At 37.1% G+C, this 45870-nt stretch carries 39 protein-coding genes (1 of these 39 only partly in view); 21 read left to right on the forward strand and 18 right to left on the reverse strand.

Going from position 1 to position 45870, the window contains the following annotated elements:
- From ACRD62_RS04405 to ilvA, 11 genes are all read left to right on the forward strand, one after another.
- Positions 1–597, forward strand: the 3' portion of a protein-coding gene (locus tag ACRD62_RS04405) for a peptidase associated/transthyretin-like domain-containing protein (RefSeq protein WP_430818911.1). Its footprint begins 177 nt before the window's first position; 597 of the gene's 774 nt are visible here — the last part of the coding sequence; its start codon lies beyond the left edge, outside the window; its stop codon occupies positions 595–597.
- Positions 598–1057: 460 nt separating this feature from the next.
- A complete protein-coding gene (gene ilvD / locus ACRD62_RS04410; protein ID WP_430818912.1) occupies positions 1058–2887 on the forward strand; it encodes a dihydroxy-acid dehydratase in 1830 nt (609 codons plus the stop codon).
- Positions 2888–2949: 62 nt separating this feature from the next.
- Positions 2950–4686: a biosynthetic-type acetolactate synthase large subunit gene (ilvB, locus tag ACRD62_RS04415; RefSeq protein ID WP_430818913.1), complete on the forward strand. Its 1737-nt coding sequence runs from the start codon at positions 2950–2952 to the stop codon at positions 4684–4686.
- Between the two features lie 106 nt (positions 4687–4792).
- Entirely contained in the window at positions 4793–5335 is a 543-nt protein-coding gene (gene ilvN, locus ACRD62_RS04420; RefSeq protein WP_430818914.1) for an acetolactate synthase small subunit, read from the forward strand.
- Between the two features lie 64 nt (positions 5336–5399).
- On the forward strand, positions 5400–6446 hold the full coding sequence (gene ilvC / locus ACRD62_RS04425) for a ketol-acid reductoisomerase (RefSeq protein WP_430818915.1): 1047 nt from the start codon (positions 5400–5402) through the stop codon (positions 6444–6446).
- 123 nt (positions 6447–6569) lie between these two features.
- Positions 6570–8066, forward strand: a complete 1497-nt coding sequence (locus tag ACRD62_RS04430) for a 2-isopropylmalate synthase (RefSeq protein ID WP_430818916.1) — start codon at positions 6570–6572, stop codon at positions 8064–8066.
- Between the two features lie 105 nt (positions 8067–8171).
- Positions 8172–9575 (forward strand): 3-isopropylmalate dehydratase large subunit, encoded by a 1404-nt coding sequence (gene leuC / locus ACRD62_RS04435; protein WP_430818917.1) that lies wholly within the window; start codon positions 8172–8174, stop codon positions 9573–9575.
- 16 nt (positions 9576–9591) lie between these two features.
- Positions 9592–10191, forward strand: a complete 600-nt coding sequence (leuD, locus tag ACRD62_RS04440) for a 3-isopropylmalate dehydratase small subunit (RefSeq protein WP_430818918.1) — start codon at positions 9592–9594, stop codon at positions 10189–10191.
- 95 nt (positions 10192–10286) lie between these two features.
- On the forward strand, positions 10287–11813 hold the full coding sequence (locus tag ACRD62_RS04445) for an alpha-isopropylmalate synthase regulatory domain-containing protein (RefSeq protein ID WP_430818919.1): 1527 nt from the start codon (positions 10287–10289) through the stop codon (positions 11811–11813).
- A gap of 52 nt (positions 11814–11865) precedes the next feature.
- Positions 11866–12927 carry a 3-isopropylmalate dehydrogenase gene (gene leuB, locus ACRD62_RS04450; protein WP_430818920.1) on the forward strand — a complete coding sequence of 354 codons (1062 nt, stop codon included), beginning with the start codon at positions 11866–11868 and terminating at the stop codon, positions 12925–12927.
- A gap of 50 nt (positions 12928–12977) precedes the next feature.
- A complete protein-coding gene (gene ilvA / locus ACRD62_RS04455; protein WP_430818921.1) occupies positions 12978–14255 on the forward strand; it encodes a threonine ammonia-lyase in 1278 nt (425 codons plus the stop codon).
- A gap of 62 nt (positions 14256–14317) precedes the next feature.
- Here the strand turns inward: ilvA and ACRD62_RS04460 are convergent, their stop codons facing one another.
- The 18 genes from ACRD62_RS04460 to ACRD62_RS04545 form a co-directional block, all read right to left on the reverse strand.
- The gene (locus ACRD62_RS04460) at positions 14318–16921 is read right to left on the reverse strand and encodes a PAS domain S-box protein (RefSeq protein WP_430818922.1); all 2604 of its coding nucleotides are present in this window, start codon (positions 16919–16921) and stop codon (positions 14318–14320) included.
- A gap of 11 nt (positions 16922–16932) precedes the next feature.
- On the reverse strand, positions 16933–17520 hold the full coding sequence (locus tag ACRD62_RS04465; protein ID WP_430818923.1) for a hypothetical protein: 588 nt from the start codon (positions 17518–17520) through the stop codon (positions 16933–16935).
- Positions 17521–17689: 169 nt separating this feature from the next.
- Positions 17690–18259: a chemotaxis protein CheB gene (locus ACRD62_RS04470; RefSeq protein ID WP_430818924.1), complete on the reverse strand. Its 570-nt coding sequence runs from the start codon at positions 18257–18259 to the stop codon at positions 17690–17692.
- Between the two features lie 8 nt (positions 18260–18267).
- Positions 18268–19092, reverse strand: coding sequence for a CheR family methyltransferase (locus ACRD62_RS04475; protein WP_430818926.1), 825 nt, complete (start codon positions 19090–19092; stop codon positions 18268–18270).
- A 4-nt stretch (positions 19093–19096) separates the two neighbouring features.
- A complete protein-coding gene (locus ACRD62_RS04480; RefSeq protein ID WP_430818927.1) occupies positions 19097–19948 on the reverse strand; it encodes a CheR family methyltransferase in 852 nt (283 codons plus the stop codon).
- A 9-nt stretch (positions 19949–19957) separates the two neighbouring features.
- The gene (locus ACRD62_RS04485; RefSeq protein ID WP_430818928.1) at positions 19958–21835 is read right to left on the reverse strand and encodes a PAS domain S-box protein; all 1878 of its coding nucleotides are present in this window, start codon (positions 21833–21835) and stop codon (positions 19958–19960) included.
- Between the two features lie 39 nt (positions 21836–21874).
- On the reverse strand, positions 21875–22951 hold the full coding sequence (locus ACRD62_RS04490) for a protein-glutamate methylesterase/protein-glutamine glutaminase (protein ID WP_430818929.1): 1077 nt from the start codon (positions 22949–22951) through the stop codon (positions 21875–21877).
- Between the two features lie 123 nt (positions 22952–23074).
- Entirely contained in the window at positions 23075–23551 is a 477-nt protein-coding gene (locus ACRD62_RS04495) for a chemotaxis protein CheD (RefSeq protein ID WP_321407194.1), read from the reverse strand.
- Positions 23552–23561: 10 nt separating this feature from the next.
- Positions 23562–24461, reverse strand: coding sequence for a sensor histidine kinase (locus ACRD62_RS04500; protein ID WP_321407192.1), 900 nt, complete (start codon positions 24459–24461; stop codon positions 23562–23564).
- 32 nt (positions 24462–24493) lie between these two features.
- A complete protein-coding gene (locus ACRD62_RS04505) occupies positions 24494–25360 on the reverse strand; it encodes a CheR family methyltransferase (protein ID WP_430818930.1) in 867 nt (288 codons plus the stop codon).
- A gap of 1 nt (position 25361) precedes the next feature.
- Positions 25362–25847: a chemotaxis protein CheW gene (locus ACRD62_RS04510; RefSeq protein WP_430818931.1), complete on the reverse strand. Its 486-nt coding sequence runs from the start codon at positions 25845–25847 to the stop codon at positions 25362–25364.
- 11 nt (positions 25848–25858) lie between these two features.
- Entirely contained in the window at positions 25859–26305 is a 447-nt protein-coding gene (locus ACRD62_RS04515; protein ID WP_430818932.1) for a chemotaxis protein CheW, read from the reverse strand.
- Positions 26306–26310: 5 nt separating this feature from the next.
- Positions 26311–28362 (reverse strand): chemotaxis protein CheA, encoded by a 2052-nt coding sequence (locus ACRD62_RS04520; RefSeq protein WP_430818933.1) that lies wholly within the window; start codon positions 28360–28362, stop codon positions 26311–26313.
- Complete coding sequence (locus ACRD62_RS04525; protein ID WP_430818934.1) at positions 28355–28753, reverse strand: Hpt domain-containing protein; 399 nt, start codon at positions 28751–28753, stop codon at positions 28355–28357. Before ACRD62_RS04525 ends, ACRD62_RS04520 begins: the two co-directional genes overlap by 8 nt.
- Positions 28750–29115 (reverse strand): response regulator, encoded by a 366-nt coding sequence (locus ACRD62_RS04530; RefSeq protein ID WP_321407182.1) that lies wholly within the window; start codon positions 29113–29115, stop codon positions 28750–28752. Before ACRD62_RS04530 ends, ACRD62_RS04525 begins: the two co-directional genes overlap by 4 nt.
- Positions 29116–29142: 27 nt before the next feature.
- The gene (locus ACRD62_RS04535) at positions 29143–29454 is read right to left on the reverse strand and encodes a hypothetical protein (protein ID WP_430818935.1); all 312 of its coding nucleotides are present in this window, start codon (positions 29452–29454) and stop codon (positions 29143–29145) included.
- Positions 29455–29465: 11 nt separating this feature from the next.
- Positions 29466–31181, reverse strand: coding sequence for a methyl-accepting chemotaxis protein (locus ACRD62_RS04540; protein WP_430818936.1), 1716 nt, complete (start codon positions 31179–31181; stop codon positions 29466–29468).
- Positions 31182–31372: 191 nt separating this feature from the next.
- Complete coding sequence (locus tag ACRD62_RS04545) at positions 31373–31885, reverse strand: YfiR family protein (RefSeq protein ID WP_430818937.1); 513 nt, start codon at positions 31883–31885, stop codon at positions 31373–31375.
- 221 nt (positions 31886–32106) lie between these two features.
- Here ACRD62_RS04545 and ACRD62_RS04550 point away from each other — a divergent pair, with 221 nt between their 5' ends.
- From ACRD62_RS04550 to ACRD62_RS04595, 10 genes are all read left to right on the forward strand, one after another.
- The gene (locus ACRD62_RS04550) at positions 32107–33174 is read left to right on the forward strand and encodes a hypothetical protein (RefSeq protein ID WP_430818938.1); all 1068 of its coding nucleotides are present in this window, start codon (positions 32107–32109) and stop codon (positions 33172–33174) included.
- A 158-nt stretch (positions 33175–33332) separates the two neighbouring features.
- Positions 33333–35666 carry an efflux RND transporter permease subunit gene (locus ACRD62_RS04555; RefSeq protein WP_430818940.1) on the forward strand — a complete coding sequence of 778 codons (2334 nt, stop codon included), beginning with the start codon at positions 33333–33335 and terminating at the stop codon, positions 35664–35666.
- A 16-nt stretch (positions 35667–35682) separates the two neighbouring features.
- Positions 35683–36657, forward strand: a complete 975-nt coding sequence (locus ACRD62_RS04560; protein ID WP_430818941.1) for a polyprenyl synthetase family protein — start codon at positions 35683–35685, stop codon at positions 36655–36657.
- Positions 36658–36698: 41 nt separating this feature from the next.
- On the forward strand, positions 36699–38213 hold the full coding sequence (gene atpD, locus ACRD62_RS04565; protein WP_430818942.1) for a F0F1 ATP synthase subunit beta: 1515 nt from the start codon (positions 36699–36701) through the stop codon (positions 38211–38213).
- Positions 38214–38459 (forward strand): ATP synthase F1 subunit epsilon, encoded by a 246-nt coding sequence (gene atpC / locus ACRD62_RS04570; RefSeq protein WP_321407170.1) that lies wholly within the window; start codon positions 38214–38216, stop codon positions 38457–38459. It begins immediately after the preceding gene.
- Positions 38460–38533: 74 nt separating this feature from the next.
- Positions 38534–39562, forward strand: coding sequence for a glycosyltransferase family 9 protein (locus ACRD62_RS04575; RefSeq protein ID WP_430818943.1), 1029 nt, complete (start codon positions 38534–38536; stop codon positions 39560–39562).
- Between the two features lie 82 nt (positions 39563–39644).
- The gene (locus ACRD62_RS04580) at positions 39645–40160 is read left to right on the forward strand and encodes a YfiR family protein (protein ID WP_430818944.1); all 516 of its coding nucleotides are present in this window, start codon (positions 39645–39647) and stop codon (positions 40158–40160) included.
- Positions 40161–40178: 18 nt separating this feature from the next.
- A complete protein-coding gene (locus ACRD62_RS04585) occupies positions 40179–42650 on the forward strand; it encodes a TonB-dependent receptor plug domain-containing protein (protein WP_430818945.1) in 2472 nt (823 codons plus the stop codon).
- Between the two features lie 165 nt (positions 42651–42815).
- The gene (locus tag ACRD62_RS04590) at positions 42816–43331 is read left to right on the forward strand and encodes a YfiR family protein (RefSeq protein WP_430818946.1); all 516 of its coding nucleotides are present in this window, start codon (positions 42816–42818) and stop codon (positions 43329–43331) included.
- A gap of 19 nt (positions 43332–43350) precedes the next feature.
- Positions 43351–45747: a TonB-dependent receptor plug domain-containing protein gene (locus ACRD62_RS04595; protein ID WP_430818947.1), complete on the forward strand. Its 2397-nt coding sequence runs from the start codon at positions 43351–43353 to the stop codon at positions 45745–45747.
- The last annotated feature ends 123 nt before the right edge of the window (positions 45748–45870 follow it).

Genomic DNA, 45870 nt, shown 5'->3' on the forward strand with positions numbered 1-45870 from the left:
AATGAAAAGGGTATTTTCAGAATGGATATTGCAGCGACCGACACACTACTTTTCAGATGTATGGGTTTCGAGGATAATAATTGGGTACTTGCTGATCTGGATTTAAATAATGATACATTAATATTGAATGTGACTCCTAAAGCCTATGCTTTAGATGAAATAAAAGTATTTCATTTTAGATCCTATGCTTCATTCAGAAGTATGGTTGCCAATATGCCTATGATGGAAACAGGTGAATATATTCTTCCGTTTAAAATTGACATAAAAGAAGCTTTGGCCTTTCAGAAAGCAGAAAAAGGTGATTTTAGCTACAGTTTAAGTTTTGGAGGCAAAAGTCAAACACATGAACAAAAGCATTATAGTCATGTATTAGCGGAAGAACAACTTTACTCACTTTATAATAAGGTTACTTCTCGCGACAACTTACAAGCATTTACACAATTAGAAGGCGCAAGCCTTGACTCATTCATTGTTTTTTTAAGAACGAAACACAATATCGATCCTAAACTATCGGAATATGATATGATGGTAGAGGTAAGTAAAGCTTATGATAATTTTTTAGCATGCAAATCAGATAGTATTTCTACCTCTTTTTAAAAATTGAAATCCCTTAATCTGAACTTACAATTTTATTTGATATTATTTAACTGTCAAAAAACCGACCAAATGTTCTAATTATCTGTATTTCTGGCTTATTAAATAATACCCCGAAGTCCTTTAATGTTTTCGCATTTTCGAACTTATATAATTACAGAAAGAATACATAAAAACAATAAGCTATTTATACGACAAGCTTTCAATTATTAATTTTTTTTGGATTTTTTTTGATTATTTCTTTGGAGTTAACGAAATCAATTCTACATTTGCTACCGTAAAAAGCACAAGCATAGATGAAATTCAACTTAACACTCGTTCTCGATATTATTATTATTCTCTTAGTCATTATTAGCTGAGGGTCGTGAGAATGGTGTATAGTTAATTGAATATAAGATATTATTAAGCCTTTCTCACACATGAGAAAGGCTTTTTTTTTAAGCAAAACAACCATAAAAATCAAATGAAACGAATTTTAAGAAGCGCAACAACAACAGAAGGAAGACGAATGGCAGGAGCCCGCAGTCTTTGGCGAGCCAACGGAATGAAAGAAAATCATTTTGGCAAGCCTGTTATTGCAGTTGTTAATTCATTTACACAGTTTGTACCTGGTCATGTTCATTTGCACGACATAGGTCAAATGGTAAAGCAACGCATTGAAGCAAATGGATGTTTTGCTGCTGAATTCAATACAATAGCCATCGACGATGGTATTGCCATGGGGCACGATGGTATGTTATACTCTTTGCCATCTCGTGATATTATTGCCGATAGTGTTGAATACATGGCCAATGCACACAAAGTAGATGCAATGGTTTGTATCAGTAACTGCGATAAAATTACTCCGGGAATGTTGATGGCTTCCATGCGATTGAACATCCCAACTATTTTTGTTTCCGGTGGACCAATGGAAGCTGGTAAAGTAGGAAACAAAGCATTAGACTTGGTTGATGCAATGGTAATGGCTGCTGATGACTCAGTTTCGGATGAAGAAGTTAATGCTGTTGAGCGCAATGCATGTCCTACATGTGGTTCATGTTCAGGTATGTTTACTGCAAACTCAATGAACTGCCTGAATGAAGCAATCGGATTAGCTTTACCAGGAAACGGAACCATTGTTGCGACTCATCAGAACCGTAAAGGTTTATTTGAAAAAGCAGCCGACTTAATTGTAGATATTACTTATAAATATTATCGCGATGGTGACGATTCTGTATTGCCTCGCTCAATTGCCACTTACAAGTCATTCGAAAATGCAATGACATTGGATATAGCCATGGGTGGTTCAACTAATACAGTATTGCATATTTTAGCAATCGCCCACGAAGCAGGCGTTGATTTCAACATGGATGATATTGACCGCTTATCGCGTAAAACTCCTGTATTATCTAAAGTAGCTCCAAACTCGCATTATCATATCGAAGACGTTAACCGTGCTGGTGGGATCTTGGGTATCTTAGCCGAATTAAACCGCGGAGGATTATTACATACTGATGTAAGTCGTATTGATTACCCAACGTTGGCTGATGCATTGAAAGATTATGATGTTGCAGGTGGTACTGCCACTGAAAATGCTTATGAAGTGTATTCAAGTGCTCCGGCAGGTATGTTTAATCTTACTATGGGTTCGCAAAAAACAAAATATGCTGAGTTGGATTTAGATCGCCAGAAAGGTTGTATCCGCGATATCGAACATGCCTATTTTCAAGATGGAGGTTTAGCTGTTTTATTTGGTAACTTGGCAGAAAAGGGATGTATCGTAAAAACTGCCGGTGTAGATGAATCAATCTTCACCTTTAACGGAACTGCTCGTGTTTATGAATCGCAAGATGAAGCCATCGATGGTATTTTGTCTGATGAAGTTAAAGCAGGTGATGTGGTAATCATCAGATACGAAGGACCTAAAGGCGGACCAGGTATGCAGGAAATGCTATATCCAACTTCTTATCTTAAATCAAAACATTTAGGAAAAGCCTGTGCCTTATTAACTGATGGTCGCTTTTCAGGTGGTACCTCTGGTTTATCTATTGGTCATGCATCACCCGAAGCCGCAGCCGGTGGAAACATTGCATTGGTACAAAATGGTGATCCTATCACAATTGATATTCCCAACAGAAAAATTGAACTCAATATCTCAGACGAAGAACTGGCTCAACGCCGTAAGGAAGAGGAAGCAAAAGGAAGTTTAGCTTTCAAACCCGGTGATCGAGTCAGGAACATTTCTAAAGCTTTAAAAGCCTACGCCAGCCTGGTAAGTTCAGCTGATAAAGGCGCAGTGAGATTAATTGATTAAAAACAGAGACTATAATTTAAAAACGAGTTTCTGATAAAACATCCATAAAAACTCCAAGTGATATGGAAACAAAAACGCAACCAGAAACAAAGGAGGCAAATCCAATGAAAAAGCAAAGAATGAATGGCTCAGAAGCCGTAATTCAGTCGTTACTGCACGAAGGTGTAGACTTAATTTTTGGATATCCGGGAGGCGCTATCATGCCAGTATATGATGCCCTATACCACTATCAGGAAAAATTACGCCACGTGTTGGTACGTCATGAGCAAGGTGCTGTTCATGCAGCTCAGGGATTTGCACGGGTAACAGGTAAAGTTGGTGTTTGTGTAGTAACCAGTGGTCCGGGTGCTACTAATGCAGTAACCGGCATTGCTGACGCAATGATTGATTCAACACCAATGGTAGTAATCAGTGGCCAGGTAGCTTCTCCATTGTTAGGTACTGATGCATTTCAGGAAACAGATGTAGTTGGTATTACCCAGCCCATTACCAAATGGAATTACCAGGTTAAAAGAGCCGAAGAAATTCCTGAAGCCATTGCCAAGGCTTTTTATATAGCCAGAACAGGCAGACCTGGCCCTGTTGTGCTTGACATTACAAAAGATGCCCAATTTGGCATGCTTGACTTCGAATACAATAAGCAAGTTAAAATACGTAGTTACAAACCTACATTTCCAATAAAAAAGGATTCAATTGCTGAGGCAGTACGTTTAATCAACCTTTCTAAAAAACCATTGGCTTTAGTTGGACAGGGTGTTATCTTAGGTGGTGCTGAAGATGAATTGAAAACATTCCTTGAGAAAACAGGAATTCCTGCAGCATGGACCTTATTAGGATTATCTGCATTACCATCTGATCACCCTTTAAATGTTGGTATGTTGGGAATGCATGGTAACTATGGCCCCAATGTTAAAACCAACGAAAGTGATTTAATCATCGCCATTGGTATGCGTTTTGACGATAGGGTGACAGGTAATGTTCAGAAATATGCTACCAATGCAAAGGTTATTCACCTTGAAATTGATAAGGCTGAAATCAATAAAATCATATATGCTGATGTTCCGGTTGTTGGTGATGTTAAACAATCGTTACCTATGATTACCGAAATGGTTTCAGAAACAAACCATGATGAATGGGTAAAGGAATTCAGAGCATGTGATAAGATCGAAGACCAGAAAATCATCACTCCGGAGTTATATCCTGCCAAAGAAGGATTAACCATGGGAGAAGTGGTTCGCAGAGTGACTGAAGCTTATGACAATGACGCTATCATGGTGACTGATGTAGGTCAGCAGCAAATGATTGCTTCGAGATATTTCAAATTTAAAAATACCAGAAGTGTAGTTACCTCAGGTGGCCTTGGAACCATGGGATTTGGATTACCAGCTGCTCTTGGAGCACAATTAGGTATGCCAGAAAGACCGGTGTGTCTGTTTGTTGGTGACGGAGGTATTCAGATGACCATTCAGGAGCTGGGAACAATTTATCAGACTAAAGCGCCTGTAAAAATTATTCTTCTGAATAATAACTACCTGGGAATGGTACGCCAGTGGCAGGAACTATTTTTTGACAGAAGATATGCATCAACGCTATTGGAAAATCCTGATTTCCAAACTATCTGTAAAGGATATTACGTCGAAAGCTCGATTGTTCATAAACGTGAAGAATTGGATGATGCAGTGAAGAAAATGGTAGAACATGACGGACCGTATCTACTTGAAGTAAGAGTAGAAAAAGAAGGTAATGTATTTCCGATGGTACCAACAGGTGCATCTGTTTCAGAAATACGCCTTGAGTAAATCGATATCAGATTCTTATAAAATTAGATTTTAGAAATTAAAAATGGAGAATGATAATAAGCCATTAAGCTAGCTTCGATCATTCTCATATCTAAAAAAAGAAAAGATGAAACAAGAATTCACCCTATCAATATACTCAGAAAATCATGTCGGTTTGTTAAATCAGATTACAACTATTTTCACACGCCGTCATATCAACATCGAAAGTTTGACCACTTCTGAGTCAGCCATACCAGGTGTGCACAAATTTACCATTGTGGTCTTTACATCTCGTGATCAAATTAATAAATTGCTTGGGCAAATCGAACGTCGTATCGATGTATTAAAAGCCTTTGTATTTACAGCGGAGGAAGTTATACATCAGGAAATTGCTTTATATAAAGTAAAAACAGAAGCTTTGCTCAACAGCAACGAGATTGAAAAACTGGTTCGCCAATATGGAGCAAGGATACTGGAAGTAACTTCTGAATATACAGTAATTGAAAAAACGGGTCATAAAGATGAAACGCAGGAGCTCTTTGATAAACTGAATCGGTTTGGAGTTTCTCAGTTTGTTCGATCAGGCCGAATTGCAGTTACCAAACTCAATCAGGAATTACTCTCAAACTATCTGGTTAAATTAGAAAACGATCTATCAATATTAGATTAAAAAGCTATCTGCCTTCAGCTAATAGCTATCAGATTTAAACATAAACATTAATCAATATTTTATCATGGCAAAAATTAATTTCGGAGGAACTGAAGAAAACGTTGTAATGAGGGAAGAGTTCCCATTGGAAAAAGCACGCGAAGTATTAAAAGACGAAACCATTGCGGTAATCGGATATGGTGTGCAAGGTCCTGGACAATCTCTTAACCTTAAGGATAACGGTTTCAACGTAATCATTGGTCAGCGTAAAGAATCAAAAACATGGGATAAAGCAATTGCTGACGGATGGGTTCCCGGAGAAACACTTTTTGAAATTGAAGAAGCTCTAGAACGCGCAACAATTATTCAGTATCTTCTTTCTGACGCTGGTCAGATTCAGATGTGGGATACAGTTAAAAAACACTTAACTCCTGGAAAAGCCCTTTACTTCTCTCACGGATTTGGTATTACTTACAAAGAACGCACTGGTATTGTACCTCCTGCCGATGTAGATGTTATTTTGGTTGCTCCTAAAGGATCAGGAACCAGCTTACGTCGCATGTTCCTTGAAGGACGTGGTTTGAACTCAAGCTTCGCTATCTTTCAGGATGCTACCGGTAAAGCATGGGATCGCGTAATTGCATTAGGTATCGGAGTAGGTTCTGGTTACCTGTTCGAAACTGATTTTAAACGTGAGGTTTATTCTGACTTAACTGGTGAGCGTGGTACTTTAATGGGATGTATCCAGGGTATTTTTGCTGCTCAGTACGAAGTATTACGTGCAAATGGTCACTCTCCATCTGAGGCTTTCAACGAAACAGTTGAAGAATTAACTCAAAGTTTGATGCCATTGGTTGCTGAAAACGGTATGGACTGGATGTATGCCAATACATCAACTACAGCTCAGCGTGGTGCATTAGACTGGTGGAAACCATTCCGCGATGCTACCAAGCCAGTATTTGAAAAATTATATAGCGAAGTTGCTGCCGGTAACGAGGCACAACGTTCGATTGATTCAAACAGCCAGCCAGATTATAGGGTTAAACTGGAAGAGGAACTCAAAGAACTCCGCGAATCGGAGATGTGGCAAGCAGGTGCTGCTGTCCGTAAATTGAGACCAGAAAACCAGTAATAATATTCAACCATACTCAACACCGGATAAAACAAAACAAATTATCCGGTGTTTATAAAAGGTTGAAACTCCATTAATACTTAGGGGAAAAGGTAATGGAGTAATCATTTAAACCCGATTATCATGAGTAATAAAGTATATATATTCGATACAACTTTAAGAGACGGCGAGCAGGTGCCGGGATGTCAGTTAAACACTATTGAGAAAATAGAAGTAGCCCGTCAGCTCGAGAAGCTTGGTGTGGATGTAATCGAAGCAGGATTCCCCGTTTCAAGCCCGGGTGATTTTAACTCGGTGGTTGAAATATCTAAAGCTGTAACAAACCCAACTATTTGTGCTTTGACACGTGCCGTTAAAAAAGATATTGAAGTAGCAGCAGATGCACTTAAATATGCAAAAAACGGACGTATCCATACAGGTATCGGTACTTCACCATACCATATAAAGTACAAATTGAATTCTAATGAAGACGAAATTATTGAAAGAGCTGTTGAAGCTGTTAAATATGCTCGCCGTTTTGTTGAAGACGTAGAATTCTATGCCGAAGATGCCGGTCGTTCTGATAACGAATATCTGGCACGTGTAGTTGAAGCAGTTATTAAAGCCGGTGCTACCGTAATTAATATCCCTGACACAACCGGATATTGCTTACCAGCTGAATACGGAGCTAAAATTGCTTATTTGGTTAACAATGTTCCAAACGTTGATAAAGCCATTCTTTCAACACATTGCCATAACGATCTTGGTATGGCTACCGCTAATACTTTATCTGGTGTGATTAATGGTGCCCGTCAGGTTGAGGTTACCATCAACGGATTAGGTGAACGCGCGGGTAATACGTCTTTAGAAGAAGTGGTAATGGCAATGCGATGCCACCACGATTTGAATTTCGATACTTCGATTGATACCACTCAGATAATGAAAACCAGTAAGCTGGTTTCAACATTAATGCGCATGCCTGTTCAGGCTAACAAGGCTATTGTAGGCCGAAACGCTTTTGCTCATTCATCGGGTATCCATCAGGATGGAGTATTGAAAAATCGTGAAAACTACGAAATTATCGATCCTGCAGATGTAGGCGTAAAAGAGTCGAGTATTGTATTAACCGCCCGTAGTGGTCGTGCTGCTCTTAAGCATCGCCTGAGTGTATTGGGATACGATTTCGACGGAGAAGAACTAAACGACATCTATCAGCGATTCCTGGAATTGGCTGACAGAAAGAAAGATGTTGCTGACGAAGATTTGGAAGCTTTGGCTGGTACTGAGCGAATCAAAGAAGATCGTTCTATCAAGCTTGAAACCCTTCAGGTTGTTGCAGGTAGTTCTACTGTTCCAACTGCAACCGTTGCAGTAAGCTTTAATGGCGACACATTTGTTGAAACAGCCTCAGGAAACGGACCAATTGACGCTGCTTTTACAGCCGTTAAAAAGTTGGTTAAACGTAAAGTTCACCTTGAAGAATTTTTGATTCAAGCTATCACACGTGGTAGTGACGACATTGGTAAGGTACATGTTCAGATTGATCATAAAGGCCAGTCGTTCTATGGCTTTTCTGCCAACGTTGACATTGTAACTGCTTCGGTGGAAGCATTTTTAGATGCTATCTCAAAAATAGGATAATTATTTAGACATAAGATTTAAAGTATCAACCCATAAGACATTTATTACCTACAATTGGTAAATACTCTTGATAGTTGATACTTAAATCTTGATACTTTAAAAAAAATGGCAAAAACATTATTTGATAAAATATGGGACAGTCACGTTGTCAAGACTATTGAGGACGGACCTAATGTCTTGTATATCGACCGTCATTTCATCCACGAAGTGACAAGCCCTCAAGCTTTTGGAGGAATAAAAGCAAGAGGTATTCAGGTTGCCCGCCCTAATCAGGTGATCGCAACTCCCGATCATAATATTCCAACAGTTGATCAGCACCTTACCATTCATGATGAATTATCAAGAGTGCAGGTTGAAACATTGAAGAAAAACTGTGAAGAGAATGGAATTACCATGTATGGTTTAAATCATCCTTACAATGGTATTGTTCACGTAGTTGGACCAGAAATGGGTATCACTCAACCAGGTATGACCATTGTTTGCGGTGACAGTCATACTTCTACTCATGGTGCCTTCGGAAGCATTGCTTTTGGAATTGGTACCAGTGAGGTTGAAATGGCCTTGGCTACACAATGTATTATGCAGCCAAAACCTAAAAAGATGCGCATTAACATTGAAGGTACTCTAGCCAACGGTGTTACATCAAAAGATATCATTCTTTATATCATTTCAAAAATCTCAACCGGAGGTGGTACAGGATATTTCGTTGAGTTTGCAGGTTCTGCTATCCGCAGCCTTTCAATGGAAGCCCGTATGACTATCTGTAATATGAGTATTGAAATGGGAGCGCGTGGTGGTATGATTGCTCCTGACGAAACTACTTTTGAGTATGTTAAAGGTCGCGAATATGCACCACAAGGTGAACAGTGGGAAAAAGCTGTTGCTTACTGGAAAACATTGGTAACTGATGAGGATGCTGTTTTCGATAAAGAATTACATTACGAAGCGGCTGATATTGAGCCAATGATTACCTATGGAACCAATCCGGGAATGGGTGAAAAAATTGTAGGTAACATTCCTACTTTGGATAGCATCGATGCCAGCTCTAAGGTAACCTTTCAAAAATCGATGGATTACATGGGATTTGCTCCTGGTGATAAACTGGAAGGAAAACAAATCGATTATGTATTCTTAGGTAGTTGTACCAACGGTCGTATTGAAGACTTACGTGCTTTTGCTGCTGCAGTAAAAGGTCGTAAAAAAGCTGACAATGTAACTGCATGGATTGTTCCTGGTAGTAAGCAGGTTGAAAAACAGGCCATTGCCGAAGGTATCAAAGAAGTATTGGAAGAAGCAGGATTTGAATTACGTCAGCCAGGATGTTCAGCTTGTTTGGCTATGAATGATGATAAAATTCCTGAAGGCAAATACGCTGTATCAACTTCAAACAGAAACTTTGAAGGTCGTCAGGGACCCGGTTCACGCACGTTACTGGCAAGTCCGCTGACTGCTGCTGCAGCTGCTGTAACCGGTACTATTGCCGATCCAAGAACCATTTTTAATTTGTAAAACGGAGGAATACATTATGCCAATAGATAAATTTGTAACAGTACAAACTACGGTAGTTCCATTACCAATTGAGAATGTGGACACCGATCAGATTATTCCGGCCCGTTTCTTAAAAGCAACAACAAAGGATGGTTTCGGAGATAATTTATTTTTCGACTGGCGTTACGACAAAGCTGGTCAGCCAAAAGCAGATTTTGTTTTGAATAATCCAATTTATTCAGGAAGTGTGTTAGTGGCTGGTAAAAACTTTGGTAGCGGATCGAGTCGTGAACATGCTGCTTGGGCTATAGCAGGCTATGGATTCAAAGCAGTTGTATCAAGTTTCTTTGCTGATATTTTCCGCAATAACTCATTAAACAATGGTGTTTTGCCAGTGCAGGTAACGGATGCATTTCTAGCCGGTCTGTTCAAATCAATTGATGCAGATCCAAAGGCAGAGGTAAAGATTGATTTGGAAAATCAAACTATTACCAATGTCAGTACAGGTGAATCTGAATCATTCGAAATCAATTCATATAAAAAGAATTGTCTTGTGAATGGATACGATGATATCGATTACTTATTGAGTCTAAAAGACGAAATAAGTGCGTACGAAAAGCAAGCGATAAAATTTTGATTCTTTGTTTGAACCTACCGATACTTGCCATTATCGGTAGGTTTTTTGCATAACCACTATAAAGCAAAACACATAAACCAAAAACCATAAAGGGGATGACTATAGAGCTAATGGATACGACCCTCAGGGATGGCGAGCAAACAACAGGCGTTTCTTTTAACGATTCTGAGAAGCTTACCATGGCGCGTATTCTTCTTCAAGAACTAAAAGTAGACAGAATAGAGGTAGCATCAGCCAGGGTTAGTGCAGGGGAGTTTAAAGCTGTTCAAAAAATTAGTGAATGGGCAGCAAAAAATAACCTGCTTGATAGAATTGAGGTTTTAGGTTTTGTCGACAACGGAGTATCTCTCAATTGGATAAAGGATACCGGTGCAAGGGTTTGTAACCTTTTAACAAAAGGTTCTTTAAAACATGTAACCAGCCAGTTACGAAAAACTCCTGAAGAACATATTGAAGACATCAGGGGTGTTTTAAAACAAGCCCGTGAGATGAATATTGATATTAATATTTATCTTGAGGACTGGTCGAACGGCATGATTGACTCACCTGAATATGTATTCTTTTTATTAGATCAATTACAGGATGATTCCATTAAACGATTTATGCTACCTGATACACTTGGTGTTTTAAATCCTGATCAAGTAAAAGAATTTTGTTCAGCCATCATCACCAGATATCCAAATCTGCATTTCGATTTTCATGCGCATAACGATTATGATTTAGCTGTTGCAAATGTTTTTGCAGCCGTAAAATCTGGATTTAAAGGTATTCATACCACCATTAATGGTTTGGGCGAAAGGGCAGGAAATGCACCAATGGCTAGTGTTGTAGGGGTGTTGACTGATCAACTGAAAGCTAAAACCAATATCGACGAATCGAAATTAACCAGAGCCAGTCAGGTTGTAGAAAGTTTCAGTGGCATTCGTATTCCGGCCAATAAACCACTAACCGGCGAATACGTTTTTACACAATGTGCAGGTATTCACGCCGATGGTGACAGTAAGGATAATCTGTATTTTAACAATCTGATGCCTGAGCGTTTTGGAAGAGTCAGAAAATATGCTCTAGGAAAAACTTCAGGAAGAGCCAATATTCTTAAAAACCTTGAGGAACTTGGCATCAGTCTTTCAACAGAAGAGATGCAACGCGTCACCAAAGAAGTAATAGAACTGGGTGATAAAAAGGAAACTGTCACTACGGAAGATCTTCCTTATATTATTTCTGATGTTTTAAAGAGTTCTTCCATCAATGAGTATATAAAGGTTAACAATTACAGCTTATCTTTGACACGCGGAATGAAGCCAACGGCTTCGTTAAGCATTAAGATCAATGATAAAGATTACCAGGCTTCCTCAGCTGGCGACGGTCAGTACGACGCATTTATGAAGGCACTCTGGAAAATCTACGATGAGTTGAAAAAACCACATCCTTTATTGGCCGATTATTACGTAACGATCCCTCCTGGCGGTAAAACCGATGCCTTTGTTGAAACGGTTATATCGTGGGAGTATAATGATAAAGTATTTAAAACACGGGGATTGGATGCCGACCAGACAGAAGCAGCCATCAAAGCAACCGTTAAAATGCTAAACTTAATAGAAAACGAGAACATTAATTTATAGAACTAGCAACTAGTTGCTAGCTTCTAGCAGCCAGATAAAACTATCTAAGATAATGAAATTAAATATTGCAGTTTTGCCAGGAGATGGCATCGGACCAGAAATTGTAGCACAAGCTCAAAAAGTAATTGATGCTGTTGCTGTTAAATTCGGACATGAAGTAAACTATAACAATGCTTTGGTTGGCGCCACTGCCATTGATCAGGTTGGAGATCCATACCCGGAAGAGACACACGAAATTTGTATGAAAGCTGATGCGGTTCTATTCGGTGCCATTGGTGATCCTAAATTCGATAACGATCCTAAAGCTAAAGTTCGTCCTGAACAAGGACTTTTGGCGATGCGTAAAAAATTAGGCTTATATGCCAATATTCGTCCTGTTACAACTTTCCCTTCATTGCTTGACAAAAGCCCTTTGCGATTAGATATTGTTGAAGGTGCCGACTTTGTTGTGGTTCGCGAGTTAACAGGCGGTATCTATTTCGGTGATAAAGGTCGTTCTGAAGATTTGAAAAAAGCTTTTGACACCTGTACCTACACGACCGATGAGGTTGAACGCATCCTTAAACTGGCTTATTCATATGCTGAAAAACGTAATAAACGATTAACCATTGTTGATAAAGCAAACGTTTTGGCAACCTCTCGTCTGTGGAGAGAAACAGCTCAGGCTATGGAAGGCGATTATAAGGATATTGAAGTTGATTACATGTTTGTTGATAATGCCGCCATGCAATTAATCCAGTGGCCAAAGAAATTTGATGTGATGGTTACTGAAAACATGTTTGGTGACATCCTTAGCGATGAAGCTTCAGTAATCACTGGATCACTAGGCTTATTACCATCGGCTTCAGTTGGTATTCACACCTCTGTTTTCGAACCAATTCACGGATCGTATCCACAGGCTGCAGGAAAAGACATTGCCAACCCGGTTGCAACTGTTCTTTCAGCTGCCATGTTATTAGAATCGCTTGATTTATTGGATGAAGCACAAGCTGTGCGCGATGCGGTTAATAAATCATTGGAAGAAGGCGTTGTTACAGAAGATATTTCAAGAGGCGCAAAAGCCTTTAAAACATCTGAAGTCGGCGACTGGTTAGCAGATTACATTAAAAAGTAACATAGAAACACCGGTCAGATTCATGGCCGGTGTTTTTTCTTATCAACAAAATGAAAAACAATAATCAATCAACACAAAATCCTTACTCTCCCAAAGTTGAGGATATACTTGCTGCCAAACTTACACTCAATAATATTGTTGAGACTACTCCCATTACTAAAAACCGCAATTTATCAGCCAAATACCAGGCTAATATATTTCTGAAGAGAGAAGACCTTCAAACGGTACGATCTTATAAAATAAGGGGTGCTTATAATAAAATAAAGAGCCTTTCTGACGAACAAATCAAAGCAGGCATTGTATGTGCCAGTGCCGGTAACCATGCACAGGGAGTTGCATATTCATGCCAGATGCTGGGGATTGATGGTATTATTTACATGCCAAGCACAACACCCAAACAAAAGGTGAACCAGGTTAAAATGTTTGGTCAGGATAAAGTTAAGGTAGTATTGATTGGCGACACTTATGATGATTCGTATAATGCTGCCATGGATGAATGTACCAAAACAGGCAAGACCTTCATACATCCGTTTGACGACCCCAAAATAATAGAAGGACAGGGAACTGTTGGATTGGAAATACTGGAGCAAACCAAAGAAAAGATTGATTATATTTTCGTTCCTATTGGAGGTGGTGGTTTGGTAGCCGGATTAGGAAGCTACATAAAGCACATGAGTCCTGACACCAAAATAATTGGTGTTGAACCTGCCGGAGCACCTGCTATGTTCGAATCGCTTAAAACAGGTGAAGTGATTGAACTGAAGGAGATTGATAAATTCGTTGATGGTGCAGCCGTTCAAAAAGTAGGTAGCTACACTTTTGCAATATGTCAAAAGATTATAGACGATATGATTCTGGTTCCGGAAGGAAAAATTTGCACCAAGATTCTTGAATTATATAATTTTGATGCTATTGTGGTTGAGCCTGCCGGAGCATTAAGTGTCGCAGCACTTGAGTTTTATGCAGACAAAATCAAAGGTAAAAACGTGGTGTGCATTCTTAGCGGAAGTAATAATGATATTACCCGCATGGAAGATATTAAAGAGCGATCACTCCTTTACGAAGGTTTAAAACACTATTTTATCGTTCGTTTTCCTCAAAGAGCAGGTGCTTTAAAAGATTTTGTTGATCAGGTTTTAGGACCCGGTGATGACATTACCCACTTTGAATATCGCAAGAAAACCAGTCGTGAAAAAGGTCCGGCTCTTGTTGGAATTGAACTTCACAAAAAAGAAGATTTTAATGGCTTAACTGAACGAATGAAGGCCAATGGGTTTGTTGTTGAATACCTCAACGATAATCCCGATTTGTTTCAATATCTTATTTAAAAACATTGAAAAGCCAGACTCTGAAGAATCTGGCTTTTATTTTTAATAAATATATCTGCGTCTTATAGCTCGATACCAATTAAAAGTACATCATCTACCTGCTTATATTCTCCCATCCAGTCATAGAATGATTGGGCAAAATGACGTTCGAAATGGGCCATTGTTTGGTTAGGAACTTCAGTAAGGGTTTCACGAATTCTCTTAGACTGGAATTTACGCCCTTCTGGTCCACCTATCTGATCAGGTAATCCATCAGAGAAAATAAAGAATTGGTCTCCTTTCTTGTACTTTATCAGATGGTTTTCAAAGTCTTTCTCAACTTTCTTCAATAATGGTTTTCCTCCAATTCCTTTTCGTGTTCCTTTATACTCAAGCAATTCTCCTTCCGATAAAAGATATAATGGGTTATGTGCTCCGGCAAACTGCATCTCATCCGATTCCAGATCAATCTTAACCAAAGCCAGATCCATACCATCTCTGCCATTGGCACCTTCCTGATCCTGTCTCAAAGTACGACGTACATCCAGATGAAGCATATCCAGGAGTTCTGCAGCTGTTACATCGTTGCTGGCATTTACAATATTATTCATAAGGAAATACCCAATAAACGACAACAAAGCTCCTGGCACACCATGTCCGGTACAGTCAACCGCTGCCACATAAAAATGATTATCTTTTTTGAACATCCAGGGGAAATCGCCACTTACCACATCTTTTGGTCGATAGAAAATAAAAGATCTTGGAAAGAATTGCTGTAACAGATTTGTATCGGGCAAGATTGCCGTTTGTATACGCTGTGCATAATTAATACTATCTGATATCTTTTTATTCTTCTCTTTAATCTCCTGTTCAATCTTCTTGAAATCGGTCATATCGTGAGCTACAAACAAGATAGATTCAAGATCGCGTTCTTCATTAAACTCAGGAATGGCTTTAATTTCCATTATATGCGTACTTTCTACTCCATCAACCTCAACTTCATTAATTGATTGCGATAAAGTAGATCTGATGTCAATCAGTGTCTCTTTCATATAATCTCTCAGGCGATTATCAACTTCCAGCTCATTCACTCTCATTTTAACCAATTCGGCGACAGGTTTTCCGATAAATTCTGAAACCTTAGGATTGACGTAAACCAATTTACCGGCAGTGTTAATACGAATAATCATATCAGGAGAATTCTCTGATAATGATTGCATCCTACTTTTCATTCGTTCTTCCTTCTCTGCCCTCTTTCGCTCTGTTATATCCTGGGTGTTAAAAATTATTCCTTTAATGGCCGGATCGTGCAACAGGTTTTTACCTTTTGTTTCCAAAAATAATTTTCGCCCGTCTTTTCTCAGATAGGTATACTGTGCTGTTTGCTCGCCACCAGGTGTTTCCAATAAATATTGAAACAGATTATTGATTGTTTTATATCCTCTGGGAGTCATCAACTCAGGATCCATACCTGTAACCTCATCATCCTGAGTATAACCAAGAATCTGCTTAACAGAAGGACTTTCAAATAAGAGTTGTTGATTCTCGTTATAAATAGAGATAAACTCAGAAGCATTGGTTAATAAAGCCTCAAGACGTTTTTGCGCATGTTCAACCTCCTGAATCTGATTCTCAAGCAACTGATTTGATTTCTCCAATTCTTCTTTCGCCTCAAGCATCTCGGCTGCATTCTGCTGCAATTGCTTTTCATTACTCTGAAGAATCTCAGTCATCTTTTGAGATTCAGTTAAAAGATTGGCTGTTCTCTGATTGATTTTAAGGTTATAAATGGTTCGCCCTATAATACCACTCAGTTCTTCTGATAATTCCAAAACATGTTTGGGAAGACTATTAGCAAGAAAAGCCACTTCCACAACTCCCTGCAAATCTTCTTCCTGAAGTAACGGGATAATAATCAAGCTTTTTGGTTTTTTATCTCCCAATAAGCCTGAAGTAATATAGAAATAGTCGTCCGGAATCTCCGTACGATAAATCATTTGCTTTTCGAAGGCAACTTCACCTAACAACCCTTTTCCGATACTTATTCTTTGTCTTTCAAATCTCTTACGATTGTAGGCATAACTTGACGAGTTTACCAATTCATTCTCGTCGAGCAAATAAAGTGTTCCCTGAATACCTCCACAATATTCGATGAAACCACGAAGTACATCATCAGTTAATTCTTCAATTTTGTTATGAGATCGGAGTATATCTGAAATTCTTTCTTTTCCACGCGCAATCCAATTATAAATATCTTCCTGTTCTCTGTTTCTCTTCAGATTTTCACCCAGATTAACCAGTGTTTTCGATAATTGATTATTATCATGAGTGATACCATCCAATTCACCATTACTGATTTTCTCGGCTAATTCAATGCTCAGGTTAATTCTCTGACTTAACTCATCTACCTGATTATTGAGTTTCATATTCTTAACTCTGCTGTAGTTAATTGCATACAGTATACCCAACGGGGTTGATATAACCATAAAATCAATAAACCAAACCAATATGGAGCTATGAATAGCGATAATATTTACGATAGAAAAATATGAATCTGTAAAAGATAGAAAACCTGACCAAATCAAAAACAACAACATGATTAGCCCAATTACCAATAAGTACCAGTCCCGCTCGTTAATGGCGGTATGGCTAAACATCAGTTTCAATCTTTTTTTTAGTCCTGCCATGTTTTGTCAATTTAATTTTGCCCTGCTTCAGATGAATATACACTTTTCAGATACTCATTCCAGATGGAATCTAATCCAAGTTTTTTAAACGAAGCGACTTCTAGTAAAATACCTTTTCCATTATACTCTACGGGCAAAAAGTAAATATATGTTGGTTGAGCTTCTCCACTTCCTGAAGAAGCAACCAGATAATCTGCGGGTATGTCAGCTAATTCCACTGCTTTTCTCTCAACGATCACCTGACCATGTATGCCTTCTCCAACAACAATGTTTTCTATTACATATTCCTCTTCCAAACCATATGTCTTTAGAGGTTTATAACATTTTTCCACATCACACTGCACATACAGAATTCCGGCTACTAATTCAACACTGCTTTTAACCAACTCAAATATTTTGAAGGGCCTTTCCTGTTCTTCACTTTGTTGAATCACTTCACTTATTTCGGCCAACATTTTATCTTTAAGAGTATGATAAACCTGTTCATTTTGTCTTTCTATTTCCAGTTCCCTAATTTTGTTTTCTAGTCTTGTATTTTCATTCTGAAGACTAGCAATGTCTTTTTTTAACTGATCATCATTGCATTTTCCTTTAGGCATTAACTGGCTATTTACAAAGAAGATCATGCCCAATACAACAAAAAGGGATAATAATTCAAAAGTAAAGTAAACAGGAGAAATTACTGAGGGTACAAAATAATACTTAGTAATAACAAAAATCAGAAAGATGAAGCCAAACCAAAATATATACTTGTCTTTACTCATAAAATTATCTCGCTAGTTGGTTTAAATACTGAATAATTTCATCCGGTGACATCACCTTGGATGGGGTCATCAATCGCAAAGCCATCTTTGGCATTGTGTCAACATCACAGGTTGCCGGATCCTGAACAATGGTAAAACCTTTTTTATCAGCAATATCTTTCATTCCCTTAGCACCATCCTTATTTGCACCGGTTAACAGAATTCCAATAAGTTTATCACGATAAAAATAAGCTGCCGAAGAAAGTGTATGGTCAATTGATGGACGACTATGATTTAACGGTTCCTCCGTTGATAAGCTAAATGATCCATCGTACTCAATAAATAAGTGATAATTAGATGGTGCAAGATATACTTTGCCCGGTACTATCGAATCCTTATCATGAGGTTCAATTACTTCCAGATTTGATTTAAGGTTAATACTCTCAAGTAATCCTGATCTTACGTGTTTTAAACGATGCAAACACAAGATAACGGGCAATGGAAAGCCAGAGTCAATTTTTGATAAAATTTTACTGACCACAGAGAAGCTACCTGCCGAACCTCCTATTACAACCGCTTTGTATTTTAAAAACATCAACTGGATTATTGAATTAAAGCATTATACTTATTATAAATCTTTTCTTTACTGTCGATACATTCAAATCTATCTGAAAACGGATTTGGTAATTGTTCTCTAACACCAAGACATAACCATCCGCCTGGTTTCAGGCATTTATCTATTTCATCTTTTAGAATTATATGATAGTCTTTTTTGTAATAAAGCATCACATTTCTAAATAGAACTAAATCCACTTTACTATCCGGCTGACCTTGTGTAACACATCCTTTCTTAAATCTTACCTTTTGAAGCAACGATGATTTAAGCCTTAATGATCCATTCTCCTCCTCAATATAATCTTCTAAGGCAGCCTTACCTTCATACCGTTTGTAATTATATAGATTGGTATCCATCTTTTTACTAAGTAGAATACCTTTCTCTACTAATTCTTTAGTTTCTGATGCACAATAACCAGCTGTAACATCAAGCTTATCGAAAACACCAGTCTCTTTTGCAATAATCAAAAGCGTATATAATTCTTCACCCGAAGATATTTGTGGTATCCAAACCAGAATTTGAGCTTGATTGGATAAGGTAAGAAAATGATCTCTTATTTTTCGCCAGACACCAGCATCACGAAACAACTCTGTAACAGGAACTACAACGCTACTAATCAGTTCTTCTTTAAAAACTTCATTTTTTAATCCGGTAATCAGCTGCTCATTTCGTTTAATACCTTTTTTTTCACCAAACAGATACAATCTTCTTTTCAGGAAAGATTGACTCATCTGATCTATTGGCATTTTGGTTTCTTTTGCCAGAGTATCTGATAATTCCCTTAGTTCTCGTATGCTATAGTTTAAGGCCATTCAACTAATATTTAAAATGAAAGGAATTATTTTTTACAAATAAAGGCCCATTCTTACTAAACTTAGTTTTATAAAAACCTGACATACCTTCATGATTACCAAGCAATAGATAACCACCCGGAAACATTTGATCATGAAACCGCTTAAACAGCTTTGATTGTAAACTGGCATTGAAATAAATCAACACATTTCGGCAAAAAATTATATCAAATTTATTATAGAATGGTACCTCTTCCTGAACCAAATCATGCTTAACAAACCATGGTATCTTACGCAAAAATTCTTTAACAACTAAAGAATCTTCACTTTCATCAAAATCGAAATACTTTGTGAAATCAATCTCTGAAATCCCTAAGATTGGTTTTTTCTTTAAAGCCTTATTAAATGCTTTTAACTGAGCCAGATTAAACTTTAAGGCATACTTACCCATTTTTGCCTGTCGGATCATACGGGCATTAATATCCGATCCGTACACTTTAACCCGATCAAGAAATCCCAGTTCACTTAAAAGAATTAGGTTAGAATACACTTCCATGCCGGAACTACAGCCAGCATGCCAAATATTAATGTTTTTCTTCCCTTTTATTCCACTATAAAGTTTATCGTAAACGCTGGTCCATACTTCTGGATCCCTGAATAATTCAGTAGTGTTAACGGTAATTTCTTCTACAACTTTCTCAACAAAATCTTCGTCGGTCTTTGTCTTTTCCAACAATTGCTGCATAGTGATATCGTAATCCTTCAAAATTTTCCGGATTCGCCTATGAATCGAATTATCAGAATACTCACTAAAATCATATGGAGTATGCTTTTTCAATTCATCTAGGTAATCTCTAAATGCAGTCTCCCCTATCATACTATCCACTTAAAATAACTCTACCTCAACATTTTGGATAAATGCAGTATAAGAATGGTCTTCACCTACTTTGGCTTCAGAAAGAAGGAATAAAACAGGTTCTTCACTACCCACCTTATTTTTTATTGGTGCTTCTCTACGTTCACCAATAATTTTTTCTTTTTCGTTTGAAACAAAAGCAGATATAAATTCATCGTTTTTGGCTGTTTCTTCAGAGAACAACATAGAAACATGCTTACCTAAAACTTCACTCCGGTCAAATCCCCAAAGTTTTTCAGCAGCCAGGTTAAAGAACTCCAGTATTCCATCTTTATTGGTAGTGATGATGGCATCCAAAGCTCCTTCAAGCGTTTTTTCATTTCTAATTTTAACAGCCTCTATTTCTTTAAATTGTTCGGTCACCTCTTTTTTAGCCTCTTCAAGCATAATGCCCAGCTCATCTTTACTGCGCTTCAGCTCCTCTTCCATAGCAACCTGCTCGGTTATATCGTTTTCAAGGCTTAGTATTTTAATAATCTCACCTTCGTGGTCAATAACAGGTGTATACGTAGTTAAAAGATAGATCTCATCACCCATCTTGGTTCTTCTTCTAACCCTTCCCTTAAAGTTATGTCCATTTCGCAGATCAGTTAAAATCTGATCCATCTCAGCTACATCATCTTTAAAGAAGAAGATTTTTATATTCTGACCTTCAATCTCTTCAGGATTATATCTGAATGTTCGTAAGAAGTTTTGGTTGACATTAATTAATGTACCATCTACCTCAAATTCAGAACTGATTGCTGCATGATCGATGGCTTCCAGAATACCCTTCATCTCAATTTCACGTCTTTCACTTTCTTCCTGGGTAGCTTGCATCTCCTCAATATTCTGACGCAATTCTTCTTCCTGCTGAGACATTCTCTCAGCCTGATTTTGTGTTTCTTTTAATAGCTTGGTTGTACGAATAGTATTCTGAACAGATTGAATTGTTAAGGCAATACTTTCTGCTGTTTTTTCAACAAATTCAATCTCATAATCATCAAACTCCTTAAATGAAGCCAGCTCTAAAACACCATAAACCTCTTCATTTGTCTTTAAGGGCACAATTAATATTGAACGAGGATTAGCCTCTCCCAAACCAGAAGTGATGTTAAGATAATTATCCGGAACATCAGTAAGATAAATGGTTTCTTTTTCTAATGCACAACGACCAATTAATCCTTCTTCCCAGTTGATGCGCTTATCAGCAAACTTCTTTCTATCATATGCCACACAAGCTGTCAGTTCGAAGAATTTTTCAGTTTTGCTTAAGCTATTCAATAAATAAAAACCCGACTGATTAATTTTCATATAATCAACCAGGTAACGAATAATATTATAGCTTAAATCTTCAAGGTTATCACTTTCTTTTCGAAGAATTTCTCCAAATTGAGCCAAACCCCTGGTCACCCAGTTACGTTGTTCTTCTTCAATTCTTCGTTGCTCAACATCTTTTTTACTTTGAATCAAATAATCGCGTAAACGAAGCAGTGAATTAGCCAATACATCATTCTTAAGGTTCAGATTCAATGCGGAATCAAAATTGTCTTTACGCAGATTATCAACAAACTGAAGTACTTCATCACTTCTGTTTGCTTCATATTTTAAATGCTTTCGCTGTTTCTTTATAATTTTTGAGAAGTTAACTGCAATAAAGTAACCTATCAGTCCTGAAAGAAAAGGAACCGGTGTGATAAACCACAACATAGGAAAAACTCTATAAACATTAATTACAGTTAGCTTTGCATCAGCATCCTGCAATAGTCCAAAACCTCCTAATAAAACTACGGTGTATACAGCAAGTCCAAAAACAAAACCTCTTAAAGTAAATCGGCTTCTGATATTTTTAATATTTTCTTTACCCATAAGAAACAGCGTTAAATTAAACGACCACCAGGTTAAAGGTTATTTTACTTTTGAAACCAAATATGGCGCAATTTTTTCCAAAGATAAGATTTCATCGGCAGCTCCAAGCTTTATTGCTTCTTTTGGCATACCAAAAACTACAGAAGAAGCCTCATCCTGTGCAATTGTATGAGCTCCCGCCTCTTTTAGTTCAAGTAAGCCTTTAGCTCCATCATTACCCATGCCAGTGAGCAAAATACCTGTAGCATTGTTACCTGCATAACGAGCTGCAGACCGGAATAATACATCAACCGAAGGACGATGACGATTTACCAGCGGACCTTCTTTTACATCTACAGAATATTCTTTCCCAATCCTCTTGAGAAGCATATGCTTGTTACCCGGCGCTATTAGAACTCTACCCTGGTAAAGTCTGTCTCCCTGTTCAGCTTCTTTCACTTCCAATCCACAGATATTGTTAAGGCTATTGGCAAATGATTTGGTAAATCCTTCCGGCATATGTTGCACAATAGCAATACCCGGCATCTTATCAGGCAGTACTTTTAGAAAAGATCTGATTGCCTCGGTTCCACCAGTTGATGCCCCAAGCACAATGACTTTTTCTGTACTAATAATTCGATTAAACGTTGGGGCCTTATCAATGATGACATCAGCCGAAAGTTTAGGTTGAACCTTTGTGATAACTGGTTCAGCAATTTTGCGACGCTTTAACTTTACGTGAGAGGCAGCCTTTACTGCGTCGCACAACATTATTTTTGATTCGTTGATAAACTGAGCCGCATTCATGGCTGGTTTACCAATAATTTCACTGGCTCCATATTCTAATGCCTTCATGGCAACTTCTGTTCCTTCTGAAGTCAGACTTGAAATGACCACAACAGGAATCGGATGTTGTGACATTATCTTACGAAGAAAAGTAAGTCCATCCATTCGGGGCATCTCGATGTCAAGGGTTATAACATCGGGAATTTCCTTCATAATTTTTTTAACGGCAATTATCGGGTCGGCTGCAGTACCCATTACCTCTATATCAGGATCTGATTCAAGAATGGATGACAGACTTTGTCTCACAACGGCTGAGTCATCCACTACCAATACCCGAATCTTTTTTTCCATGTGTCAATCTTATTTACATCACAACAGGCACATAAAGTTGTTGTTGCTGTCTGCTACTTATCAGTTTAAACCATTCATATCCTATTTATCCCAAACTTTAGTGCACAAACGGCTTTCAAGGCATTAATATACCTTTTTTTCAAGAAATTTATGCCTTACTTCCCCGGTGTCTGTAAAAAATATAATTTTTCTTCCTCTTTTCCCTCCTGTACTTGATGCAACAATGGGAATATTACGTTCCTCCAGCATCAATCGTGCAACCCTTATATTTCTTTCACCAATCAGCATTGAATTACCTGTACTTGCTTCAAGCAACTCTCCACCACCAAACATTTTCGCGATCAAATCTTTACGATTACTACCATAATAGAACATTCGCTCAATCAATTTATCAATTGCAATGTTGCCATATTTTGGTGAAGCCAGGTCATTACCATTCCAGTTTGGCAGCATATAGTGATTCATACCACCAAACTTTAACTTCTTATCCCAGATACAAATCGCAACACAGCTGCCTAAAATGGTTTTGATCACATAAGGTTCTTTGCTGACGTATAAGGAAGAGGGGTATAGAAAATGTTGTAAATATCTATTCTCCATCTAGCTCTCCTTAAAAAATCTCGTCACCTTCATCAAAGAACACATCGTTTCCATCGCCACTGAAACCTTCAATCATGTTTTTGGCTTCTGGCAGGCTGATTGTAAACGTTGATCCTTCACCTTTTTTACTGTCAATCTCAATTTTACCACCCAGCACGTCAAGTAATGCTTTGGTGATAGATAATCCTAAACCGTGCCCACGGTTGATAGAATTAATTCCTGAATCAAGCCTTTTAAAACGTTCAAAAATGATCTTTTGATTCTTTTCTGAGATACCCGTTCCAAAATCCTGAACAGAAACATTTAAAATATCATCATCAACCCAAATCTTCACAATCACCTTACTGTCTTTATAACTGTATTTTAAGGCATTGTTGATAAGGTTACTCAAAATCAATTTAAGTTTTTCAGAGTCTGTTTTGAAATAGAAATGTTTTCCAAAACCATATTCAATATTAAACTGCAAATCGATTTCAATACCCATCTTACGCGAGATGATATTAAATGAATCAATTACCGTTTGAGTAAGACTTCTGATATTAACTTTAGTAATGTTCGGAGCAATTTCTCCTGCTTCAATCTTTGCTGCCACAAAGATATTTCTTAATTGGAAGTCCAGGTTAAAGGCTTCACTGTGGATAAGTGCTACCATTGAAACCACTTTTTTCCAATCATTTTTTTCTACTGATAAAATAGCCTTTGACAACCCAAGAATGGAAGTAAACGGGTTAACTATTTCATTAGAAATATTTGAAATGAAGTGACTCTTTAAGGCTTCCGATTCCTTCAACTTTTTCGTTACTGTCTGAAAATCTTTCGAAAGCTCTTTCATCTCTGTATCGAGCTTCTTTCTTTCATCAATTCTAATTTTCAACTCGCGCAAAAGTTGCTTATCCGTTAAGTTACTCATAATTCTTGTTTTATTTTATTCCGGACTTTCTTTTATTCTTTTCTAAAAATGGTGGGTTTGATATGTTTTAATGGCACATTCATCCCCGATAATGATTCTGAGTGACCAATAAAGAAGTATCCCCCAGGTTTTAAATACTGACATAGCTTATTAATTACTCTTTCTTGTGTAGCTCTGTCAAAATATATTAAAACGTTACGACAAAATATTACATCAAAATTATCTCCTACATCAAATGAGTTATCCATTAGATTAACATACTTCAATGCAATATTTTTTTGCAACTCCGGCTTTACCCTAACCGATGGGTTATCTCTATCTTTACTCTTTAAAAAATATTTCTTTTTCATTTCAAGAGGAATCAAGGCAACCTTATGCTCACCGTAAACTCCTTTTGAAGCCGTTGTCAGAACTCTATTGGATATATCTGATCCTAGAATAGTAAAGTTAAACAACGGATTTTTTGCTTTAAACTCATTCAACACTATGGAGATTGTATAAAGCTCTTCACCGCTTGAACAACCGGCACTCCATACTTTTAAGCCTCTATTCGTCTCTCCATATTGTGGCAAAATCTGATTTTGCAAGAAATCGAAATGTACGGGTTCTCTGAAAAAATCAGTTTTATTGGTCGTAACAACATTCAAAAAGTTAAAGATCTCTTTTGCCTGTCCTTCTTTACTAAAAAAGTAGTCTTTATACTCAGTATACGACTGCATATTCAGTTCACGTATTCGCTTCAATAATCTTCCCTGAAGCATGATACGCTTAATAGGCGGCATCTTAATACCATATTCGGTATAAATAAATTCACTGAAAGCCTTGAAATCGGCTTCGGACAGCTCTGCTTTGAAGCAATCCAGGTCTTTTTGAACGTTATTCTCCTTACCCTTAAACATTCTATTCTGCCTCTATACTTTTCCTGATCTCGTCAAGAGCAATAATATCCTTATCATTGAACACTTCTTCGGTATTCAATATCATTACCAGATTCTCCTCTGTTTTATAAGTTGCTGAAATATATCCTGGCTTAAAATCGTTCTCAATAGTCTTTATTTTTTCCATTTCCGATTCAAACACATCAGAAACAGAATCAACAACAGCTCCTATAATAAATTTTCCCGATTCACCTGGTTTATCTATTTCCAGCACCACAATACATGTTTGAGGTGTTATGTCAACTGGTCCAAGATTAAATTTTAAACCGGTATCAATTACAGGAACAATATTTTCTCTATGGTCAATTACTCCGGTGATATATGGCAAGCTTTCAGGCACCGATTTTGGTTTCTCATACTCCAGAATCTCAACCACCTTACCAACATGCACTCCAAAAGTATTGGTACCTACAGAAAAAGTCAGATATGCATTGATTAGCTCACTCATTAATTCCATTTTTAATTTTCAATTTCCATAACAGTTTCATCCAAATCAATTATATGCACAAATTCTTCATTTTTATGAATTGTACCCAGGAATGAATTTACAAATCCTGAATTGCCATGGTAAACCGATTCATTTATCTCCAATCCATCAATATCGAAAACTTCTTTAACACCGTCAACAACAATTCCAATTAAAGAATCATTTTTTCCATCGCTGGAAACAACAATAATTGAAGTATCCGCTGTGTTTTCGATATGCTCTGTTGCCATCATCACCCTCAAATCTGCCACCGGAAAAATATTTCCATGCAAATTCATAACACCCAAGATATAATCCTTTGTATTAGGAACCCAGGTAATCTTCCCAAACTCCAGAATATTTCGCACTTTAAGAGTATCAAATGCGAAGACTTCTTTGTTCACGTAAAACGAAATCAGTGATGTAATTTGATCTTTCATTATGCTCATTTCTTAGTTCGGTATTTCTTAGCTGCGTTACTATGGATCATTCTATTTGTGTCTATCACCAAGGCAATACTTCCATCACCCATAATGGTTGCTCCAGAAATATTCTCCTGTTTCTTAAGGAATCGTCCCAGTGGTTTCACAACTGTTTGATATTCTCCAATAACCTGATCAACCAACAATCCCACTTTACGATCTTCAAACTTAACCAATATTAATTGCTCACCGCCCGAATTAGCTGTATCGCATTCGAAAACGTCTCTGACATCAATATATGGAAACTGCTGATCACCAATTGAAACAACATTGTTTAAAGTATTTCCAAAATTCACGTCATCAATGGCATGAATCTTTTCAATATTGGCGATTGGAATAACATATTGATTATTGGCAACTTTTACCAGCAGGCCGTCAATAATCGAAAGTGTCATTGGTAATTCAAGTGTTAGAGTAGTTCCTTGTCCTACTTTGGAATCTAGTGATACTTCACCCCTGATTTCACCAATCTTTTTCTTAACAACATCCATTCCAACACCCCGGCCGGAAACATCAGAAACAACTTCTTTTGTAGAAAATCCACTTAGGAAAACCAAATCAAAAATTTCCTTACGACTCAATTCTACATTTTCATCAAGCAATCCTTTGCTTATAGCTTTTGCACGGATAAAATCCGGATCAATACCTTTACCGTCATCTATAACCTGTACAATTACACTGGCTCCTGAATAAAAAGCTTTAAATATGATGGTTCCTTTTGGAGACTTACCATTTTTAATTCTTTCTTCAGGCAATTCTATTCCGTGATCGACAGAGTTACGAATGATATGTAACAGAGGATCTGTAAGATGCTCAATAATATTTTTATCTAATTCAATATCGCCACCTTCAATTACGAATTCAATTTCCTTATTCAATTCCTTTGAAAGGTCTCGAACCAGACGTTGAAAACGCATCAACTCACTTTGTAACGGTATCAGACTAATTTCAAAAGCATTATCGCGTAACTGACGGCTTAATTTTTGAATATTCTCAGCCAGGCTAACAATATCACCATTTCCATCCTTCTCGGCATAAAGATTCAACTGAGCCTGAATGGTAACCAATTCGCTTACCAGGTTAACAAGATCATCAATCTTATTGGAATTAACCCTGATACTCGATATTTTATGTTCTTTTAGCTGAACCTTCCGTTTAGCATCTCTTTTTTCATCATCCTGATCATTATCATCACTTCCTCCGATAGCTTCAATCTGCTCTTTAGTAATGAGTGTCTGATCAGCAACTGAATTATTTACCAATTCATCAAGAGCCTCTGATTTAATAATATTTCCAACTTTCAGCTCTTTAATATCAATTTCACATTCATCTTCAACAAAGATGAATACATCTTTTATATCATTAACAGATTCGGATGTATTTAAAACAACCTGCCAATAACAGAAATTTGAAATGGGTTGAAACTGTCCCAGATCGGGTATTCCTTTTGCAAAGGCCGCAACCTTTGCTTCACCCATCGCATGAAGATCATCCAGTAAGTAGAACGGATTGGTTCCATTTCGTAAGATATCCTCATTTGGTTTAATTCCGATCAAAAAGGTTTTTGATCCATCACTTACAGCAACTTGACTCCCACTCGATTCCCCCACAACCGTGGTCGAAGCACTGCTTTCTTCCTGATTGGAAACAGCTTGAATACGTTTAATAAAAGCTGCCTGATTGGCAATGTCTGCCTTTTCTGTCAAATCTCCAATCTGAAGTAAATGTTTGATTTGATCAATTGCTTCAAATGTTAACGAAATGATATCATTGGTTACTGCCAACTTATCATTTCGAACCAAATCAAAAACAGTTTCAAGATGGTGTGTAAATTCACTTAAGTGGTTAAATCCGAACATTGCTCCCCCTCCCTTAAGCGAGTGCATAGCCCGGAAGATTCGCTCAATAATCTCTCTATTGTGCATATCCTTCTCCAAAAGGAATAATGCTTCTTCCAGATCATTGATATTATCAAGCGACTCCTCAACGAATTTTTCTCTAAACTTATCAATCATTTGTTCGAACGTTTAACCTGTCAATGTTTTTAAAGAAGAGAATCAAAGCATCTTTCTGCTCTTCTATCGAAGCCAAATGATCTTCCTCCTTATTTAACACATCCTGAATTAGTGATACTACATCCTTCGTTTTATCGATAATATGATTATCAATACTTATCCTACCGTCGTATAATCCCCGATAAACTATTTCGACAGGAATAGCAATCTCTGTTAATTTACTGAAACCAAACATAGGTGCGGATCCTTTAATGGTATGCATGGTGCGAAAAATTTTTTCAACTGCTTCATCCGATAGTTTAACAGATCCGGAGGATGCAAGTTCTTTTTCCAAAAATTGCATATCATTATTGGTTTCCTCAATGAAAATATGTTTGATCCTTTCAATCATCGTAATACACGGGAAATTGCGCTTAATAATTTTGCAGGTACAAATGGTTTAATAATCCATCCTGTAGCACCGGCTTGTTTTGCCTCCATCTTCTTTGATGCCTGAGATTCTGTAGTAAGGAACAAAATTGGAATATGCTTGTAGGCATCCATTTCTCTAATCTTACGAATCAATCCAAGACCATCAAGGTTAGGCATGTGTAAATCAGTAATTACAATATCAATGGTACGACCATCTAAAAATTTTAGAGCGTCTTCACCATCAACACCAACTAATACATCATAGCCTTCATTTTGAAGAGTAAAGTTGACAACTTCACGAATACTTTCAGAATCATCAACAATAAGAACTGTTTTAGCCATAATATAATGTTCTATTTATTATTTAGGTTAATATAGCACATAGCTGAAACCGGAATTTCCGATTAAGGTTTTTAACTCGTCTTTTAATTCTGTGGTAATGTTAACTTCTTTACCAGCCAATTCATACGTCTTTTTAATCGAAAGCACCAACTGTATAAAAGTAATATCAACACTATCCGGATTATCCACCTGAATATCCAAATCCTTTGTTGCGCTTACTTTCTCTTTCACGATTTCGGTTATATTCTCAATGTAATTAATTATAAGCTGACCAGAAAATTGCAATACCGATTTTTCAGCCGACTCACTATAAACTACTTTATATGGTAGATCTTCCATAGTTTTAACAATTAGAATTTTTCGTAGTTATCCAGATCAAAATCCTTATCAAAGTTAGAGAATGGGTTATCTTTTTTTGCTGTAACCTTTTTCTCTTCAACCTTTTTACTTGCTGGCGCAGCAGCTTTTGCAGGCTTCTGCACTTCTACCGGTTTTGATTCTACTTTAGTTTCTGGAACTAATTCTTCTTCATCACCGATCTTAAAGAAACTCACTGCCTCGTGCAGATTATCTGCTAAATTAGCCAACTGATCAGAACTCTGAGTTAACTCATCTGATGAAGACGCATTTTCCTGAGTAATCATATTCAACTGTTGCATTGCCAGGTTGATCTGTTCAGCACCAGTTTTTTGCTCCATACTTGCTGCAGAAATCTCTTTAATAAGCTGAGTGGTTTTTTCAATATCTGGTACTAAAGCTTTTGATTTTTCTCCAGCTTTTTGAGATACATTTAAACCTGTTTTTACTAACGAAACAATTTCATCAGCAGCCAATTTACTTCTTTCTGCTAACTTACGTACTTCAGCAGCCACAACAGAGAAACCTCTTCCATGCTCACCAGCACGAGCGGCCTCAACAGCAGCATTTAAAGCAAGAATATTTGTTTGGAACGCAATATCACTAATGATAGTAATCTTCTCAGAAACCGTTTTCATAACAGATGCTGCCTGACTTGAAAGTTCATCAGCAACTCCAACATCTTTTGCTGTTTCAACAGTAATTTTTTCAGTCTCGATAGCGTTATCAGTATTCTGATCAATATTAGCAACCATCTCTTCTATTGAAGTTGACACCTCCTCAGCAGATGCAGCCTGATCAGCAGAACCTTTTGACAACTGCATCGAGCTTGATTTCAATTGTGTACTTGATGTTACCAGGTCATTTGCATTCTCTTTGATGGTGATCACAGTTTTCTTTAACTGATCGGCCATAACGGCTAACGCTTTAGCCAAATCACCAATTTCATCATTCTGGTGAACATCTACTTTAGCGGTAAGATCACCATCACCAATTGCCTTGGCAAATCTAACGCCCTTATTCAAAGGACTTACAATTGAATTATAAAGTAAATAAGCGGTTGCGGTAGCTCCTAAAATTACCAAAATGCTCATTATAAGAATAACCCATTGTAATAACGTAAATCTGCTGTTGGTTTTTTCCAGTGCATCATCACTGGCAGTAACATACTTATCAGCTAACTTGTCTAATCTGGCAGTAATCTCATCACTTAAAACAATGATCTCACCACCATCCTGAACCTGAGGTTCCACTTCGAAAAGCACCATTACATCCTCATAAGCAGCAAATGAATCTAAACTACTCATCACATATTGCTGCATCTGGAAAAGCGAATCGATATCATGAAATATCACGTTTGCTTCTGTTACATCAGCAGGTTCCCATTCCTCATAAAAGGATTTAATTTCACCTTGCAATTGTGGGTACTCCGTTTCATGCAGATCCTTAAGTTTGATTTTATCCGGCGTATCAGATTGTTTATCAATAAAAACCCAACTACGCACAAGCATTTTAGAGTTGGTAATCATCATTGATAAATGACTTAACTTTTCTGATGACGGAGAGTAAATACCTGTTAATTTACTATTTAGATTTTTACTGGATGTTAATGTAGTAAAAGTCCAGATACCGTTAAAAACAACAAGTACCAGAATGACACCAAATCCCCAAAGTAATTTTTGGGCAATATTAAGTTTGATATTCTTCATTCGAATTTAGTTTTAATCTCTTTTTGGCATAAACTTCTTAATTGAATTGTATGCCGTCAGGCAAAAATAAAATCCTATCCTAATTTAACAAACAGAATAGTCTTTTATTTCAGTCCAACTTTTATAGGTAAATAAATTACTAATGCAATTATTTATAAACTTAGTCAATAAATGTATTATTGAAAAGTATCTTATAAAGAAATTGCAGCTGCCATACCTTCCAATTTAGAGCTAATTTGCAAACCAAACTTAGCGGCATTGGCTTTGTGAATCTCAAACTTTAGCTTTTCGTCTCTTACAACAAAGTTAAACATGGCGCCATTTGTTGTTGCCCCTTCAGACTCGCAAACGATCAAGGTATTTTTACCCCCAACCTTGGAAATAATATCAGAAGAGTACTTATTAAAGTTTATCGATGATGAAACAAACAGCACCTGGCAGTTTTCTATTTCTTCAACCGATTTAAACTCTTTAATAACTACGTCCTGGAATCCAAATTTTTTCCCTTCTGATAATTTTTCTAACCAGCTTACGATTTCTTTGTCTTTAATGACTCCAATAACGAAATCACCTTCTTTTGTTGCCTCTGGCCACCCAATATGGCGGATAAAGTTTAGAGTAAACACTGATTTAAACTTTGCTACCTGTGAATTAGCAGCCAATGGTAATAGCATTAAGCTAAAAAAGAATAAAATCTTTTTCATAACAATACATCCTTTCAAATTCAACTTCTTAATGCGCAGTGGTACGGAAATAGTTTAGATTAGTTTCCTTAATTTCAATAAATTTTGAATTTCTAATAAAAGTTTAGTATGAATTATTACAATCACTATTCAGCATTGCAGTACTTTTGTCGAGCAAAATCAAACAAAAATCAATAGTACTTGCATAATAATAGACATTAAATAAAATATTTAATAATCAGATGAAAACATTTATACACAGCATAAATATAGATAGCACAAAGATTTTGACAGGTAAAAATGATGCCATTAGTAAGAGTGTTTTTACATTCTTTTCGAATCATAACATTAATCCAAAACAAATAGTAAAAATTGATTTATTGATTGACATCCAAATTGAAGAGGATTATACATCATTAGAGTCAAATCTGGAAGAACTAATTGCCCTTTTAATCCAAAAGAAAATATCTGCATATTCAATTATACCTTCAACAAACTTATTAAAGAACGAAGCTACTTTGTTGTTAACAGTTTGTACCGGCAATAATCTGAAAATTGAGCATAAAGAATTTCAAAAATTACCTTATACATTTTGCTCTGACCCACAAAACCGAATACTTTACGCAGGCAACATAAGATTCAATGAGAATAATGATTTGATGAGAAGTACTCAATTGGCTTTCGATTTTGCTGAACAGTTACTTGATCATGAAGAAATGCATTTTGGGCATGTTAACTTTATGCATACTCATCTTGATAAAAGCTTTATCAACCATACTTCTTCACATCAATCTACATGGGATGTAATCAATCAGATTAAAGAATTATATTTCGATCCTTCACTTTTTGCACAAAGCATACCTCCTCTTAGTCTCAATTCAATGAACACCGGAGGTATTCAAGTTTCATTTACAGCAGCTCAGAAAGACACTTTCCCAAGTCACCAGGTTCTTCATTACCAGGCACCAAATGGATTAGATCTTTATGCTTCTTTGTCAAAAGAATTAAGCCAAATTTATTTCTTTGCCAGCTATAACAAAGAGGCTCAATTATCAGCCAATCAAAATATCATTGTGCAAACGAATGAACTGACTGAGATTATCTCGGAATTCGTTCAAAAAATGGAAGATGAGACAAAATCAAAGTTAATGCTGAATTTAGTGACGATACATCTTAAAAACGGAAGCGAATTATCAGATGCAGAACTTATTATTAAACAACAATTAAAAACTGACCAGTTCCTGTTCATTCAATCGGAAATGCAACATAATGAGGCATTAATATCCATTGAAGGAGCATTATACTTTTAAACCTTACACCAATAATTGATTTGCCATCCTAACCTTTTTATCTATTTTCGCATGATTGAATTGAACGAAGACTGACAGAGATGTGGATTAAAATTGCACGATTTATACTACGCAACAGAATAGCTATCTTAATAGGACTATTTCTAATAACCTTATTTATGGGATTTCAATCCCGAAAAATAGAAATGTCTTATCAATATGCGCCCTTGCTTCCCGAAGATGACTCAACTTACCTTGCTTATGAATCATTTGTCGAAACTTTTGGATCAGAAGGTAATCTTGTTGTAATTGGAGTTAAGAACAGTGATTTTTTTGAAGTAAAAGAATTTAACCAATGGAATGAATTAACTCAAAAATTAAAAGAGATCAATGGAGTTACATCTGTTTTTTCTATTGGACAGACCTATGAACTTCAGAAAAATACTAAAGAAAAAAGATTTGAAGTAAAGCCTATATTTCCGGAACAAGTTAAGTTTCAAACTGAACTTGACTCATTAAAAGAACGATTTTATGAATTGCCTTTTTATGATCAGTTAGTATATAATAAATCGAAAGATGCCTACCTTATGGCGATTACTCTGGATGATGACATTCTGCACAGTGAGGATAGGGTGAGACTGATTGAAGATATAAGAAAGACCGGTAATAAATACATCAGGCAGAACGAGCATGAATTGCATTATTCGGGCCTTCCATACATTCGTGTGGTAACTGCTGAAATGATTAAGAAAGAGCTGAATATGTTTATCTTCTTAGCTCTTGGAATCACGGCACTTATCATACTTATCTTCTTTCGATCGTTTAAGGTCGTTATGTTTTCAATGCTTGTTGTAGGTATAGCAGTTATCTGGGCTTTGGGAATTCAAGGACTGTTTGGTTACAAAATAACCATTCTTACCGGAATGATTCCACCATTAATTATTGTTATTGGAATACCCAATTCCGTCTTTCTGCTCAATAAGTATCACCAGGAATACCGCAAGCATCAAAACAAAATAAAGGCGCTACAAAGAGTAATCAGAAAAATAGGTAACGCTACCTTTTTAACCAATCTGACAACCGCATCAGGGTTTGCCACCTTTATCTTTACCAGTAGTAAGATTTTAGTTGAATTTGGAGTCATTGCAGCCATTAATATCATCGTTGTTTTCTTCCTTTCCATCTTACTTATCCCCATCATCTTTAGTTTCCTGGATGGGCCTAAAGAAAGACACATTAAACACCTGGATAACCAGATAATGGGTAAGGCCGTTAACACACTGGTAAAATTATCATTGAACCATCGAAAAACGATATACTGGATTACAATCAGTATGTTGGTTTTAGGAGCATTTGGTATCTCGCGAATTAAAACAACCGGATACATGCTGGATGATATACCTCATGATGATCCGTTATATGTAGATCTTGAATTTTTTGAAGATAACTTCAATGGATTAATGCCACTTGAGATAATGATAGACACCAAAAAACCAAACGGTGTTATCCAACGCTCAAACCTGAAAAAGATGGATGATCTTCAGGACGAGTTATCTCAACTTGATGTCATTTCAAAACCTGTTTCGTTGGTTGAAGTTGTTAAGTTTTCGCGTCAGGCATTTTTTAATGGTAAACAAAGTCATTATAAAATACCAAGTAACCAGGAGCGTAACTTCATACTTTCATACGTAAGCAAAAGCGAAGCTGGTGCTCAAACAGGAATCGTAAATAATTTTATGGATTCACTCAAACAAAAGGCACGTTTGAGCTATCGGATGAAAGATATTGGTACCACAGAGATGGTATCATTAAATGAGAATATCCAGAAAAAAATTGACGAAATATTTCCAGGCGATAAATACTTCACCTCTTTAACGGGTGCGAGTGTAGTATTCTTTAAAGGAACAGATTATCTTATTAAAAACCTGTTTACCAGTTTACTTCTGGCAATTGTTTTAATTGCTTCGTTTATGGCCTGGATGTTTTCTTCGAAACGAATGGTTTTGGTTTCTCTTATTCCTAACCTGTTCCCATTAATTATGACAGCTGCATTAATGGGCTATTTTGGAATTCCGATTAAACCCTCAACCATACTTGTATTTAGTATAGCATTTGGTATCTCAGTTGATGATACCATTCACTACCTGGCTAAATATCGTCAGGAACTTTCAGAAACCAACTGGAGTATCAGAGCAGCCGTTGTACTGGCACTAAAAGAAACTGGTGTAAGTATGATTTACACCTCTATCATTTTATTCTTTGGTTTTGGTATTTTCAGTATTTCACAATTCGGTGGCACTGTGGCTTTGGGAGTACTTGTTGCGGTTACCTTATTAATTGCACTATTTTCCAATCTTATATTACTACCATCATTATTATTAACTTTGGAAAAAGCTATTACCAACAAATCATTTAAAGAACCATTACTTCATATTTACAATGAGGATGAAGATATTGAATTGGAAGATTTGGTAATAGAAAGTAAAAAAAAGGAACTGACGCCTCAAGAATAAAGACATTGACAATAATATGATTACGATAGCCGAACTTCAAAATATTGTTGAAAAAGCATTACAAAAAGAAAACTTTGTAACGGAACCACAGGGGCTTTACCAACCCATTGAGTACGTAATGTCATTGGGTGGGAAAAGAATTCGTCCTACCATGTGTCTGGCCGGATTTTTTCTTTTTAACGATGATTTTGAAAAAGCATTACCTGCAGGGCTGGGTCTTGAAATATTTCACAATTTCACCCTACTCCACGACGATGTTATGGATAATGCAGATGTTCGTCGTAATCAGCCAACCGTTCATAAAAAATGGGACGAAAACACTGCCATCTTATCCGGCGATGCAATGTTAATCAAAGCCTATCAATATGTTTGTAAAACGGATACATCTGTTTTAAAACCTTTGCTCGATCTTTTTAGCATTACGGCACTAGAAGTATGTGAAGGGCAGCAATACGATATGGAGTTTGAAACCAGAAACGATGTAAGTGCAGATGAGTACTTGAATATGATCCGTTTAAAAACGGCTGTTCTATTGGCTGGCAGTTTAAAAGCCGGTGCCATAGTTGCCAATGCCAATGCAGAAGATGCTGAAAATCTGTATCAATTTGGTGAGAACATTGGTTTGGCATTTCAGTTACAGGACGATTTTCTGGATGTTTATGGAGATGAAAAAACATTCGGCAAAGCCATTGGGGGAGATATTGTTGCAAACAAGAAAACATTTTTACTAATAAATGCGTTACAAAAGGCGTCAGGATCTTTGCGTGATGAATTGCAAAATTGGATTAACGTAGAGACCTTCGACCGTGAACAAAAGATTAATGCTGTAAGAAATATCTATAATCAATTAGGTATTGATAAGATTGCCAAAGACAAGATGCATGAGTATTTTCAAGTGGCCCTTAAATCTCTGGAAAAAGTGAACGGCAAAGAATCTATGAAATCAGAATTGCGCGATTTTGCAGTAAAACTGATTGAACGATCACGATAAATTGACGAATAAGTATTAATTTAGAGATAAATAATCACTTTATGAAAAATCTTGTTGGAACCATCATTCAAATAGTTGGACCAGTTGTAGACGTTAGTTTTGATCTGAAAGATCAGGAATTACCCAATATTCTGGATGCCCTCGAAATAAAACGCGATGACAACCAGGCAACCGTTATTGAGTGTCAACAACATATTGGAGAAAATACCATTCGCTGTATTGCGATGGACTCAACCGATGGTTTAACAAGAGGTATGGAGGTTGTCCATTTAGGAAGCCCAATTACGATGCCTGCAGGTGAAAAGGTAAAAGGTCGTTTATTGAATGTTGTGGGTGATGCCATTGATGGTATCGGATCCGTTACAAAAGAAGGCGGAAATCCTATTCATCGTAATCCTCCTGCTTTTGCTGACCTTTCAACAGAAGCAGAAATTCTTTTTACCGGTATTAAAGTGGTTGACTTAATTGAGCCATATGCCAAAGGTGGTAAGATTGGATTATTTGGTGGAGCCGGTGTTGGTAAAACCGTTTTGATTCAGGAGTTGATCAATAACATTGCCAAAGGACATGATGGTCTTTCTGTTTTTGCCGGTGTTGGCGAACGAACCCGTGAAGGTAATGACCTTCTTCGTGAAATGATTGAAGCGGGTATCGTAAATTACGGTGAAGAGTTTAAAAAATCGATGGAAGAAGGCGGATGGGACTTATCAAAGGTTGATGAAAAAGCATTGGAATCTTCTCAGGTAACAATGGTTTTTGGTCAGATGAATGAACCTCCCGGAGCACGTGCCCGTGTTGCTTTATCGGGTTTGACCATAGCTGAAAGTTTCCGCGATGGTGATGGAACCGGTCAGGGGCGCGACGTACTTTTATTTGTTGATAATATCTTCCGTTTTACGCAAGCTGGCTCTGAAGTTTCGGCTCTCTTAGGTCGTATGCCTTCAGCAGTAGGTTATCAGCCAACATTATCATCAGAGATGGGTGCATTGCAGGAACGTATTGCATCTACCAAGCATGGTTCAATCACATCAGTTCAGGCCGTATATGTACCTGCCGATGACTTAACAGACCCTGCTCCTGCAACAACATTTGCTCACCTTGATGCCAAAACCGTACTTAGCCGAAAGATTGCAGAGTTAGGTATTTATCCTGCGGTCGATCCACTTGATTCAACATCCAGAATGTTAACGCCTGACATCGTTGGACAGGATCATTACAACACAGCTCAAAGAGTAATTGAGATATTACAACGATATAAAGAACTTCAGGATATCATTGCCATTTTAGGAATGGAAGAACTATCGGAAGAAGATAAACTGGTTGTGCACAGAGCACGTCGTGTTCAACGATTCCTTTCGCAACCTTTCCATGTAGCAGAGCAGTTTACAGGATTGAAAGGGGTGTTTGTGTCAATTGAAGATACAATTAAGGGATTCAACATGATACTTGATGGTGAAGTGGATCAGTATCCTGAAGCAGCATTTAACCTGGTTGGAACCATTGAAGATGCCATCGCTAAAGGTGAAGAATTATTGAAACAAGCAAAAAAAGCATAGATGGACTTACATTGTGAAATAGTGACACCGTTGCAGGTGATTTATGACGAACCGGTGGGTATGGTTCAGGTGCCCGGCGAAAAAGGCTCTTTCACTGTTTTAAAAGGCCATGCTCCAGTTGTTTCTGTTTTATCCGAAGGCACAATCAGAGTGATTGGTAAAAGTGGTCATGAAAAGCTTTTTAAATGCAAAAGTGGTGTTGTTGAATGTAAGAATAATAAGATGGTTATTCTAATACACGAATAGAAGTCTTTTACAATACTTAAAATATAAATCCCGGTAGCATCTGGGATTTTTTTATTTTTGAGGAAATTTTTAGAATGAAGAAAATTCTTATCATACGACTAAGCTCAATTGGCGACATTATCCAATGCATGTCGGTAGTTACCGGATTGAAAAATAAGTTTCCCGACTCAGAACTTCATTGGGTTGTAAGGGCTGATTTGGCTTCATTGGTTAAAATTGACCCGCGAATTGATAAGCTTTGGGAGTTTGACCGAAAAGAAGGCTTCGCCGGAGTTTTCAAACTGGGATCCAAATTAAAAGCTGAGAAGTATGATTTAATTTATGATGCGCACAGTAACATCCGTTCTAATATCTTGAAACTCGTTTTATGTCCATTTGGCATCTGTAATCTATTCAATATAAACAGACTTGTTACCCGACATAAGGATCGTTTCAAAAGGTTTTTACTATTTAACTTCGGCATTAATTATTTACCTAATCCTTTTAAGGCACTGGATTCCTTTCGTCTTCCTATTCTAAATAAATGGAATCTAACCGATTTTAATACTCCTTTTAACGACTGGCACTTTCCTGATTCTGTTCAATCGAAAATCAAACAACTGGTTCTGGATGAGATTCCTGAGAATCAAAAATGGGTAGCTCTGGTACCATCTGCCGCATGGGAACTTAAACGCTGGCCTGTCTCCTACTGGCAAAAGTTGGTTGATCTTCGCTCTGACTTATTTTTTGTAGTTCTTGGCGGACCATCTGATACTTTTTGCGAAGATATTAAATCAGTTGCTCCGGAAAGAGTGATTAACCTGGCAGGCAAAACTTTATTAATGGAAAGCTTTTGTACGGTCTGGCATGCTCCGTTTGTAATAAGCGGAGACACCGGTTTTCTGCATGCTGCAGACCTATTTCAAAAACACGGTTTAGCCGTTATCGGACCAACTGCTTTTGGTTATCCTTCCAACGAAAATATGAAAGTTATGGAAGTGGACTTACCTTGCCGTCCTTGTACAAAAGATGGAAGTACAAAGTGTAAATTGAAAGAAATTAAAAAATGTTTAACAGACATAACTCCTGAGTTATTAGCTAGTAACATTACATTCCAGGAATAGATTGAACTTTCCATGCATTTTTGTTAAAACCTTACAAATATTATGTCGTATAGATGGGGATTAAAATATTAAACCCTCACAAATGAAAAAACACATCCTGATTCTGTTGCTTCTGTTTCTTGCAGGAACTTCAGAAGAAGCCTTTTGTCAGATGACAAAATTCAAGGCACTTTTTCTTTACAATTTTACTCAAAACGTTGAATGGCCACCCAACACTATTTCATCAAACGAATTTATAATCACCGTAGTAGGGGATGATGAGATGGCTGGGGAATTGGAAAAACTGGCACAGGTTAAAAAAGTTGGATCCAAAACAATGGTTATTAAACAAACGAATCAGGTAAAGGAAATAAACGATTCTCATGTTGTCTTTTTGAGTTCAACCAAATCTGATCTGATGTCTAGACTTGCAATTCAGCAGGAAGGTCAGCCTGTACTGTTAATAAGCAGTAAGGAAGGATTATGTAAAGATGGTGCTGCCATTTGTTTTACAACCGTTGATGGCAAACTACGCTATCAAATAAACGAAGACAATATTAATGCAAGAAGTCTGAAAGTAAATAACAAATTAATTTCATTGGGAATATCCACAAACTAATCAATGAATCAAATAAAAATGAATCTTAGATATTTATTACTTATCGTTTTGGTTGTCTCATTCTTCAACCAAAATTTTGCTCAGGAACAACCAAAGACAAAGACTCGTGAAGAGGTTTTAAGTATGACGATGGAGGAAATGTCGTCACTACCACTTGAGGAGTTAATGAGTTTAATGGATGTAGTTGGTGTGTCTTCTTTAGAAGAGTTATACAATCTACTTTTGAACAAGAATGTTGTTTCAGCATCAAAGAAAGAAGAAAGCATTTTTGATTCTCCTCTTTCTACTACAGTTCTATCGCACGACCAGATTATTGCTTCGGGTGCAACAAGTATTGAGGAAGCATTGCGTCTGGTTCCGGGAGTCATTGTTCGTGAAAAGACAAATGGCAATTATGATGTTCATATAAGAGGAAACGACAATCTTCCTTCTAAAAACCTGCTTCTGTATTCCGAAAACATGAATACATTAGTAATGATTAACGGAAGATCGGTTTTTAACTATTCACATGGAGGAACACTTTGGGAAACCTTACCGGTTAGTTTCGAAGATATTGATCGTATCGAAGTGGTAAGAGGTCCTTCCAGTGCATTATACGGCCCTAATGCAGTAACCGGTGTAATCAATATTATTACACAAACAATCAGCCAAGAAACACCGCTTATCTCTGGTAATCTTAATGGTGGCAGTCAAAGCACCTATATGGGTGATCTTGCAATACGCAAACAGCTAAATGATAAAATTAGTCTGGGTGTTACAGGTAATTTTGAGACACGCGATAGAAAAACAGATGAAATATACATCTACAGCAGAGACGGTTCTCAACTAAGCATCGACGGTGAAAATGTAGGCAATGGTTATTACTCTCTGGATGAGATAAACCAAATGAGAAGTGGGAACCAGGAAATTTGGCCTCCATACACAGTTGGCAATGAAATTTATGATATATATAAGTCGTTTCCTGATCCTGAAAGATCGAAGTACAGATATGGTGTAAACGGTTATCTTGATGTAAATCCAACCAGCGAAACATCAGTTCAAATCATGGGTGGTTATCAAAACTCTGAAGTGATGACCTCAACAATGGGTGATGTACCTACTCCTTATTCAACCAAACTGGCATCAACCGGCTATGTTGATTTACGAGCTAAAATTTATGATTTCTCTTTACAAGCCAATTATAACGGCGGTACAATTGATTATATGTCGGGTAACGAAGGATTTGAACTGGATAATGAACAATATTCATTTTTGGCTGAATACAATAAAAAATTCCGCAACTTGTCTGTTCGTCCCGGGTTTAGTTACCAAAGTATTTCGTACGATGACAGTAAACACATTTCAGAAGTAGGCAAAGGTTATTTAAATCAAAAGCAAACCATCAATATCATGGCAGGTAGCTTAAGACTTGACTATCTGTTAACAGAACGTTTACGTTTGGTTGCTGCCCTGCGTGCTGAAAAATACGATAACATGGATGATATTTATGCTTCATGGCAGTTCATAAGTACGTACAAATTGAATGATAAAAATCTGATTCGTGCCGTTTATTCAAGGGCCAATCAATCTGCATTCCTGATTAACACCTACTCAAATTACACATGGAATATTGTTAATATGAGATCTCCAAAAATCATGCAGTTTGACGGGCACAAGGACAACAAACTTAAAACAACTGACATGGTTGAGATAGGATTCAGATCAAGACCAGATAAAAGTGTTTTGATTGATGTGGAAGCCTTTTATAACCGTTCAAAAGATTTTGTAGGCTTAGCTCCGGATATGACTTCCTTAGCTGTATTTAATCCTTTAGCTGTTATCACTGGCGCAGCAACAGTGCAAGAAAATATAAATGCCATTGTCAATCTATCTTTTCAGAATATGGATTTAGTTTCCAATCAGTTCGGTGCTTCCGTTTCGTTAGATTGGGTTCTATCTGAAAAATTAATGGCAACAGGTCATGTTACTTACCAGCAAACCACAGTTGATAATTACGTACCTTATTCCAGAAATGAAATCCTGTATTACCAGTCCTCTATAGCTCAATCAGACCCGGATCTGGCAACTAAAATCAATCAGGCTTTGGTTGATTACGCAACCGGAGTTCAAACAGGTGAAATTGATCCTGCTAAACAAACGTATGCAATTGTGAATTCTGTAAGCGACATACAGGAAGGAACAGAGAATAATTTTAAGCATGAAGCAACTCCATCTTTCTGGGGTAGTTTGTCAATCACCTATCGCCCTACAAAGAAAATTGAGTTTTTCCCACAGGCATATTTCTATGGTGAGCAAAGTTTCATCAATCAATACGGTGTTATTGATATTGAACCATCCGTAAATCTTAACCTGAAAGCTTCCTACAAAGCAACAGATAACCTTACATTCTTTGTGAATTGCAGAAACCTGTTGAATACAGAAAAAGTTCAGTTCGCCTATATGGATAAAATTGGTGGATTGTATCTGGCTGGTTTAAACTTTAAGTGGTAAATAAGAGTTAATTAAGATAAAAGGGATTGTCGAAAAGGCAATCCCTTTTTTTTTATAGTTTCTCTTTCAAAAACACACATTTATTTAATTTTTTTTCACAAATCATAACCATATTAAATAGGGTGCGTATATTTGGGTGACTTTATTAATGTAAACCTAATCCAGATGAAGCAAAAATTAGTTTTTTTGTTGTTGGTACTTTGTTTTGCCACAACAGAAGAAGCTTTTAGCCAGATGGCTAAATTTAAAGCACTCTTTCTCTACAACTTCACACAGAATGTCGAATGGCCTCCAAGCGCCAGTAACCCAAATGAATTTGTTATCACCGTAATAGGCGACAAAGAAATGGCTACCGAGCTGGAAAAGCTTGCTCAGGTTAAAAAGGTGGGTACCAAAACCATTGTGATTAAGCAAGAGAATCAGGTAAAAAACCTTGAAGATTCACAAGTTATTTTTCTTAGCGCGGGTAAATCAAGCTTAATGTCGATGCTTTCTTCCGATCAGGATGGAAAACCAACATTATTGATAAGCAGTAAAGAAGGGCTTTGCAGCGACGGTGCAGCAATTTCATTTACCACAGTTGATGGCAAACTTCGTTATGAAATCTGCTCAACCAACATTGAAAAACATGGACTTAAGGTAAATAACAAACTATTGTCTTTAGGTATCCCTGTTAACTAACCAAACAAAACTGACAAACATGAAACTTAGATATATTTTTGCCATTGTAATGGCTTTGGCTATTACTATGCCTGCCATATCGCAAGAAAAGAAGAAAACACGCGAAGAAGTCCTGAATATGACGATGGAAGAAATGTCGTCATTACCACTTGAGGAATTGATGGGACTTATGGATATTGTTGGAGTGTCTTCCATTGAAGAACTTTATGATTTGCTGTTAAACAAAGACGTTACTTCAGCATCCAAAAAAGAAGAGAGTCTTTTTGATTCTCCATTATCAACAACCGTATTAAGTCATGATGAAATACAATCTTCAGGAGCTACCTGTATAGAGGAAGCGTTACGTTTGGTTCCGGGCATCATCGTTCGTGAAAAGAACAATGGGAACTATGATGTTCATATACGAGGATTAGACAACCTACCTCCAAAAAACATGATGTTGCAATCAGAGAATACAAGTACTTTGGTAATGATCAACGGACGCCCTGTATTTAACTATGCAATGGGTGGAATAATTTGGGAATCGTTGCCTGTGAGCCTTGGAGATATTGACCGCATTGAGGTGGTACGTGGTCCTTCAAGCGCTTTATACGGACCTAATGCAGTGTCGGGAGCCATCAATATTATCACCAAAACAATTGACTCTTCTACACCTCTGATTTCAGCCAATATTCAGGGAGGAAACCTTAATACTTATATGGGCGACATAGGCTTTCGCAAGCAAATCAATTCTAAATTTAGTATTGGCGTAACCGGAAACTATGAAACCCGAAATCGAAACAACGATGAACTATATGTATTTAAAGAAGGTAAAAGCTTTTCAAAAGACGCATATGAAGTTCTGACTGATGCAAATGGATATACTTATTTAGATCCTAAAGATGACATTGATGAATTATTTCCAGACCCGGGAAAGTCGAAAGAAAAATCAGGTATCAATGGTTATCTGTCATACGAAATAAATTCTGATGCCATCCTTAACTTATCAGGTGGTTACCAATATTCGTTTGCCAATGCCTCAACATTGGGAGATAATGCTACATCAATGGCCGGAAGGGAATCAAAAACATCGTATGTTGATTTAAATGCCAATTTGTATGGATTTGATATTCAAGGAAGCTATATGTTCGGATTCCAGGATTTTGGAGTAGGTAACCTTGGTTTTCAGACTGATATGGCGCAGTTTAACTCGAATATTGAATACAACCTGCAACTAAAGAATCTTAGTATTCGCCCGGGAGTTAACTATATGTCGGTTTATTACGATGATTCAAAGCACATACCAGCTTTAGGTTCCGGTTTTTTCAACGGTAAGAAAGACATGAATATCTTTGCCACCAGCTTACGACTGGATTATCTCGCAACAGAGAAATTACGCTTGGTTGCTGCATTGAGAGCCGAGAAATATGCTCATTCTGACCAATGGACTCCATCATGGCAGTTTGTTTCGTCATACAAAATCAACGATAAAAATAATTTCCGACTGGTTTATTCAAGAGCCAACCGTTCACCTTTTATCATTGATTTACACTCTAATTTCCTTTGGGACAGAGAAGGCAGACCTTCACCTGATTTTATCTACTTTGGTGGTAACAAAAACATGGATGTAATGGTATCTGATCTGTTCGAAGCAGGTTATCGTACACGACCATCCAAAAATGTTTTAATTGATATTGAAGCCTATTATTCCAAATCGAAAAACTTCACCGTTCTTGCACCAGACAGCACTAATTTTATCATTCCGGTTGCAATGGTTGGAACTGATCCAACTCCACTGGCAATGCCAACCGTAACGGCATATATGCAATACCAGAACATTGATCTGGAAGCCAAGCAAATGGGACTTACGATCAGCCTTGATTGGGTTTTATCAGAGAAGCTGATTGCAAAATCTCATCTATCAGTGCAACAAACAAAATTGGATAATTATAATCCGGTGACACGTGATGAAATGATTGCAATGCAAGCCAATGCTATCTATCCAAGCGACGGATCAAATGGCTTACTTGCTCAGAAGATTTATGAAAGTGCGATAACCGGGCAGATACCTCAATATCCTAATATGACGTCTCTTTCGGTTTCAAGTGATTATAAGCCTACAGATTATCAAAACAACTTTAAGCACGAAGCTACACCTAATTTCTGGGGTAGTATTGGCTTGAACTATAAGCCAACTCAAAAACTGAATATTTTTTCAAACGCCTATATTTATGGCAAACAAACATTTATGAATCAATACGACACATCAGATGTTGATTCAAAAATCATCTTGAATCTAAAAGCCAACTATCAGTTAAGCGAATCGTTATCTGTTTTTGCAAACCTGCGTAACATACTTAATAACGAAAAACAAGAATTCGCTTTTATGGATGAAATCGGAGGATTATATTTGGTTGGTTTGAATTTTAAACTTTAGATATTTCATTAGAGATAAATATAGTAAGGAGGGTGTCCAAAAATTAAACATCAAAACAACGTTAGTTTCAATTTGTAATAAAATATCATTTTATGTCACCCCTAAATCCCCTGAAGGGGACTT

Origin of the sequence: Carboxylicivirga caseinilyticus, from assembly GCF_050589785.1 — a bacterium.
Classification (GTDB): domain Bacteria; phylum Bacteroidota; class Bacteroidia; order Bacteroidales; family Marinilabiliaceae; genus Carboxylicivirga; species Carboxylicivirga caseinilyticus.

Excerpts from the sequence above, each read along its gene's own strand:
- ilvD (WP_430818912.1), top strand. The coding sequence starts at position 1,058 with ATGAAACGAATTTTAAGAAGCGCAACAACAACAGAAGGAAGACGAATG.
- ilvB (WP_430818913.1), top strand. The coding sequence starts at position 2,950 with ATGGAAACAAAAACGCAACCAGAAACAAAGGAGGCAAATCCAATGAAA.
- ilvN (WP_430818914.1), top strand. The coding sequence starts at position 4,793 with ATGAAACAAGAATTCACCCTATCAATATACTCAGAAAATCATGTCGGT.
- ilvC (WP_430818915.1), top strand. The coding sequence starts at position 5,400 with ATGGCAAAAATTAATTTCGGAGGAACTGAAGAAAACGTTGTAATGAGG.
- ACRD62_RS04430 (WP_430818916.1), top strand. The coding sequence starts at position 6,570 with ATGAGTAATAAAGTATATATATTCGATACAACTTTAAGAGACGGCGAG.
- leuC (WP_430818917.1), top strand. The coding sequence starts at position 8,172 with ATGGCAAAAACATTATTTGATAAAATATGGGACAGTCACGTTGTCAAG.
- leuD (WP_430818918.1), top strand. The coding sequence starts at position 9,592 with ATGCCAATAGATAAATTTGTAACAGTACAAACTACGGTAGTTCCATTA.
- ACRD62_RS04445 (WP_430818919.1), top strand. The coding sequence starts at position 10,287 with ATGACTATAGAGCTAATGGATACGACCCTCAGGGATGGCGAGCAAACA.
- leuB (WP_430818920.1), top strand. The coding sequence starts at position 11,866 with ATGAAATTAAATATTGCAGTTTTGCCAGGAGATGGCATCGGACCAGAA.
- ilvA (WP_430818921.1), top strand. The coding sequence starts at position 12,978 with ATGAAAAACAATAATCAATCAACACAAAATCCTTACTCTCCCAAAGTT.
- ACRD62_RS04460 (WP_430818922.1), bottom strand. The coding sequence starts at position 16,921 with ATGGCAGGACTAAAAAAAAGATTGAAACTGATGTTTAGCCATACCGCC.
- ACRD62_RS04465 (WP_430818923.1), bottom strand. The coding sequence starts at position 17,520 with ATGCCTAAAGGAAAATGCAATGATGATCAGTTAAAAAAAGACATTGCT.
- ACRD62_RS04470 (WP_430818924.1), bottom strand. The coding sequence starts at position 18,259 with ATGTTTTTAAAATACAAAGCGGTTGTAATAGGAGGTTCGGCAGGTAGC.
- ACRD62_RS04475 (WP_430818926.1), bottom strand. The coding sequence starts at position 19,092 with ATGGCCTTAAACTATAGCATACGAGAACTAAGGGAATTATCAGATACT.
- ACRD62_RS04480 (WP_430818927.1), bottom strand. The coding sequence starts at position 19,948 with ATGATAGGGGAGACTGCATTTAGAGATTACCTAGATGAATTGAAAAAG.
- ACRD62_RS04485 (WP_430818928.1), bottom strand. The coding sequence starts at position 21,835 with ATGGGTAAAGAAAATATTAAAAATATCAGAAGCCGATTTACTTTAAGA.
- ACRD62_RS04490 (WP_430818929.1), bottom strand. The coding sequence starts at position 22,951 with ATGGAAAAAAAGATTCGGGTATTGGTAGTGGATGACTCAGCCGTTGTG.
- ACRD62_RS04495 (WP_321407194.1), bottom strand. The coding sequence starts at position 23,551 with ATGGAGAATAGATATTTACAACATTTTCTATACCCCTCTTCCTTATAC.
- ACRD62_RS04500 (WP_321407192.1), bottom strand. The coding sequence starts at position 24,461 with ATGAGTAACTTAACGGATAAGCAACTTTTGCGCGAGTTGAAAATTAGA.
- ACRD62_RS04505 (WP_430818930.1), bottom strand. The coding sequence starts at position 25,360 with ATGTTTAAGGGTAAGGAGAATAACGTTCAAAAAGACCTGGATTGCTTC.
- ACRD62_RS04510 (WP_430818931.1), bottom strand. The coding sequence starts at position 25,847 with ATGAGTGAGCTAATCAATGCATATCTGACTTTTTCTGTAGGTACCAAT.
- ACRD62_RS04515 (WP_430818932.1), bottom strand. The coding sequence starts at position 26,305 with ATGAAAGATCAAATTACATCACTGATTTCGTTTTACGTGAACAAAGAA.
- ACRD62_RS04520 (WP_430818933.1), bottom strand. The coding sequence starts at position 28,362 with ATGATTGATAAGTTTAGAGAAAAATTCGTTGAGGAGTCGCTTGATAAT.
- ACRD62_RS04525 (WP_430818934.1), bottom strand. The coding sequence starts at position 28,753 with ATGATTGAAAGGATCAAACATATTTTCATTGAGGAAACCAATAATGAT.
- ACRD62_RS04530 (WP_321407182.1), bottom strand. The coding sequence starts at position 29,115 with ATGGCTAAAACAGTTCTTATTGTTGATGATTCTGAAAGTATTCGTGAA.
- ACRD62_RS04535 (WP_430818935.1), bottom strand. The coding sequence starts at position 29,454 with ATGGAAGATCTACCATATAAAGTAGTTTATAGTGAGTCGGCTGAAAAA.
- ACRD62_RS04540 (WP_430818936.1), bottom strand. The coding sequence starts at position 31,181 with ATGAAGAATATCAAACTTAATATTGCCCAAAAATTACTTTGGGGATTT.
- ACRD62_RS04545 (WP_430818937.1), bottom strand. The coding sequence starts at position 31,885 with ATGAAAAAGATTTTATTCTTTTTTAGCTTAATGCTATTACCATTGGCT.
- ACRD62_RS04550 (WP_430818938.1), top strand. The coding sequence starts at position 32,107 with ATGAAAACATTTATACACAGCATAAATATAGATAGCACAAAGATTTTG.
- ACRD62_RS04555 (WP_430818940.1), top strand. The coding sequence starts at position 33,333 with ATGGGATTTCAATCCCGAAAAATAGAAATGTCTTATCAATATGCGCCC.
- ACRD62_RS04560 (WP_430818941.1), top strand. The coding sequence starts at position 35,683 with ATGATTACGATAGCCGAACTTCAAAATATTGTTGAAAAAGCATTACAA.
- atpD (WP_430818942.1), top strand. The coding sequence starts at position 36,699 with ATGAAAAATCTTGTTGGAACCATCATTCAAATAGTTGGACCAGTTGTA.
- atpC (WP_321407170.1), top strand. The coding sequence starts at position 38,214 with ATGGACTTACATTGTGAAATAGTGACACCGTTGCAGGTGATTTATGAC.
- ACRD62_RS04575 (WP_430818943.1), top strand. The coding sequence starts at position 38,534 with ATGAAGAAAATTCTTATCATACGACTAAGCTCAATTGGCGACATTATC.
- ACRD62_RS04580 (WP_430818944.1), top strand. The coding sequence starts at position 39,645 with ATGAAAAAACACATCCTGATTCTGTTGCTTCTGTTTCTTGCAGGAACT.
- ACRD62_RS04585 (WP_430818945.1), top strand. The coding sequence starts at position 40,179 with ATGAATCTTAGATATTTATTACTTATCGTTTTGGTTGTCTCATTCTTC.
- ACRD62_RS04590 (WP_430818946.1), top strand. The coding sequence starts at position 42,816 with ATGAAGCAAAAATTAGTTTTTTTGTTGTTGGTACTTTGTTTTGCCACA.
- ACRD62_RS04595 (WP_430818947.1), top strand. The coding sequence starts at position 43,351 with ATGAAACTTAGATATATTTTTGCCATTGTAATGGCTTTGGCTATTACT.